The organism is Pedobacter sp. CAN_A7 (genome assembly GCF_015752175.1).
In the GTDB taxonomy this organism is placed as follows: Bacteria; Bacteroidota; Bacteroidia; order Sphingobacteriales; family Sphingobacteriaceae; genus Pedobacter.
The window spans coordinates 1-57671 of sequence record NZ_JADOUW010000006.1; the positions used below are offsets into that span (position 1 = coordinate 1).

The 57671-nt window shown below is 39.9% G+C and carries 51 protein-coding genes (1 of these 51 running past the window's edge); 9 read left to right on the forward strand and 42 right to left on the reverse strand.

Features of this window, described 5'->3' with window-relative positions; translation table 11 throughout:
• From IWX76_RS18190 to recJ, 25 genes are all read right to left on the reverse strand, one after another.
• Positions 1 to 141 (reverse strand): helix-turn-helix domain-containing protein (locus IWX76_RS18190; RefSeq protein WP_196861337.1); only part of this gene is annotated, 141 nt, incomplete at its 3' end.
• 79 nt (positions 142 to 220) lie between these two features.
• The gene (locus IWX76_RS17525; RefSeq protein WP_196861338.1) at positions 221 to 2143 is read right to left on the reverse strand and encodes an OmpA family protein; all 1923 of its coding nucleotides are present in this window, start codon (positions 2141 to 2143) and stop codon (positions 221 to 223) included.
• A gap of 50 nt (positions 2144 to 2193) precedes the next feature.
• Positions 2194 to 4263: an ice-binding family protein gene (locus tag IWX76_RS17530; protein WP_196861339.1), complete on the reverse strand. Its 2070-nt coding sequence runs from the start codon at positions 4261 to 4263 to the stop codon at positions 2194 to 2196.
• A 389-nt stretch (positions 4264 to 4652) separates the two neighbouring features.
• Positions 4653 to 5468 (reverse strand): hypothetical protein, encoded by an 816-nt coding sequence (locus IWX76_RS17535; RefSeq protein ID WP_196861340.1) that lies wholly within the window; start codon positions 5466 to 5468, stop codon positions 4653 to 4655.
• A 200-nt stretch (positions 5469 to 5668) separates the two neighbouring features.
• The gene (gene gmd, locus IWX76_RS17540; protein WP_196861341.1) at positions 5669 to 6781 is read right to left on the reverse strand and encodes a GDP-mannose 4,6-dehydratase; all 1113 of its coding nucleotides are present in this window, start codon (positions 6779 to 6781) and stop codon (positions 5669 to 5671) included.
• 24 nt (positions 6782 to 6805) lie between these two features.
• On the reverse strand, positions 6806 to 8185 hold the full coding sequence (locus IWX76_RS17545) for an undecaprenyl-phosphate glucose phosphotransferase (protein ID WP_196861342.1): 1380 nt from the start codon (positions 8183 to 8185) through the stop codon (positions 6806 to 6808).
• A gap of 7 nt (positions 8186 to 8192) precedes the next feature.
• Positions 8193 to 9470: a WcaI family glycosyltransferase gene (locus IWX76_RS17550; RefSeq protein ID WP_196861343.1), complete on the reverse strand. Its 1278-nt coding sequence runs from the start codon at positions 9468 to 9470 to the stop codon at positions 8193 to 8195.
• An 87-nt stretch (positions 9471 to 9557) separates the two neighbouring features.
• Positions 9558 to 10862, reverse strand: a complete 1305-nt coding sequence (locus tag IWX76_RS17555; RefSeq protein ID WP_196861344.1) for an NAD(P)H-dependent oxidoreductase — start codon at positions 10860 to 10862, stop codon at positions 9558 to 9560.
• Positions 10863 to 10904: 42 nt separating this feature from the next.
• Positions 10905 to 11447, reverse strand: coding sequence for a dTDP-4-dehydrorhamnose 3,5-epimerase (gene rfbC, locus IWX76_RS17560; RefSeq protein WP_196861345.1), 543 nt, complete (start codon positions 11445 to 11447; stop codon positions 10905 to 10907).
• Positions 11428 to 12519: an NAD-dependent epimerase/dehydratase family protein gene (locus tag IWX76_RS17565; protein WP_196861346.1), complete on the reverse strand. Its 1092-nt coding sequence runs from the start codon at positions 12517 to 12519 to the stop codon at positions 11428 to 11430. The genes rfbC and IWX76_RS17565 overlap by 20 nt, the downstream gene beginning before the upstream one ends.
• 10 nt (positions 12520 to 12529) lie before the next feature.
• Positions 12530 to 13354 (reverse strand): glucose-1-phosphate cytidylyltransferase, encoded by an 825-nt coding sequence (gene rfbF, locus IWX76_RS17570; protein ID WP_196861347.1) that lies wholly within the window; start codon positions 13352 to 13354, stop codon positions 12530 to 12532.
• Entirely contained in the window at positions 13351 to 14361 is a 1011-nt protein-coding gene (locus IWX76_RS17575) for a glycosyltransferase family 2 protein (RefSeq protein WP_196861348.1), read from the reverse strand. The genes rfbF and IWX76_RS17575 overlap by 4 nt, the downstream gene beginning before the upstream one ends.
• Before the next feature lie 25 nt (positions 14362 to 14386).
• Positions 14387 to 14950 (reverse strand): WcaF family extracellular polysaccharide biosynthesis acetyltransferase, encoded by a 564-nt coding sequence (locus IWX76_RS17580; protein ID WP_196861349.1) that lies wholly within the window; start codon positions 14948 to 14950, stop codon positions 14387 to 14389.
• A gap of 19 nt (positions 14951 to 14969) precedes the next feature.
• Positions 14970 to 16181 carry a glycosyltransferase gene (locus tag IWX76_RS17585; protein WP_196861350.1) on the reverse strand — a complete coding sequence of 404 codons (1212 nt, stop codon included), beginning with the start codon at positions 16179 to 16181 and terminating at the stop codon, positions 14970 to 14972.
• Positions 16178 to 17209 (reverse strand): hypothetical protein, encoded by a 1032-nt coding sequence (locus IWX76_RS17590; protein ID WP_196861351.1) that lies wholly within the window; start codon positions 17207 to 17209, stop codon positions 16178 to 16180. Before IWX76_RS17590 ends, IWX76_RS17585 begins: the two co-directional genes overlap by 4 nt.
• A gap of 5 nt (positions 17210 to 17214) precedes the next feature.
• Complete coding sequence (locus tag IWX76_RS17595; RefSeq protein WP_196861352.1) at positions 17215 to 18405, reverse strand: glycosyltransferase; 1191 nt, start codon at positions 18403 to 18405, stop codon at positions 17215 to 17217.
• Positions 18402 to 19616 carry a glycosyltransferase gene (locus tag IWX76_RS17600; protein ID WP_196861353.1) on the reverse strand — a complete coding sequence of 405 codons (1215 nt, stop codon included), beginning with the start codon at positions 19614 to 19616 and terminating at the stop codon, positions 18402 to 18404. The genes IWX76_RS17595 and IWX76_RS17600 overlap by 4 nt, the downstream gene beginning before the upstream one ends.
• 22 nt (positions 19617 to 19638) lie before the next feature.
• Positions 19639 to 20502, reverse strand: coding sequence for a CgeB family protein (locus tag IWX76_RS17605; protein WP_334642139.1), 864 nt, complete (start codon positions 20500 to 20502; stop codon positions 19639 to 19641).
• 182 nt (positions 20503 to 20684) lie between these two features.
• A complete protein-coding gene (locus tag IWX76_RS17610; RefSeq protein ID WP_196861355.1) occupies positions 20685 to 22343 on the reverse strand; it encodes a hypothetical protein in 1659 nt (552 codons plus the stop codon).
• Between the two features lie 66 nt (positions 22344 to 22409).
• Positions 22410 to 23945 (reverse strand): lipopolysaccharide biosynthesis protein, encoded by a 1536-nt coding sequence (locus IWX76_RS17615; RefSeq protein ID WP_196861356.1) that lies wholly within the window; start codon positions 23943 to 23945, stop codon positions 22410 to 22412.
• Between the two features lie 6 nt (positions 23946 to 23951).
• Complete coding sequence (locus IWX76_RS17620; RefSeq protein ID WP_196861357.1) at positions 23952 to 26306, reverse strand: GumC family protein; 2355 nt, start codon at positions 26304 to 26306, stop codon at positions 23952 to 23954.
• 11 nt (positions 26307 to 26317) lie between these two features.
• Entirely contained in the window at positions 26318 to 27049 is a 732-nt protein-coding gene (locus IWX76_RS17625) for a polysaccharide biosynthesis/export family protein (protein WP_196861358.1), read from the reverse strand.
• A gap of 530 nt (positions 27050 to 27579) precedes the next feature.
• A complete protein-coding gene (locus IWX76_RS17630; RefSeq protein ID WP_196861359.1) occupies positions 27580 to 29112 on the reverse strand; it encodes a GH3 auxin-responsive promoter family protein in 1533 nt (510 codons plus the stop codon).
• A 15-nt stretch (positions 29113 to 29127) separates the two neighbouring features.
• The gene (gene lptB / locus IWX76_RS17635; protein ID WP_196861360.1) at positions 29128 to 29862 is read right to left on the reverse strand and encodes an LPS export ABC transporter ATP-binding protein; all 735 of its coding nucleotides are present in this window, start codon (positions 29860 to 29862) and stop codon (positions 29128 to 29130) included.
• Between the two features lie 8 nt (positions 29863 to 29870).
• Complete coding sequence (gene recJ, locus IWX76_RS17640) at positions 29871 to 31574, reverse strand: single-stranded-DNA-specific exonuclease RecJ (protein ID WP_196861361.1); 1704 nt, start codon at positions 31572 to 31574, stop codon at positions 29871 to 29873.
• Positions 31575 to 31634: 60 nt separating this feature from the next.
• On the opposite strand from recJ, the gene IWX76_RS17645 reads away from it, so the two are divergent.
• Positions 31635 to 32399, forward strand: a complete 765-nt coding sequence (locus IWX76_RS17645; RefSeq protein WP_196861422.1) for an MBL fold metallo-hydrolase — start codon at positions 31635 to 31637, stop codon at positions 32397 to 32399.
• Positions 32400 to 32402: 3 nt separating this feature from the next.
• Here IWX76_RS17645 and IWX76_RS17650 read toward each other — a convergent pair whose 3' ends face one another.
• The 3 genes from IWX76_RS17650 to IWX76_RS17660 all read right to left on the reverse strand — a co-directional run bounded on the left by IWX76_RS17650 (position 32403) and on the right by IWX76_RS17660 (position 36573).
• Entirely contained in the window at positions 32403 to 32801 is a 399-nt protein-coding gene (locus tag IWX76_RS17650) for a response regulator (protein ID WP_196861362.1), read from the reverse strand.
• A gap of 108 nt (positions 32802 to 32909) precedes the next feature.
• Positions 32910 to 35792 (reverse strand): aminomethyl-transferring glycine dehydrogenase, encoded by a 2883-nt coding sequence (gcvP, locus tag IWX76_RS17655; protein WP_196861363.1) that lies wholly within the window; start codon positions 35790 to 35792, stop codon positions 32910 to 32912.
• 61 nt (positions 35793 to 35853) lie between these two features.
• Positions 35854 to 36573 carry a pyridoxine 5'-phosphate synthase gene (locus IWX76_RS17660; RefSeq protein WP_196861364.1) on the reverse strand — a complete coding sequence of 240 codons (720 nt, stop codon included), beginning with the start codon at positions 36571 to 36573 and terminating at the stop codon, positions 35854 to 35856.
• Positions 36574 to 36765: 192 nt separating this feature from the next.
• Here IWX76_RS17660 and IWX76_RS17665 point away from each other — a divergent pair, with 192 nt between their 5' ends.
• Complete coding sequence (locus tag IWX76_RS17665; RefSeq protein WP_196861365.1) at positions 36766 to 38115, forward strand: Gfo/Idh/MocA family protein; 1350 nt, start codon at positions 36766 to 36768, stop codon at positions 38113 to 38115.
• A gap of 27 nt (positions 38116 to 38142) precedes the next feature.
• Complete coding sequence (locus IWX76_RS17670; protein WP_334642140.1) at positions 38143 to 39234, forward strand: PmoA family protein; 1092 nt, start codon at positions 38143 to 38145, stop codon at positions 39232 to 39234.
• Positions 39235 to 39519: 285 nt separating this feature from the next.
• Here IWX76_RS17670 and ahcY read toward each other — a convergent pair whose 3' ends face one another.
• Positions 39520 to 40836, reverse strand: coding sequence for an adenosylhomocysteinase (ahcY, locus tag IWX76_RS17675; RefSeq protein ID WP_196861366.1), 1317 nt, complete (start codon positions 40834 to 40836; stop codon positions 39520 to 39522).
• A gap of 536 nt (positions 40837 to 41372) precedes the next feature.
• Between ahcY and IWX76_RS17680 the strand changes: the two genes are divergently transcribed.
• Together IWX76_RS17680 and IWX76_RS17685 are read left to right on the forward strand one after the other, a co-directional pair.
• Positions 41373 to 41690, forward strand: coding sequence for a hypothetical protein (locus IWX76_RS17680; RefSeq protein WP_196861367.1), 318 nt, complete (start codon positions 41373 to 41375; stop codon positions 41688 to 41690).
• A 148-nt stretch (positions 41691 to 41838) separates the two neighbouring features.
• Positions 41839 to 42249: a BrxA/BrxB family bacilliredoxin gene (locus IWX76_RS17685; RefSeq protein WP_196861368.1), complete on the forward strand. Its 411-nt coding sequence runs from the start codon at positions 41839 to 41841 to the stop codon at positions 42247 to 42249.
• A 221-nt stretch (positions 42250 to 42470) separates the two neighbouring features.
• Here the strand turns inward: IWX76_RS17685 and IWX76_RS17690 are convergent, their stop codons facing one another.
• The 3 genes from IWX76_RS17690 to folP all read right to left on the reverse strand — a co-directional run bounded on the left by IWX76_RS17690 (position 42471) and on the right by folP (position 44774).
• On the reverse strand, positions 42471 to 43001 hold the full coding sequence (locus IWX76_RS17690; RefSeq protein ID WP_334642141.1) for an SRPBCC family protein: 531 nt from the start codon (positions 42999 to 43001) through the stop codon (positions 42471 to 42473).
• Positions 43002 to 43096: 95 nt separating this feature from the next.
• The gene (gene cdaA, locus IWX76_RS17695; RefSeq protein WP_196861370.1) at positions 43097 to 43888 is read right to left on the reverse strand and encodes a diadenylate cyclase CdaA; all 792 of its coding nucleotides are present in this window, start codon (positions 43886 to 43888) and stop codon (positions 43097 to 43099) included.
• Between the two features lie 28 nt (positions 43889 to 43916).
• Positions 43917 to 44774 (reverse strand): dihydropteroate synthase, encoded by an 858-nt coding sequence (folP, locus tag IWX76_RS17700; protein WP_196861371.1) that lies wholly within the window; start codon positions 44772 to 44774, stop codon positions 43917 to 43919.
• 55 nt (positions 44775 to 44829) lie between these two features.
• Between folP and IWX76_RS17705 the strand changes: the two genes are divergently transcribed.
• The 4 genes from IWX76_RS17705 to IWX76_RS17720 are packed head-to-tail and all read left to right on the forward strand — an operon-like array spanning position 44830 to position 48099.
• Positions 44830 to 45372, forward strand: a complete 543-nt coding sequence (locus tag IWX76_RS17705; RefSeq protein WP_196861372.1) for a DUF1599 domain-containing protein — start codon at positions 44830 to 44832, stop codon at positions 45370 to 45372.
• Between the two features lie 2 nt (positions 45373 to 45374).
• Positions 45375 to 46526, forward strand: a complete 1152-nt coding sequence (locus tag IWX76_RS17710; protein WP_196861373.1) for a BT_3928 family protein — start codon at positions 45375 to 45377, stop codon at positions 46524 to 46526.
• A 2-nt stretch (positions 46527 to 46528) separates the two neighbouring features.
• A complete protein-coding gene (locus IWX76_RS17715) occupies positions 46529 to 47584 on the forward strand; it encodes an ABC transporter permease (protein WP_196861374.1) in 1056 nt (351 codons plus the stop codon).
• A gap of 2 nt (positions 47585 to 47586) precedes the next feature.
• Positions 47587 to 48099 carry a shikimate kinase gene (locus IWX76_RS17720; protein WP_196861375.1) on the forward strand — a complete coding sequence of 171 codons (513 nt, stop codon included), beginning with the start codon at positions 47587 to 47589 and terminating at the stop codon, positions 48097 to 48099.
• Here IWX76_RS17720 and IWX76_RS17725 read toward each other — a convergent pair whose 3' ends face one another.
• From IWX76_RS17725 to IWX76_RS17770, 10 genes are all read right to left on the reverse strand, one after another.
• Positions 48100 to 48498, reverse strand: a complete 399-nt coding sequence (locus tag IWX76_RS17725) for an acyl-CoA thioesterase (RefSeq protein WP_196861376.1) — start codon at positions 48496 to 48498, stop codon at positions 48100 to 48102. It abuts the gene before it with no gap.
• Positions 48499 to 48542: 44 nt separating this feature from the next.
• Positions 48543 to 48989, reverse strand: a complete 447-nt coding sequence (locus IWX76_RS17730) for a DoxX family protein (protein ID WP_196861377.1) — start codon at positions 48987 to 48989, stop codon at positions 48543 to 48545.
• A 79-nt stretch (positions 48990 to 49068) separates the two neighbouring features.
• Positions 49069 to 49878, reverse strand: coding sequence for a tRNA pseudouridine synthase A (locus IWX76_RS17735; protein WP_196861378.1), 810 nt, complete (start codon positions 49876 to 49878; stop codon positions 49069 to 49071).
• A 7-nt stretch (positions 49879 to 49885) separates the two neighbouring features.
• Positions 49886 to 51838, reverse strand: a complete 1953-nt coding sequence (locus IWX76_RS17740) for a beta-N-acetylhexosaminidase (protein WP_334642142.1) — start codon at positions 51836 to 51838, stop codon at positions 49886 to 49888.
• A gap of 64 nt (positions 51839 to 51902) precedes the next feature.
• Positions 51903 to 53312 carry a D-alanyl-D-alanine carboxypeptidase/D-alanyl-D-alanine endopeptidase gene (gene dacB, locus IWX76_RS17745; protein ID WP_196861379.1) on the reverse strand — a complete coding sequence of 470 codons (1410 nt, stop codon included), beginning with the start codon at positions 53310 to 53312 and terminating at the stop codon, positions 51903 to 51905.
• Positions 53313 to 53397: 85 nt separating this feature from the next.
• Positions 53398 to 54387 carry an aspartate-semialdehyde dehydrogenase gene (locus IWX76_RS17750; protein ID WP_196861380.1) on the reverse strand — a complete coding sequence of 330 codons (990 nt, stop codon included), beginning with the start codon at positions 54385 to 54387 and terminating at the stop codon, positions 53398 to 53400.
• A 69-nt stretch (positions 54388 to 54456) separates the two neighbouring features.
• A complete protein-coding gene (locus tag IWX76_RS17755) occupies positions 54457 to 55338 on the reverse strand; it encodes a sugar phosphate isomerase/epimerase family protein (RefSeq protein WP_196861381.1) in 882 nt (293 codons plus the stop codon).
• Positions 55339 to 55348: 10 nt separating this feature from the next.
• Complete coding sequence (locus IWX76_RS17760; protein ID WP_334642143.1) at positions 55349 to 56236, reverse strand: hydroxypyruvate isomerase family protein; 888 nt, start codon at positions 56234 to 56236, stop codon at positions 55349 to 55351.
• 6 nt (positions 56237 to 56242) lie between these two features.
• Positions 56243 to 57481 carry a nucleoside permease gene (locus IWX76_RS17765; protein ID WP_196861382.1) on the reverse strand — a complete coding sequence of 413 codons (1239 nt, stop codon included), beginning with the start codon at positions 57479 to 57481 and terminating at the stop codon, positions 56243 to 56245.
• 21 nt (positions 57482 to 57502) lie between these two features.
• On the reverse strand, positions 57503 to 57671 hold the final stretch of the coding sequence (locus IWX76_RS17770) for a 3-keto-disaccharide hydrolase (RefSeq protein ID WP_196861383.1). The gene runs 524 nt beyond the window's last position; 169 of the gene's 693 nt are visible here — the last part of the coding sequence; the start codon falls outside the window, past its right edge — the gene reads right to left on this strand; the stop codon is at positions 57503 to 57505.

Here is a 57671-nt window from a genome sequence, read left to right on the forward strand (position 1 = left end):
GTGTGCCAGAAGCCAATCTTCAATCAAAGAGGATGATATTCCGTATTCTTCAGCGATTGAGTTTGCGGAACGATGGTGTTCCATCATTTGTTTTACGCAATCTAATTTGAATTCAAAACTGTGTTTCTTTTTCTTTATCATAAAAATGCCCCCAGAAAGTGTCTAACTTTTTGGGGGCATTGCATAAAAGATCACCCGCTTTTTTGTAATATAATTCTTGTTATTGAATGATGTCAATGACTACTGTTCTGTTATAAAAACGTTCTTCTGGAAGACTATTTTCAAATGGTGCACGACTTAAATCTTCGCCGTAACCATTGGTGTTAAATTTAACATTGCTCTTACCTGACTGGCTTAATACACGTTCTAAAATAGTTTGTGCTTGTTTTGCCCTGTCTTGAGATAAAGTTGCATTATATGTTTCATCACCTATCACATCTGTATGTCCATGAATATTTACTGTAGATCCGTCTTTAATTAAAGGCGCAACAGTTTTAGTCAGGAAGTCCTGGTAAGTAGAAACTGTTGTTGCTTTGTTAAAGTCAAACAAAATGCTGTAACGTAGACCTGTTGGCGTTATTTCCGGCTGACTAGCTAATTGTAATGTGCTTTCTTTTCTTACCGGTAATCCAGATTTAGAAGTTCCTAACATCACTACTTTATAGTTGCCAGCAGTTTGGTTACCTAAGATTGTTTTGATAGGTACAGTTGCCTGATCTTTAGTAAAAGGTCCGTAGTTTTGAACTTTACCTGCTGCATCAGTCATTTCGATAGCATAAGTATTAAATACTTTTTCAGCACCAGTTACATCAAATACCACCTGACCAGCATGTGGATCTACTGGCGTAGCGTTCATTTGAACTGGTTTCATCATGCCACCACCAACTTCCATTAACAATGCTGAAGAGCTACTTTGAATGTCAACCCTGCGGTCACCAGCACGAAGTAAATCAAGTTCTTTGGTTCCACCAGGTTGCTCTGAAGGATTGATAGGTTTAGTACGTCCTGCTGTAGCGATTCTAGACTCGTCGATGCCAAAGTTCTGAACAATATATGCCTTAATGGTTTCTGCAAAAACTTTACCCTCTGCCGGACCTTGTGCCGATGCACCACTTAATTGAATAGCAGTTCCTGGATTAGATTTTAACCTGTCGCCTAAAATGTTTAAAACATTATGGTAAACATTTAATTGTCTTGCTGAACGACCAGTTGTATTTGCAGATTGTTCCTGTTGCAATTGCGCTTCTGTAAAGCTTGTTGCTTGTGCTTTAGTAAGGGTTACATATCTTGAAGGAATAGCCGTTGAGCCTTCGTCAAAGAATACATAATTTAATAAAGGCAAAGTTTCACTTAACTGCAATTTAGAATCTGCTTGCCCTGCACGTACAGCGAAAGTTATTCCTTGAACTGGAACGGCAACAGATGCCGGAGCTGCAACTTCTTTAGATCTACCAAATTTGAATGCTACACCTGTACGTAGGGTAGACATTGACCAACTTTCGATGTTTCTAGGATCCTGACCAAAATAGGGGTGGAACGAAACAAAAGGAGAAAGCACATATTGTGTTCTGCTTTCGGCTGATGAAAGTGTAATGTCATAACCAGCACCAATTTGTGCAGAAATTATTGTTTTGCGCATTTCGCTTAATTCAGCATCTGTATTTGGTTGTTTTAGCTGCGTATAAGAGAAATCTTTTTGCATATTAATTCCAACACGAGGACCACCAAAAAGGTAGAAGTTACCGCCACCTGGACTAAAACGTAAACTTGGTTCTATAGTTAAATAGCTGGTATTTGTTTCTAAAGTAGCGGGGCAGTCGCAAGGGGCAATGACATCGTCAAATTTACCACCACGACCATCGTAACCTACATTTAATAAACCACCCCAGACTTTACTTGGACGGTATTCAATTAATAGGGAACCGAATGGACGGACTCCATTTCCTTTGTGAAAAGCTTTAGGAACGATTAAATTATCATTTAAGCGTTGTGTAGTTCCATCATAGAAATTGGTGTTGGCGGCACCTGATAAACCAAACCACCAGGTTGGTTGTTGGATTTGTGCTTGGGTAGTACTGTGAGCAAGAAGTATCATCAATGAACCGATGACGCCACGTTGTATAAGTTTATTTGTTGGAAACATATATGGATGTGTAAATCCGCTCCGAAGAGCGGATATGTTTTAATTAAATATTATGGTTGTGTAACAGTGCTGGCATTTAAAGTAACTGCCGTTTGAGCCAATAATCTACCGGTTACTTTAGCACCCGTATTTAAAGAGATTAGCGTTTTACTCAAGATAATACCACTGACATCAGAGTTTGTACCTAATGTTGCTTTTCCAGTAACTACCCAGAAGATATTTTTAGCCTGAGCACCACCCAATAAGGTTATTTTTGCACCGTTGCTAACAACAAGGTCTTGTGCAATTTGAAATACCCAAGTGTCATTAGGGCCTCCAGAAAGTGTTACACCTGCATTGGTGACTAGTACATTGGTACTCCATTTATATAAGCCTGGGGTTAATGTTCTACCACTGATATTACCACTGTATAAACCAACTATCGGTGCAGGAGTTGTTAATCCATTAGCCGTTGTAAATGCAGTTTCCATGTCGCTAACAGCAGTAGTCATTTTGGTAGGTGTAGGTGCTGCATAATCTGCTGCATATACTTTTCCTGTTACAATTGGTGTGTGTGACGATTGACCGTTTGTATCCATAATTAAACCAAAACCGGTTATGGCAGTAGCAGCAGTAGGACTTACACCTATATTACCAGTTATCTTTGTAATTCCGGTAGTGGAGATACCTGCTTTACTTAAGGTAACAAAATCAGCTGCACTTCCAAGGTTTATGGCCTGAGGACCAACTGGTGGTACAACCGGCGGCACAACTGGAGGAACTACAGGAGGAACAACAGGTGGAACAACTACTGTAGTTGCTTCGAAATTTGCTGTTACTGCTTTATTAGCATTCATAGTTAAGGAAACAACATTAGCTGTACCGGATGCATGACCTGTGTAAGATTTAAATTCATAACCTGTATTAGGTGTTGCTGTCAATTTAACAACGGTACCATGATTATAAGTTGTTTGATTTGGATCTTTAACCACTACACCATTTAGGGCCGTAACGGTTAAGGTGTAAGTCTTAATGGCAAAATTTGCGATTAAAGCTCTGTTTGCAGAAAGAGCAAAAGTATAGGTCGGACTGGTAGATAGTACAAGACCGGTCGCTTTATCTGTCCAGCTGGTGAACGTATAAGCATTATTTGTAGCCGCGGTTACGGTTACAGAAGTACCTGCATTAAATGATCCTTCACCATCTGTAGTACCACCCGCAGCTGGACTAGACGATAACGTTAAGGCAAATTGTGATGCAGGGATAACTTTAAAGTTAGCAACAAGTGTTCTGTTTGAACTAATGTTAAACTGGAAACTTGAACTACTAGAAACTACAGTACCATTCTCTGTCCAATTGGTAAAAGTATAACCAGCATTTGCAGCTGCAGTTACGGTTACATCTGAACCGGTATCATATGGTCCTGATCCAGTTGTTGTTCCGCCTGCAATAGGGCTTGAAACTAAGTTAACTGCAAATTGTCCTACTGGAATTGCAACGAAGTTAGCTACCAAAGCTTTGTTTCCAGCCATGGTAAACTGGTAACTAGCACTTGTTGATACAACTTCATTATTATTAGTCCAGTTTGTAAAAGTAAAACCTTGTGCTGGTGTAGCTGAAACTGTAACTAATGCACCTTGAGCAAAATCGCCTGCTCCACTAACACTACCACTTAATAGTGGGCTGAATGATAATGCAACCTGTGGAATTGTAGTAAAAGTCCAGGTGTAATCACTAATCATGGCTGTTTTAAAGATGTCTGTTGCACCAGTGGTTACTGTTCCTGTATAAGTAGTAAAAGGTAACAGAGGAACTCTAGGGGTAAATGTGAATGTTTTAGCAACTGCAGTTGGAGCAATTGTTCCTTCGATAATAGTTGTTCCCTGTTTGATAATTAAAGTAGAATTGTTTATGGTTGTTGAATCCATGTCGGTATTGAATGTTACCGAAATAACTTTGTTAAGTAACACATCAACAGCTTTATCCATAGGGTCTGTAGAAACTACTACAGGACATTCGCCAGTGATCTCGCCTTCAAAGTCGTCTTTTTTGCATCCAGTAATAAAGATTGTAGAAAGCAATAAGATGGCAAATGAAGCCAAAATGGTGTTATACTTTATAAAAGTATGTGTTTTTTTCATATTAATTTTTTTTGATAATGAGGTTATTTGTTGTAATCGGCTAACGCGACTTGGGGGGCTATGGCGTCCAGCTTTTACAGCCGAAACAACACTATTTTTTGCTTATCGCAATCGTATGGATGGGAGGTGTTAGTGATGTGGCGTTTGCAAAGCACATGCCCGCAATATTTTTAAATATATAAGAGAAGATAAGGGAGGGGATATTTTGAAAAGGAAGTATGATAAATGTTGTTAATGGAGTGAATCAAGCAATATAAATTGATTTGACATAAAGTTAATATATTGCGTTGCCCTACAAATATTTTAATTTCGTTACCAGATATATGCTCTGTTTAACAGAATAAGTTGTAGTAATATAACTAATTAACAGAATTTCGTTTCAGAATATGCTAGCGCAAGGAGGCTTGGGTTAGTTCTGGATAAATTTGTAGAAGCGCTTTAGTTGAAATTTCGATTAACCTTAAATTTTCATCGAAGTGCCCATGTTGGACCTCAACATTTATATAAGGGATATTTTTTTTCATTGAATAAACTGATAGCGATCCATCATCTGGTGCGCTAATGGATTGTAGAACGACATTCACATTTTCAATTTTTAAATGATTAAAGAGGGCAAGGTCAGTTACAAGTATTAAATCGTCATTGTCCATTTGAAAGTTGATGTGTAACGAATCTGCATAACCCTCTAATTCGTAGCCTTTAAGGTATGAAGAGATTCCAAATCCACCGTCGGCATTATTGTGTAGGGTGAAAAAGTAAGCGGGATTATTTTCACTGTATTTTTTTAGAATGGTATTAGAAAGTTCTTCGAGTTGTTTAACTACCTCTACATCTGCCCTTCCATATTTCTCCAAGCCCTTAATAATTCCTGATTTGGAGTAAATACTATTAGGATCAGTTTGAAACTCCTCTTCATTGTACAAAAACTGAAAGTTGCGAGCACTACCGTATTGACAATCGATAATAGAGCCACCTGAATACCTAATAAATTCAAAAGCCGCCTTCACGCCAGTGTCTTCATTGTCATGAATGGATAGGAAATTAATATTCGGTTCTCTATAGCTATATTTAACTAAATTTATGGGTAAGTCTTGTAGAAAAAGGTTGGTTGAATCGATCTGTAAGCCTTCAAAAATGGGTGGATGTTGTGCTTTGGCTGTAAAGATAAAGCCAAAACAGAAAAGTATTAGTAGGATGTATTTCATGTTTGGACTTGTAAAAGACAGACTTTTCTTGATAGTCATGTTTCAAGGTAATGTTACAAAATATATTTAAAATTGTTTTATTGAATACAGAAAAAATAAAAAAGGTTGCCTCCTTTTGGGAGGCAACCTTTGCTGGTTTATAATTATCTTTAGTTGTAAGCGAGTATTTTGGCCTTTCTTACAGGTTTGAAAAATCAGGATTATTCAAACTGGTTTTTTATAGCATAACCTGCGTCTTTTAACATCCTTTCTTTTAAAAAGTATTCAATATCTGCTGATACCATTTCTTTTACAAGTCCATTGAGATCGTATTTCGGTACCCAGTTTAATTTCTTTTTACATTTCGCAGGGTCTCCGATAAGAAGATCTACTTCAGTTGGGCGGAAATAACTTTCATCTACAGCAACCACTTCTTTGCCTATTTCTATTAAAAAATCTGGGTTACTGCAGGATATAACTTTTGCAGTTTCATTTTTTCCTTCACCTTCAAATTGCAATGATATTCCTAATTCCAGGAATGCCATTTTTACAAAATCACGTACCGTGGTGGTTACACCCGTGGCGATAACAAAATCTTCGGGAGTGTCCTGTTGTAAAATCAGCCACATAGCTTCTATATAATCTTTGGCATGTCCCCAATCTCGCCTTGCATCTAAATTGCCTAAATATAATTTGTCTTGCATTCCTAATGCAATTTTAGCAGTACCTCTTGTGATTTTTCGCGTTACAAAGGTTTCGCCCCGTAGCGGGCTTTCGTGGTTAAATAATATACCGTTGCAAGCAAACATGCCATAGGCTTCTCTATAATTTACGGTAATCCAATAAGCATATAATTTTGCGACAGCATAAGGAGAACGAGGATAGAACGGCGTAGTTTCACATTGAGGTACAGCTTGAACTAATCCGTAAAGTTCAGATGTTGATGCCTGATAGATTTTCGTCTTATGAGTAAGTCCCAGTATACGGATTGCTTCTAATATTCTGAGTGTTCCAATTCCATCTGCATTAGCAGTATACTCAGGTGTTTCGAAACTCACTTGCACGTGGCTCATGGCACCTAAATTATAAATTTCATCAGGTTGAACCTGCTGAATAATTCTAATCAGGTTGGTAGAATCTGTTAAATCGCCATAATGGAGCACAAAACGAATATCTTGTTCATGTGGATCCTGATAAAGGTGATCAATTCGGTCGGTATTAAATAAAGAGCTTCGGCGTTTTATACCGTGTACTTCATATCCTTTTGATAATAAAAATTCGGCTAAGTAAGAGCCGTCTTGGCCTGTAATGCCTGTAATAAGAGCTTTTTTCATGTTATATATTTAGATAAGCGTGGATTAAAATGCATTCATATTGCCCCGAACCACATGGAATACAGTTCGAAAGATAATTTTCAAATCAAGATAGAGGGACCAGTTTTCCAGATAATAAATATCATGTTTGATTCTATTTTCCATTAAATCCAGGTGTTGAGTTTCACCGCGATATCCATTCACCTGTGCCCAACCTGTAATACCGGGTTTTATATAGTGTCGAAGCATATAATTATCAACTAGGTCACGGTAGTGAGCAGTGTGTTCCAGCATATGAGGCCTCGGGCCCACAACACTCATGTCACCTAAGAGGACATTGAAAAATTGTGGCATTTCATCCAGGCTTGTTCTACGTAAAAAACGGCCAATTTTTGTAACACGTGAATCATTTCTACTCGCTTGTTTAAGGTGTGCATCTGAATTTACACGCATGCTGCGAAATTTGAAGCACATGAAACTGATGTTGTTTTTCCCACTTCGGCCCTGTTTAAAAATTACCGGGCCAGGACTTTCCATTTTGATTAAAATCGCAATGAGTGGATAAAGCCAGCTAAGAACAAATAATATTACCAGAACACTGAAGATGATATCAAAAACTCGCTTGACAAACCGATCACTTATCTTATCCTGTGGTCCTGTGCCCGTCAAATTTATCATTTGGAGGTCTCCAGAATGTCTGATACTTTGATTTTTCCCGATAATCTGGCTATAGTCTGGGATGAATTTTAAACGGATACAATTTTTATGTGCTTCATTGATGAGGCTTTTAATTGCCCCAGTTTTATCTGGGGTTAACGATACATATACTTCTTTGATGCCAGTTTCTGCTGCAAACTTCATCTGATCTTTCATGATTTGATCCGTATCAGGCTGATTGCTGTCAATTAATAGATTATTATTGTTAGTCAAAAATCCAACAAATTTATAAAATGGACTATTGTTTTTAAGAACATCAGCGAACTGCAGGCTTGTGGGATTGATCCCCATTAGAAAAATGGGCGATGTGATGTTAAATTTTTTGTTGAGTAAGGATATGGCATTTGATATACATAACCGAAAAGTAAAAATTAACAAACTCAACAATATGTAGAATATGAATATAAAATTCCCTAGGAGACCTCCTGTAAAGCTTAAATATAGGATGAGAAAAATGAGGTGATAAAATATGCACTTTATTGTAGTGAGGAAGAATTCTTTTTTTTCAATGGTTTTGACATCATACAAGCCAAGCATCTTAGAACAAAAGAACCATAACATGATAACAATGGTATTGAAATCGGTATGAATTAAACTGCTTTTTAAAGGACTGCTTATTGTAAATGACATAACAATAGCGAGATATAAAATTGCAAAGTCTGCAAAAGCTACAGACAAACAAAAAAGAAATACATACCTGTTTTGCATAATGAGTTTAGTTTGAAGTCATCTCGAGGCTAATCAATTGTGGTTCATTGATTTGATCCATCAACATTTGAAGAATATTCTGTTTGTTAAGAAATTTCTCTGCATATTTTCTGCAATTCAGGTTTTCATCATTATGATCATTTTCACAACAATCCAGGATGGAATTCATTAGCAAAGTTTCATCTTCACAGTCAATTACCACCGCCATTTTATTTTCATTGATCATAGAATATAACGAGGAGTCAGGTTCAGCTGTAACTATTGCTAAGCCTCCTGCAGACCAGATGGAGGTTAATTTTGAAGGCATCATTAAATCGCAAGCTTTTTTCTTTTGAAGCACCAAATGAACATCCACCATATTCAAGAAATTGTTGAAAATATGTAAAGGTTGCAATGCCATGAAATACATGTTGTTCAATTGATGCTCATCTGAAAGCAGCATCAGTTTTTCCTTATATGGACCGTTTCCGCAGATGATGAACTTTATTGAACTTTTTCCCTCTAAATTTTTAGCAATTGAAATTAGACTTTCCAGCCCCTGTTTCTCTCCTATGCTACCTGAGTAAAGTATCAATTTGTCTGTGGGTTCGAAGCCCCATTCAATTTTTAATGCCGCTTTTTCTTTAATGGGATGAAAAATGTCTGTATCTACCCAGTTTGGAAAAAAAAGAACTTCTTTGTTGGTTTTCGATGCTACTTTTCTAATCATACCCGCAGAAATACTGCTAACATGATTGGCATGGTTGATAATAAAACGTTCCAGTGCAAAAAGAATATAAAATGTGGTTTTATTTTTAAGGATATGTAGATCACGCGCTGCTTCAATCTGTAAATCATGAATATGATAAATAATCTTGCCTCCTTTAAAAAAGCGGTAGATGAGGCCTAAAAAGCCAATATGGAATGGGGGTGCAACACAAAAAATATGATCATTACGTTCTTTAAACATTAAAATAAAAATCATAACCAAAGCGGAAAAGAAAAAACTTGCATCATGCAACATTCTTTTTAAGCCTGATGGACTATCTGGAACATATAAAGGGCATCGGTAAATATCAAGCATGCCATTATTAAGACTTTCTTTTTTATAGAAACTTCCAGAATATGGTTGTTGAACTTTCCAGTTTGGATAGTAAGGAAAAGAAGTGACCACCGTACACTGATAACCATTCTCCACAAACCATTCCGTCATTTCACCAGTATATTTCCCGATCCCTGTTAATTCTGGTGCAAAGTTAATTCCTAGTATAAGTATGCGTTTTTTTTGTAAAATTTCCAGCTCCATAATTGGTTTATTTAGGCAATAGTGTTCCAATGCAGATTTCTCTGCAATGGAGTAATGATTAAAAATTAGATAGTTTCTAAAAAAGAATCAGACAAGTTGAACCTTGAAATATTCAGCTTGCTGGGCACGAAGCTGGTCAAGAAGTCTTCCTTCAGGGAGAATGACATCGTTATACGTGAGTACCTGATCTTTAGGTACATTTTGTTTAACAATGCAATTTTCAGCTACACCTAAAGGGAGTAAGTTTTCTGCCTGACAAACATCAGCATTTTCACATAAGCCGTAAGTCATGTAGTGTCCGATGCCATCAATTACATCGCCTGCTTTTAAATCTTTTTTTGCAGTAGCAACTACTTCTACATAAGGTTTGCCAAGCGGAGTTAAAGCGGCATCATTGAATAATACTGCGCGTGCGATGGTATTTGGCACTTCTAAATGACATAAATGATAAGGTGTGTAGAAAAGGTACAACGGACCTTCACCTAATTTGTAGAGATTAAGATAATGTTGTTGGAAAGGATCGTCGCTTGTACCCAAAACAAATACCCCTGGTCCCGGCTCAGCGCCTACAAGATAGTCTACTACACCGGGCCCATTTATCAGTTCTTCAGCTGTAAATAATTTAACTGCCTCTTTAAGCGGAGTACCCACCGGCACAGATGGGCCTTTCATGCCCCGTTTTAACACCTGCATTCCGGTTCCATTTGCAGTGATAGCTTGCTCGAAAGATATTTTACTTCCATCAGCGAAAGAGGCAACCATTGCAGGATTTTGCCCCCATTTTTTTGCGAATCCTTCTTGAGTAGTTGGATTGCGATAGGGGTCATGTAAACCTTTAATATTACCGCAAAGCACGGGTTTCACACCCATTGATTTTACAAATCGGTATAAATTCATGGTCACTCCTGGCTGATCGCCGTCGGCATTCGTAATCACAACACCTGCTTTATCGGCATGTACTTTAAGGATAGGGCCGATGGTACCATCAAGTTCTGCATTCATCAATACTACATGCTTTCGGTTTTGAATGGCACGCATTGATACCTGGGCGCCCCTTTCTATGGAGCCGGTAACTTCAACGATAACATCTATACCTTCGGCTTCGCATAATATCAACGGGTCTGTGGTAATACTCACGGTTTGTTGCCTAATGTTTTCTTCTACCTGTGAAATCGTACTAACTTCGCTGGTTTCGAAAATTCCTGCTTCCTCGTATGCGCGTCTAGCCTTTTCAATGGTACGGTTAGAAATGGCAACCAGTTTCATTCCTTTTGTATACTTACAAATTTGGATGGCGATTGCTTTTCCCATAAAACCAGCGCCAATTAACGCCACGTTGATTTGTTTGTTTTCGGCTGCTAATTTTGCCAATGCGTTATCTACTATAATCATTTTGAATACTTATTAGAAGAGGTTTATTTATCAGATAAATGTTTAGTTGACTGTTATGTCTTCGAAAAGTGCATGTGCATTGTCTTTTTTTGAAATAATCCTGGGAGACAAAGGCCATTTTATATCAAACTCCGGATCATCCCATCGGAAGCAACGCTCGGCCGTTGGCGCATAATACTGACTGACCTGATACGTTACATCGGTATTGTCCTCCAGTGTAATAAATCCATGTGCAAATCCCTCTGGGACATATAACATGCGATAGTTGTCTCCGGTTAATTCTGCGCCAATCCACTGCTTATAAGTCTCGGATTCAGATCTCATGTCAATGATGACATCGTAAATAGCCCCTCTGGTACAGCGAACTAATTTTGACTCCAGGTAAGGCGCAATTTGCATGTGCATACCTCTTAATGTGCCTTTTTCTTTATTGTGGCTCATATTTGTTTGTAACACGGGGGTTGTAATGCCATGTTTTAGAAATTCTTCACTGCAATAAGACCGGCCAAAAAATCCTCGTTCATCTTCAATGAAATTTACGTCGATGAGGAACGCTCCTTTTAATTTAGTTTCTGTGAAAATCATGGGGTATAGATTTTAATGGGGAATTTAAATGGTTCCACTCGAGGTTAACATTAATATGATTGTTTTCTTGTAATTGGGTAAGGACCTGCAGGCGCATGAATGATGAGTTCCTGAAATTGCTGTTTTTAAAGTTCATTGCTACTAGTCCCTCATGCAACTCCATAATGGTTTGCCTCAGTGAATAGAGCGGTTGGTGATCTGGCGCAAGGGATTGATAAAGATCGAAACTTACCCGATAAGATCTATTATCCACAGGAGCAAGTTCATTACATGAAAAAGTGGTGCCTGGAATTGCTGCTGCTACTGCGCTCGCTAATTCATGAACTTGAAAATTCCATTCATTGCTACCAGCGTTTATAGCTAGAAAATAGTCTAATTTTTTCGGTTCACGACTTATAGCCCATTCGATTGCCCTTGCCATGTCTTTAACATGAATGAGAGGTCGCCATGGTGTGCCATCGCTTAATATTTCTATTTTACCAGTAACAACGGCGGCAGCAACAAAATCATTTAATACTAAATCCAGTCTCAATCGTTCGCTCATACCACAGGCAGTAGCAAAACGTAATGCCGTAACGGTGAAATCCTCATCAGCTAGCTCAGCTAAAGCCTCTTCAGTCAGTACTTTCGATTTGGCGTAGGCAGTAAGCGGTCCCACTGCTGAATCCTCAGTCTTAGATATCCCTTCGGTCGCGCCGTAGACACTGCAACTGGATGCGAAAACAAAAGCTCTGGCACCTGCATCTTTAGCCATTTTTGCAAGTCTCGCGCTAGCTTTATAATTCACCTCTAGAGTAAGGTCTTCATATTTTTTGCCCATCGGGTCATTTGATATTGCCGCGAGATGAATCACGACATCTACACCCTTCAATTCCTTGTATGAAATAGATGTGATGTTACCAAATAATTGAGCATTGAGTTTACTTTCTGGTAGAAAATCTGCGTTGGTTAAGCAAGCTGCGAAGTAGGCCATGTCGTACCCAATTAGTTCCGCATCCGGATAGGTTGCTCTTAATTGGCTAACTACTCCAGGGCCTACGTAGCCCATGTTGCCGGTGATTAAAATTCTCATAAATATATTTTTATAATTGTTTTTGGATTTCGTGAGTTAATTGACCATTCGGGTCAATGGCATTTTGGTGCCAGGGGGCTTCGCCTTTTTTCCATAATTCTTCCAACAAATTTTTATCCCGAAGGGTATCCATTGGCTGCCAAAATCCAGTGTGGCGATATGCGGATAATTCGCCCATTTTAGCTAACGTCTCTAATGGCTCACGCTCCCAGACCGTGTCATCATCTTCTATGAAATCTAGAACTTCAGGTTCTAAGACAAAAAATCCCCCATTTATCCAAGGCATATCATCATCCAATGGCTTTTCCTGGAAACGGTTAATTTTTGTTTCATTTTTATCTAAAGTAAAAGCGCCAAATCTTCCAGGCTGTTGTACAGCCGTAAGCGTCGCTAAAGAATTGTTTTTTTTGTGAAAATCGATTACTTCGGTAATGTTTATATCGCTTAAGCCATCTCCGTAGGTCATGCAAAAAGCCTCATTGTCTAAATACTCTTTTACCCGCTTTAAACGGCCCCCGGTCATCGTTTTATGACCAGTATTTACTAAGGTGATTTTCCATGGCTCCGTGGTGTTTTTATGCACTACCATTTCATTATTACTCAGGTCAAAAGTGATATCTGAATTGTTAAGGAAATAGTTGGAGAAAAATTCCTTAATGATATGTCCTTTATAACCACAACAGATGATAAAATCATTTATTCCATGAACGGAATATATTTTAAGGATATGCCATAATATGGGTTTTCCTCCAATTTCCACCATGGGTTTGGGGCGCACGCCACTTTCTTCACTGATCCGGGTGCCGAATCCTCCGGCTAGTATAACTGCTTTCATATGCTTTTAAGGGTTAATTGTTTATAAGCTACTTCTTGTGATCGTATAATTTTCTTGGCTAAAGGGAACGTGAGATCTTGATTACGATTAAATAAGGTGAAGGGTAGGGTGAATAGTAGTCGTTGCCAAAGTGGCCATAAGAAATTAGCGTCTGTTTTTAGCAACGTATTTAAATAAGTAAATCTTCCTTGCAGTGCAGCTTTTATAGCCACGCGGTAGTGGTAAGCAAAAAGTCCGTAATGATAATATTGAATCAATTGTTTACGACTATAAGTCTGGCTTAAGTTGTCAATCAGTCGCTCATAACTTTCCACTTGCTGCTCATAACATTCACCTTTTAAACCACCATAATTGGAGGCCACATTCTCATGACGCCTAACATAAATAACCTGTTCTTTTTGAATGCCTATTTTTACATCCTTTGACAGACGACTCCAGAAATCGAAATCGCCAGCAAAATTCATATTTGTCTTAAAATTATTGCTGTCCGTGACTAGCCGTGTTAGAATGCTAACTTCAGAAAGGTTACCCGGGAAGTTGCCAAAAACAAAAAAGCAAATCTCGGCGTGGTCCTGGTCAATCACTTCTGGAAGATATTCCGTTTGAAACTGGATTATCTTTTTATTCGAGGTTCCGGTATGGCCGAAACTTACAAAGCCAATATCTGGAGTAGCCCTCGACCAATATTCTATAACCCTGGTCAACGAAGTAGGGGTCACAAAATAATCATCAGCACATAGAATCTGACTTATGGGGGCACTTGCATTTTTAAAAAGGAAATTTACATTTCCCATGATGCCCAAATTTTGCTCCTGTTTAAAAATCTTAACCCTTGGATCGTCTATTGTATCTAGGTATTCCTGGGTTCCATCTGTAGAAGAATTGTCACTGATGAGCATTTCAAAATCGTGATATTCTTGCTGCAAAACGGATTCTACACATTCTTTTATAAATGGAAGTCCGTTCCAGACAGGGGTGAGTATGGAAATTGATGGTTGAGAGATCATATTTTTTTATTAAAGATTTCAAACGTTATCTATACATTTTTCGTTCCCGCACTGGCAGGGCAGGATTTCCGGAATAAATATTCCAGGGATCCATATTTTTACATGCCACGGAATTCACGGTTAATATGGAATGTGATTTGCAAATTACCCCCGGACACACAATTGATTTTGCACCAATCCATACACCATCTTCGATATGAATACTTCCTAATCGATAGGTAAAATCCGTATGAGAATAATTATGATTTCCAGTTAAGAGCATGGAGCCCTGAGATAGACAAACATTATCTCCAATATTAACTTCCGCAAGATTGTCAATCCATACAGACTCGCCTATCCAACAATTTTTGCCAATACTTAAACGCCAAGGGTTTTTAATTCTAACATTGGTTTTAATAACCAGTCCATTACCCACCCGGGCTCCGAAGCCACGTAGTAATTTGATTTTAAGGGAATAGGGCCATGGTAAGGAACTATTGAAAATGAAATAGTTAATCAAATACCAGACTATAATTTTGGTTTTAGGGCCCGGCTTATAATCACCGGTGTTAAACTTTGATAGGTCAGATCGTAATATTGCGGTTTCCATGAGCGGTAATTTCGGTAAGCTAGTTAATGGCACTGTATAGCATTTTTGATGCTTGAGAGGTGGAAAAATTTTTCTGGAAAGAATGTAAAGCATTGCTGCTCATAATTGATTTTTGTTGAGGCGATGCCCGAGTCCATAGTTTGAGTAAGGTAGATGTGCCTTCTAAGGTGCTTTCAGCTACATAACATGCGCCTGACTGGTTAATCTCTTTCCAGATATTGATCTGATTTGAAATAAGAACTGGTTTGCCACATCCTAAGGCTTCAACCACGGCAATGCCAAAGTTTTCCTGATGACTGGGAAGTATAAAAGCTTCACATCCATAGAAAGCTCCCCATTTTGCTTCGCCTGATAGCATTCCCGGAAAAACGACAGAATTACGTAACATACGATCACTAAATACGAGCTTTTGCATTCTTCGGCCATATGGGGTTTCCAGCCCAGGGCCTGCAATTACCAACTTAGGTAAAGACGGCGTGTCCGGAGATCTCCTTCTTGCTTCTTCATTTTCATGCATAGCTTTAGCATACGCGGTAATAAGCAGGTCGACACCTTTTTTTTGATGAATTCTACTTAGAAAAAGTAAATAAGGACTTCGGTTCAGTCCGGGTGATTTTGTTTCAAATGCTTCTTTCATCCCATTTGAAAATGCAGGGGGTGAAGCAACTCCCAAGCCTACAACAAAATTACATTTTGGTTTATAGGGTTTGAAAGGTACCTGAGATAGCGCTAATTCTTCCTGACAGGTAAATAGTAATCCTTCTGCGGCTTCAATTAGCTTGTACTCAGTGAGCTTCCAATAAATGGTATTCCGAATGGCTTTCAACCTTCTATCTGGAGCCATTTGAAAATATGGATCGAGCATGCCATGCGGCATGACGAACAGTTTAGGAACTTGGTTTCCGTGTTGCGCTAACAATAAGCCTAGTGCTTTCCTTACAGCAACGCCTGGGTAGACCCATAAACCGTGAACAATGACAACATCAAACTTAATTAGGTTGATAAGAAGCCAAGGTAATAGCTGCTTATTAAAATTCCATCGTCCTGAAGCTACACCAAGCGCATGCACAGCGACGTTAGTGTCCGTCCAAAAGTCCACACCCGGCTCATCTAAACAAACAACCTCACTTTCAACAAGATGGTCGGACAATCCTCCAATCATTGTTTTTAAAGCTTGAGCCATTCCCCCTTGTTTAGGATCTATAGTTGGGATAACATGAAGTATTTTCATAATGAAAGAGATTCGGCTTTGATTTGCTTTTTAACTAGATTATCTATTTGTGTTAATGCATTGTTATGGTGAAATAGGCTGCAAACGGTTTCATAATTCTTTTCTATAAGTTCTTGCCAATTTTCAGGGTGTTTAAGGATATTCTGTATCTGGCCTACAGGATCGTTCCAGTCTACTTCTATTACAGGATTATAATTCAGTAGTAGTTTTACCTCCAGGGGTGCAGATCCAATGATTAAACACTTTGAAGCCATAGCTTGTAGATATCTTACGGTTAATGTTGATACATTTCCAGCAAGTTTCGGATGCGTTACTGTGCGAGGAAAACATATACAAATCTGCGCATCTGCCAGACCGTCAACAAAGCTGGACCAGGTAGGAAATTGCAGGTTTTTCTTTAAACCCTGAACGGCCACATCAGTTGTTTCATTCCGTTCCTGGTATACATAGTTAATGCTGTTTTGTACACATCCCTCTTTAATTTTATCATGATAGGTTAACCAGGAACGACCAAAGGAGAGGATGTTAATATGGCGTTCGGACCAGCTTTTATGCTTATAGTCTGCTGGATTAATGGTTTCGGGAACCCAGTGGACATTGCAGTTTTGAATCTTTAAGTTTCGGAAATGCTGAGTTGCCTGATAGCTGGATAGCAGAAGTAAATTGATACCGCTTTTTCGGACTAGTTTTTCCACTGAATTATAGTCAGGTTCCCATACGTCATATGTCCATAAAACTTTTAAGGAACAATTCAAAGTGAAATAGGGGAACGTCTTTGCATATAGAAAATAGTGGTAAGGGAGTCCCAAGCTAATAACCGCTCCCTTAATCGTATACTTATTAAAAAATGGTTTTAACATGCCATGAAAAGCCGTAAATAACCTAGACGAAAGACTGCTTGGTGCAAACAAAACGGGACCTGATTTAACCTTCCAATCACTATGATGTGCACAGTATTGTTCGAAATTTTGTAACAATGCAATATCCGGACTGCCTTTCCTAATCTTCGAGGTAACTAATGTGATCATGAGGCTTAGTCTTTTGCATATCCAAATTCACTGGTTATATTGTTGTATATGTTTTCGATCTGGTCTAAAGCCGTTTCTGCGTCAAATTTCTTAGCATTTTTTATACTAGCTTCAACAACTTTATTCCTTTCGTAATCAGGTAACTCCACAACTTTTTGTATCACATTTGCTGCACATTGTGCCCAGCCGGCTAAGTCATGGGTTGTCCGGCGTGGTATTAGGTAACCTGCGGAACCAGCCACTTCAGTCATTGGTGCCTCGTTTGTTGTGATTACTGGGCAGCCAGAAGCCATTGCCTCAGCAATCGGCCAACCGAATCCCTCTGCTAACGATGGGAACAAAAAAACCGTAGCCCCAGCATATGCTTTTTTCACTGCGTCATCTTCCAATCCGATGATTACATGAATGTCATTCTTATATATGGATTTCTCAATAAGATTTTTAATCTGTGCAGAGGGCGGTGCACCGATAAGTAATAATGGTAAATTTGAAGTTTCTAGTGCTCTCCAGGCATCGTACATTTCGATAACACCCTCACGATTTTTATACCATTGGTTACCACCTACATGAAGAAGGTAGCCTGCAGATAAATTAATCCCTGTCTTTTTACTCAATGCAGCTCTTGTGAGCTGTACATCTGCAGGCGCATATGATTTATCCAGGCCAGTATATACAACATCTGAGGAAATTGGTTTATTAATTAACTGTTGTAACTCCTTGTTGGTATTGAAAGATCCGGCAATGAAGTGTTTTCCTTTAGCCCAGCCTTTTCTTATATATTTTTGATATTGTTTCCCTGTCCATCCAGTTTTATTTTCTTTTATTTTCCCCATTGCCGACCACTGTGCCAGGAAGTCGTGACAATGCATAACATGTGCTCTTTGATGAACCAATGGAATCCATGGACCCTGTGCCTGGTCTGTAAAAACAAAAAGCGTATCAGGAGCACAAGTTTTTAGGCGCCTTCTAACATCTGCCGGAAAGACTACATATTGATCTATGTAACCCATCCATTTTTTTACAACTCCTTTAAATGGGAGCTCAAAAAATGTAGATTTTGGCGACCAAAGGGTAACGTGGTGCCCACGTTCTGCCATGCCATCAACGATCATATTGGTATAACGGGGCATGCTGGAAAACTGTGGTCTTTTTTGACTTCCGAAAAAATCTGGATTAGAAAAGATAACGATATTCATGGTGTAAGCGTTTTGTTCGAGGATGTATACTGTTTGGTCTGTCTTAATTCAATAAGCAAGCTTTTAGCGGTTGCATGTATGGTATAAGGTTCTAGCTTCTTTTTGGCCCAATTAAAGTCCCTGTTGTAATTGGATAAACTAAAAATTTGCGTCGCAAGCGCTAAAGGGTCACCTTCTTTAAATACCCTGAACCTTTCCCAGTTAGCAAAATCAGCACTGCATCCCACTGCATCACTTACAATTACCCCACAACCAGCCTGCATGGCTTCATTTGCTACTAATCCCCATGTTTCTCCCATTTTTCGAGAGGGTAATACCATGATATCCATTATCAAATAGTTTGTTGCGAGCTGCGACTGGTTGACAAAACCTGTAAAGGAAGTTTTGATGCCGTAATCCTGGTAAGCTTTTTCGGCCATTACCGTTAGCTTTTCATGCAACTCACCACTTCCCATAAAATAGAGATGAACTTTACTTCGAAGTGCTTCTGGCAGATATTCGAGCATGCTGAAAATGATGTCAGGATTTTTTTTGCTAATCAGTTTTCCTGAAAAGCCAATTACAAAATCTGATGGTGTAATACCGGCATCGGTTCTACCTTTAAGACGCATGTTATGCTTTTCATCTTCGATGATGTTTAAAAATTTATCCTCTGTCCCGTATCGAGCAGGTCTCAGTTTCATGGCTTTTACCCGATGTTTTAGATAGTGCTTCTTGTTGAGTTCTCCTATATAGAATATGCGGTTCAAAGCCAGGTAGGCTGTTTTATAAATCATAGAACGGAATGCTGCTTTTAATTTGGAACGCTGTAAAGCATTATCTTGAGTTTCACACCGTAACCAAACCGGTATTCCATTTTTTCGCGCTTCCAGGTAAGCCACCCAATCGAAACGGAAGTTAAAGCCGGTTAATAAGATGGCTGTAGGTTTTAACGTCCTGATCAGCTGTTGTACTCCTTTCCCGGTAAGTGAATTCCAACCCGACAAAGGGGTTCCTTTTTCACAATTGAGTATGGTATTGGAATAGCCTTCCAGCATCGGTACATCCCATGCTAATGTTATCCCAAATTCAGCATCAGCAAAACCCCTAACGCTACAATCAGAGCCATAAACCACGTGGATCGATCCCGGTTGTAATTTTTCAATCTCCTGATAAATTGGAACACGATATTGAACAGGGTGAGAATCGAATACCAATAAATTGATAGCCATAGGTACTTAGTTAAGTAAATAATTAGTGGATAGTTATTGGGTTAATGATAGTGTTGATAATTGCCTTACAAACGTCTTCATTTCCGAGTTTTAAACTCCTTACGCGTTCCATGCCTTTTAGACGAACACTTTCGCGATGTACATTTGATAATAGTGATTTACAAACGGCTGCACATTCTGTGGCATCCGACCAAAATACTGCTTCCGTCCCTTCCTTATAGAGTTCCATATGTTCAGATGTTCGTTGGGCACATAATAAACCACCTGCATATGGTATTTCAAGAGAACGTGTGGTGTGCAGGTCTCTGTTTCCTTTAGAAAGTAAACCGAGGCATAATTTTGCACCCTGGATAGCTGCGATGTACTCTTTCCCATGTAGGCCTTTGCCTTTGTAATTTTTTCTGAGTTTTGGAAATAAACGACTCCGCTCCCAGGAGTTACCCCAAATACTAAGGGGAACACCTTTGTTAATGAGATCAAGTAAAAACCGGTCTCTTTTTTCACCTCTCATCCAGGTGCCAATGAAAACAACTTCAGATTGAAATTTTTGTGGGATTTCATTGTTTGATGCATATGGATGGTGAGCAACTTCATCATAACTTCTAAATACACGGAGAACACGTTTTGCTCCTAGTGCCAGGCATTCACTTTCAGATTCTTTTCTCACCACCACAACCAAATCATACAAGGAGATTGCCTTGAGTAATGATCCGAACCTTGCGCCGTCGCGTTTTCCAGTTGGATCATCCACATTATAGATGACCACTGGACACCCTAGGGATTTCAAAAGTTTTACACAATTAATGCCTAGTAATTCTCCACTGTCTACCCAAATTAAATCTGGTTTTTTCACTGAGTCTAATACCTTCGTCACCCATGTTATCATGAGTCCCTGCAATAGCCTGTAGCCTGTGCGGAAATGTAAGATTCTTGCCCATCTTGATTGAAGTACTGATTTACATGGTTCTCCAGGGTCTTTGATGGTTACTTCATGTCCAAGTCTTGTTAACGCGTATGCGCGGTGAGTAGCTGTTGACCCTGGATGGTAATCTCCGATATATAAAATGTTCATATTTTCTTTATCAAATAAATAATCGCATTCGTTAGTTGGAATATGAACCAATAAAGTATAAGTAGCTGAATGTAACCCCGAATCAGAAATGTTGCCGGACCGACTACACTTTCTGTTGGTAAAAATTGAAAGATTGAGGTTAAGCACAGCAAGCCACAGATGCTAAAATTTACTCTTTCACTTTTCAGTTTGCCCTTCATATAATTAATTTGTCTTTTAATGGAAAGTTTATCTAGTAAATAAAAAACGGGTATCATTCCAATGCCTAGAAATGCTAAATACCACCATCCAAATGATGCCATACCTGTTCCTGCAAAGTGACCCAATCGAAACCCTCCAAATACCTCAGAACCAGCGCCCGTAAGGCTATAAATAAAGTCACCGAACGATATGGAATATATGGCCTCCTTATCTAAGCTAGGTTTTACAATTTTCAAAATGGGTCCTGGTAGTGCTCCCCATATGTAATCAATAGAGTAGTTGTACATGAGTGGGTTTTTTTCACCTATTTTCGCTGCTTGAACAAGACTGGCATCACTAAATTTTAAGTTGGAAAACCGAGAGGTAAAAACGTTATTTAAATATCTTTCATCCCAATCACTTTCATACTCCATGTCCTCTAAACGCCGTAAGTTTATTGCTTCTTTGTCGCTAAAAGCAGAAATGGTCAAATCGATTAGCTCCGATCGGCTGATGTCATTTCTATCTCCCCTTACGATTACCATGGCCGTACCTAAATCTGCAAGCGGGCCGGTAATAATCCATAATCCTATACAACTCATAATGACTAGTTTGTAAGCAATCTTTGGAGGCTTAAAAATTCCTAAGAACAATCCGAGTAGATACGCAAAGCCCACAGAAGTAAACCCTATCATAAAAGCACCACGACTATTTCTCGCTATACTAATAATAAATAGCGCCAGGGTAAAGGCAATTAGCCATGGAACTAACCTCTTCGATGCTATTTTGTTACTGCCATATAATCCATAAAAAGGAATGAAGTACGGGGCGTATGAAAATGAAAAAAGTGACTGAATAATTTTATCCCCAGCATCTCCAGACACTTGTCCTGGTACGCTTGTATTGGCGACTAATACATATATGTTTGCCAATAAACCAACAGCGCCCATTATCCATAATGATATTTCGGCTGGTGTAGTAAAGAAGCCGGCCTTATATAACAGTGAATCCGCACCTCTATTCTTATTAATTGGTATAAAACTATAAATACCATGTGCGATGACCAATACAATAACGGCCGCAGTCGAATGAAAGAAAACTTCATATGGAAGTTCTAAGTTGAATACTACTGGTTTGTATTCGAAAGATGTAAACACCAATGGAAAATACAATTGCGCAGAAACATATCCAATGATCAAAAAACTGGAAAGTGGATATTCTTCTATTTTTTTCTTTGTTAGAAAGAGTTGAGTAAGAATTAACCAGGTTATTGCAATGCAGGACATTGCAAATAGATTTTCCTCACTCCAAAAATTTAAACATTGAAAAATTACCGAAAGCCCAAAAATTATCCACGACCAAAAAACTAGTTTGGGTAGAAATGTATCCGATTCATTTTTTCTAATTAAATGAATTGTTGTAGGAGATGTACCTTTAAGTTGATTAGACTTTGCGAGTTGGAGTTCAGAATTCATTATTCAACAGTATTTGAAATGACTCGTTATATTAATTGAAAGGTCACCGGATGCCGTAATAAAAGGTCAAAGTTTGATCAAGATTTTCCCAAGTCCCCCTAGCATACCTTTAATTCGATCCACCGCTATGATCGGTAGGACTTGCCAGTATTTTCCGCAGTTCCATATAAATAGCATGGACGATACTATCATTATAATCCATTTTGCTTCTGGGAACATATTTAGTGCAGCCATTGATAGGGCCGCAATGCAAACTGAGGCGACTGCGATAGAATATGGCTTTATTGGCCAATGCAGTTTATTTTGATGCAACCAGTTTTTTGCAACATGTAGAAAGGCAATGTTCGCCGTAATTTCCGCGATTAATAGCGCGATGCCAGCACCTAAAATTCCAAACCGGGGAACTAAAACAAGTATACCGATAATCGCCAGTACCCCTGTGATACAGGAGATCACTAATTGTTGCCGAACTAAATTGTTTCCTTTGACTACCGTAATAGCTGGTTGTGTTATGGCATATATCAGTACACACAAGGAAAGTATGGCAAATAGCCAGGGATTGAATGGAATATTACCTCTTGTCCAGGTCACAAATAATGGGCCTATAAACACTTGTAAACAAACAAATGCTGGTGCTAGCAGGCTTACCGTAATCATCCATATGGTTCCAAATGCAATTTCACATCGTGCCTGATCCCGATCATGTAGAAATCTCATGAAATCCGGCATCAATGGGTTTGTAATGGTGTGTAATCCTTGCATGGCCACATTGGTTCCTGTTCGCATCGTGGAAAATGCAGCTAGACCCGCGGCCCCAGTAAATGGTGTAATTAACAATCGAGCCCCTTGTTGTCGCATGTTCTCTAATAACCCCGTTATGGAAAGAAAAAATGATTGGAGAAAGGTTGCCCATCCAATTTTTAATGAAGGTTTGACATACCTAATTCTTTCTCGATGAAGTAATCTAAACCTGTCATAATAAATTGGAATTTCTATAAGAACCTTAACCACACCTACCATCACGCCTGTTTCTAATAGGCTATATCCCTGGATAACCATGATTGCAGGAGTAAGGTTAGTTGTCACTGATACAAACACACCCCACCAGGCCATCCGTGGATAGTAACCGTACGTCGAAAGCGCACGATTAATAATTCCTGAAATGCTGCCAGTTAAAAGCCATGTAATACTTTGAATTAATAGGATGATTCCTGCCTGGTAGATTTCATTCTTACCTAGTAACGCCATACCTGTTTCAAATGGAGAAGGTAAAGTGCCAAAGGATAAAAGGATGATGACGACTACTATCTGAAATATGGCTAGTGTAAAACCGATCAACGATCCAGAGCTTAAATATTTACTCATCATTAATCGGTTATCTTTTCCAATCTTCAAAAATTCAAACCCCAAATATTCCTGATAGCCAAAGTCCAGTGCCGTAAGTAGTGTTCCTAGCGATAATACGGCTAACCATAATCCATAGGTTTCAATGTTCCAGTAAGTTAGGTAAAGTGGGACCAGGGCAATTTGGGTAACTAATGTAATTCCGATATGGATCCAAGAAGCAACTGAACCAGATATTAATCTTGATGTAACAGACATAGCCTATTAAAAGCGGGTAGAAAACTTCCCGAAAACAAAGTTCCAGGCAGAATTTGCGGGCTTGTCAGTATAATAGCCATAGTCCAGTGAGTATCCGTACCGGTTGTCCATTTCTATACCATTGAAAACCACATGCATGTTGGGCAATTTCATTTCCTTATAAACTGCATCCACAAATTTCAATTCCGACTTCGGGGTGAAATTATGGCGAACCATATAAAGGGTGATATCACAAAGTGGTGCAAGAATCATTGCATCAGTTACCAGGTGCAGGGGTGGAGAATCAATCAGGATGTTATCGTATTCATACTTTAACTCCTCAATTAAGTTTCTCATTCGTGCTCCCTCTAATAACTCTGAAGGGTTATCCGGTACGGCGCCTGATCGCATGACAAACAAATTCTCATGGATGCCCGACGGTACAATGATGTCGTCTTTTGATACTTCACCTTTTAGGCATTCACTCAATCCGAGCTGGCTTTGCGTCAAGTTAAAAATCTTTGAAATCTGTGGTTTGCGTAAATCCAACTCCAATATGATGGTTTTCTTTCCCATGATGGCAAGAGATGCGCCAATATTACTGCTCACATAACTTTTACCTTCCTTGGCAATACTTGAGGTAAACAGGATTACCCTGCCTTCCTTTTTGTATTCATGTAAAATGCTGGTTCTTAATGCGCGCATTTGTTCTCCGAGGACATGTGTTTTACGGTTTAATACAACAATTGGTGTTTTCTTTATGTCCTGACTCAGTTCACAAATTACTGGCACGTTGGTAACCGCTTGAATGTCATCACGAGTTAGTATTTTGTTCCGCATTGCTGTTCTGGCCGAAATCAGCCCGGCGGGCACGAGGAACCCAAAAAGTAGGGAAATAAGAAGCGGTATTTTTTTATTTGATTCAGGGTCCTCAAAATAAGCTGCCTCTACTGTTTTTGCATCAGTAAGGGTAGAGGCATAGCTTAAAGCCACTTCTTCCCGTTTTTGTAATAAGTAAACATAAAGACTTTCCTTTATTGCCTGTTGCCTTTTTATACTTACGTATTTTCGTTCCTGCCCTGGAAGACTCTTAATGCCCGTTTCAAATTGGGAGTTAATCGAGTTTAACTGTCTTTTTGTAGCGATGAGCGAACTTTTTATACCACTCACATTTTCCTTAATAGCAGTCTTTGTACTTTGTATTTGTCTGTTGATGGGAATGAAGATGGGGTTAGTTGCAGGCGTAATGGCTAATAACTTATCCCTTTCTAACTGTAATTTACTAAGTTGTCCAACTAAGCTGATTAATCCAGGATCGGTAATCCCTATTGTAGCAGGAGCATTTTCCGCTTTGCTTTCCTTGTTGACATATTCCTCTACACCATCAATTACATTAAGCTGTACATTGACCTCATTTAACATGCCATCATTAGTTTGTACTTTATCCAGAAAAAACTGTGATTTTGAAGAGATATCAGTTAACCCAATACTACTTTTATAGCCCTCTACATCCTTTTCTGCGAGTGTTAACTCACCGGTTAGAGAATCAAGTCTTTCGTCAATAAATTTTAAGGTGCTCTCCGTTTCCTTCTGTTTTTCAACAATGTTTTGCCGTTTAAAAGCGGCAATTAAATGATTCAGAATCTTCTCACCCCGTTCCGGAACCTCATCATTTAACTTCAGGTCGATAATAGGCGCATTTTTATTCAATACCGTGCCTATATTCTTTTGATATGCAGTGACAGTTTTGTTTTGATTTGTTAAATCAATGCGAATTGTTTTACCAATATAATTTTTAAGGTTTGGAGTAGGGACCAATTTCCAGGTTCCAAATCTATTTTTTAGCGTGTCGGTAAAGGCAACTGTTAAAGTCCTTTCTTTAGGATCAGTTAGTCTGAATTTCGAAAGGCTAAGTATCTCGATGTTAAAAAATATTTTTGGCAAATTACCGTTCCCATTGATTAATTTGAACTGCACAGGGGTATTCGTATAGATATCCTGTCTTTTAAAACGCGTTGATAGGGAATACCGGGTCCATAATTGTAATTCTTCAACCACTTGACCAACCAAAGGTCTGGACTTCAATACCTCCATTTCACTTTCCACTAGTTTTGGGCCTGTAGATAAATTTAGTTGTTCAAGTGCTGCAGATTTATCATTGATCGCTTTATTCTTGTCATCCATAATGGCAAGTTTGGCCCTCACCTGGTACACGGGGTTTAGCCGTTTGAGATACAAAAATCCAGCGGATACGAATATGCACAGAAAGAGCAGGAACAAAGGCCAGTGGTGCAGGTAATTACTGATTACTTGTTTTATATTTTTGCCTTTTTCTTCTCCTTTGTTATTAATAGGAGTGTAGTAAAATTCTTCTGTACTCATTTTCTCAAAATTTATAAGACATTGGTTAAGATAATTGCTGCAATGGAAAGTGCAGAAAGCACTAGGCTGAATGTGCGGTAGCTGCCATCAACAGTGGCGTATTTGGTTTTATCAGGCTGAACATAAATAACATCGTTATTCTTCAGGTAGTAATAAGGCGATTGAAAAATCTTGGATGAACTGATATCCATGGGTATATATTCCCGCTTTCCGTCGATTTCCCTGATCAGGATGATGTTATTCCGTTTAGCAGTAATGTTTAAATCACCAGCTAAACTTAAAGCTTCCATAATGGTGATTCTTTCATTAAGCACCTGATAATTGTCTGGTTTTAACACATCGCCCAACACGGCAATTTTAAAGTTTAAGATTCTCACATTCACCGTTGGCTCACTAAGGTAGGTTAGTAATTTTTGCTCAATCTGCTCGCCCACAACACTCGTGGTCAGTCCGGTTACTTTGAGCTTTCCAATCATCGGTAGTTTAATCTCTCCGTTATGGTCAACAAGGTATCCCTTAATTCTTGTAGTAGAATCGTTATAAGCCAAAGGGTTCAAGCTGTTTACGCTGACATCCAGGATGTCTGAATTTTGAATGGTTAAGGCAGTGAAATTGCTGATGTTCTCTCGGGTAGGGGCAGATCGGTTAATGTTTTGGAAATAAGGAATTTTGTTATACGAACTACAGGCGCTTAAAAACAATAAACCTGCAATTAACAAGAATTGGCTGCGGTATTTATACATAGTCTTTATATAAGAGGTGAATTTTTACGAATTTGTAATGTTTTTGTAGAGTTCCTCCACTCCGCTTACAGCAGCTTTTTGTCAGATGGAAGATTGTGTAATGATCAGAAGTCAGTGAATATTACTTCTGTTTTTTTTATAAACATAAGGAGAGTATAAAAAAGAAAAAAGCGTTTTACACTATTGTACACTTGATTGTGGAACTGTTGTGTAGGTTATTTCTCAGCGTTTATTTTCGCTGTTAAAACACTTATTATTAGGTCTTAGCGCCATTTTTTTAACTTGAGAATCCTTTTCAAAGTTTTCATCATTTCCGTTTTGTCTGGGGTGACTTCTCTTGGACTGAGTAACTTTTGGGAAACTTTTTACGCGTTTTTCTCAGGTTGATTATACGGCAAAATGCACAAGCAACTAAAATATGACTAATATTTTTAAGTATTTTCTACAATTATGTATAAAATAAAGTAACTAATGTGCTTCATTTTAAATAAATGTCTACATAGCTGTAGCAAGTTGGGTACACTGCTGGACTAGCTGCCGCAGGGATGCGACAAGCCCATTTGTTTCAAAATCTCATCCACATACTTTCTTTCATTGGCTAATCGGGGAACCTTATGCTGTCCGCCCAGTTTGCCTTTTGATTTCAGCCAGTTGTAAAAAGTGCCCGCAGGGGCATTGTGGATTTTAGGTCTGCTTAAGGCCATGTCATTAAATCGCTTGGCATCATAATCTGAATTAATCTCTCTTAATGTCTCATCCAAAACATCAACAAATTTTTCAAAGTCGTCCGGTTGCCGGTCAAACTCTATAATCCATTCATGGCCACCAGCTTTTTCACCCTCAAAGTAAATAGGACAAGCGGTATAATCCAAAAAGACTGCACCTGTAGCACAGCAGGCTGCACTAATCGCATGTTCTGCATTGTCTATGATCACTTCTTCGCCAAAAGCGTTAATAAAGTGCTTTGTTCTTCCCGTAATTTTAATGCGAAAGGGGTCAATTGAGGTGAATTGTATCGTATCTCCAATCATATAACGCCAGAGTCCACCATTTGTAGAAATAATAATAGCGTAGTTTTTATGCAATTCTACCTCGTCAAGTGCCAGCGTCATTGGATTTTCCTCAGTAATATCTTCCATAGGAAGGAATTCGTAATAAATTCCATAATCCAGCATTAACAATAACTCTTCCGAATTCATTTGATCCTGAATACCGAAAAACCCTTCTGATGCATTATAGGTTTCCAGGTAATACATATCGTCCGATGGTATTAAAGCCTTAAACTGCTCCCTGTAAGGTTTAAAATTAACCGCACCATGGAAATATAATTCCAGGTTTGGCCAAACCTCCAGCAGGTTTTTCTTGCCAGTCATTTCCAATACCTTTTTCGCCAGCACTAATGTCCAGGTTGGTACCCCAGAAATGTTGGTCACATTTTCTTTGATGGTGGCTTCTGCCATGCGCTCCATCTTATGCTCATAATTGTCCATCAGCGCGATGGAAATATCAGGGGTACGGTAATATTCTGCCCACATAGGCAGGTTTTTGATCAGCACAGCCGATAAGTCTCCATAAAAAGAATCTTCATTCAGCTGGTTAATCTGGTGGCTTCCACCTAAAACCAGGCCTTTACCACTTAACAGGTGATTATCTGGTTTATTATTGCAATAGATAGAAAGCAAGTCTTTGCCACCCTTAAAATGGCATTCCTGTAATGACTCTTCCGAAACCGGGATAAATTTACTCCGGTCGCTCGTGGTGCCTGAAGATTTGGCGAACCATTTAATCTCCGAAGGCCAGAGTATGTTTTGCTCACCTTTCAGCATCCGCTCTATATAGGGCTTTAACGTATCATAGTTTTGAAGGGGTACTCTTTCCTTAAACTGTTTTACATTTTCTATCGATTTATAATCATATTTTTTACCCCATTCCGTATACTCCGCACTGGATATCAAAGTATGAAACCATTCATCCTGCACATCAAGTGGATACTTCATAAAAAGTTCTATCTGGTGAACTCTTTTTTTCATGTACCAGGTAAAAAGTGAATTAACAATTGCCATGCTCGTTTTTATGAATTATAATTTTTTGCTGCGAAGTACAAAGTTAGACCCCAGGTAAACCTTTCTTACCATCTCATTTGCCGCAAGTACTTCCGGTGTACCCGATTCTAAAATTTTTCCTTCAAAAAGCAAATAAGCCCGGTCTGTAATTGATAGTGTTTCCTGTACGTTGTGATCCGTAATTAAAATTCCGATATTTTTGTTTTTAAGCTTGGCTACAATGGTTTGTATCTCTTCTACCGCAATGGGGTCTACTCCCGCAAACGGTTCATCCAGTAGAATAAAGTTCGGACTGGCTGCCAATGCGCGTGCTATTTCGGTTCTTCTTCTTTCACCACCAGAAAGTAAATCACCTCTGTTTTTACGCACCTTATGTAAACTGAATTCATTAATTAATTCTTCCAGTTTTTCCCGGCGTTCTTCCTTGCTCATTTTGGTCATTTCCAATATGGCCATGATATTATCCTCTACGGTAAGCTTTCTAAATACAGAAGCCTCCTGCGCCAGGTAGCCGATGCCTTTTTGTGCACGTTTATACATGGCATCACTGGTAATGTCAACATCATCTAAAAATATAGTCCCTTCGTTAGGTTTTATCAAACCAACAATCATGTAAAAAGAGGTTGTTTTTCCGGCACCATTAGGGCCTAGTAAACCAACAATTTCTCCCTGACTTACACTAAAAGACACGTCGTTTACAACGGTACGCTGTTTATATTTTTTAATTAAATTCTCTGCTCGTAAAATCATTCAGGTTATTAATTTTCAATTCTGATTGCCTTAATATTTAACTGCAAACGTCTTTGTTCCTTCCACACATTTTCTTCTATGGTGTAACAAACGGAGAACGGTTTATGTTGCGGTAAATCCTTTAGGTAATCAGACTGATTAAAGGCTATACAATCAAAAGTAATTGAATTTTCTTGTTTTATAGTTAACTTCAAGTGTTTTGATCCCACAATATAAGGAATTCCAACGCAATAGACCTGGTGACTTACAAACACTGGAGCAAGGTTGCCTGGTCCGAATGGAGCCATTTGGGCTAAGATCCGTTGAAATTTACCCTCAATTTGAGAAAGCGATATTTCGGCATCAATATTTATTTCCGGACGAAGAAGATGCTCAGGGATACTATCAGCGACCACACGTTCAAACCGGTCAGAAAAAATCTGCATATTTTCCGGTTTCATGGTTAAACCTGCCGCAAATTTATGTCCGCCAAATTGTTCCAGCAAATCAGCGCAGCTTAATAACGCTTCATATAAATCGAAACCTGGCACCGACCGTGCAGAACCGGTTAAAAAACCATTAGAATGGGTTAATACAATGGTAGGGCGGTAATAGGTTTCCGTTAGCCTGGAAGCCACAATGCCAATTACCCCTTTATTCCAGCTCTGATTATACACCACAGTGGTTTTTCGGTTCATTAAAATCTCACAATCACCAATCATAGCCAATGCTGCTGCGGTGGTTAATTGATCAGTGGTTTTGCGCTCTGTATTGTGCAGGTTAATAAATGAACTTTGTTCCAATGCTTCCCCATCTTCATCACAAATCAGCATTTTAACCGCTTCACTTGCATGGTCCATGCGCCCCGCTGCATTAATGCGCGGTGCCAGTGTAAAAACAACATCGGTCAGCGTAAAAACTTTGTCGCCTCCGGCACTCTGCATGAGTGCTTTTAAACCCATGCAGGGCTTACTATTTAATTTCAACAGGCCATGATAAGCCAGGATCCTATTTTCATCTAAAATCGGTACAATATCTGCTGCTGCACTAACCATAACCAGGTCTATATACTGCTCATACTTTTCTGCTGGTATATGATGCCGCAGGCAATAAGCTTGGGCCAGCTTAAAACCAATTCCGCAACCGGCAAGTTCTTTAAAGGGATACGTACAGTCATTCCGTTTAGGGTCCAACACGGCAACAGCTGCTGGCAGTTCATCGCCCGGTAAGTGGTGGTCGCAGATAATGAAATCGATACCCAAAGATTGTGCATAACTCACTTTATCGACCGACTTAATCCCACAATCCAGCGCAATGATTAACGTGTATCCATGTTCCTTGGCATAGTCAATACCTTGAGTAGAAATACCGTAACCTTCTTTATGCCGGTCTGGTATATAATAAGTTATGTTCTCAGTAAAATGTTTGAAAAAGCTATAAGCCAGGGCTACTGAGGTAGTTCCATCTACGTCATAGTCGCCATAAATCAGAATCGGCTCTTGTGTAGCCAGTGCCCTGTCAATGCGGTCTATGGCTTTATCCATATCCTTCATTAAAAAAGGATCATGAAGATCGCTCAGCTGTGGGCGGAAAAAATCTCGTGCTTCATCAAAGGAAGTAACACCCCGGTGCACCAAAATCTGGGCTAAACTACGGTCAATATTTAATTGTTGTGCGAGCGAATCGATGATCTCTTTATTCCCCTGTACTGCCTGCACCCATCTTTTTTCCATATCTTTGCGAAGTGATTCGTAAAGATATCATTAATTTTTTTCTTACAAATAACTATGCCCTTGCAAGTATTCACTTTATTCGAAGGTTCCTATTCTGTTGATGCCAGTAAAAAATTTGTGCCTTTTAACCCAGAGGTAGACAGTCCTAAAGATCGCCCTGCATCTCTATTTATCAGCGTACAACCTTTTTTGGTTAAAATAAATAACCTCTTATTGCTGTTAGATACAGGCTTGGGGTATAGCAATGCCGATGGTCAGCTTATACTCCACGAAAATATAAGAAAAGCAGGTTTTGATCCTGAAGATGTTGATTATGTATTGATGTCTCACTTGCATTACGATCATTCCGGTGGCATGGTTCACCATCATGATGGTAATATGGAGTTAAGTTTTCCACATGCTACTTATGTAATACAAGAAGGAGAGTGGGAGGCGGCTTTCTCTAGTGGTTCTTCCTCTTATCACACCGAAATCTTTGATTTCCTACAAAGAAACGCACAAATTCAATTTATTGAAGGTTCAGGAACACTGCTGGAAGGCATTCATTATGAATTAACCGGCGCCCATTGCCCTTACCACCAAACATTTCTTTTAGATGATGGTACAGACAAAGTGTTTTTTGGCGCAGATGTGTTGCCAGAGCACGAAGAATTACTAAGAAAGTTTATTGCAAAGTATGATTTCGATGGTAGGAAAGCCATGGAACTGCGCGAAGAATATGGTAAACGAGCTGCTGCAGAAAACTGGAATTGTCTTTTTTACCATGGGAAGAAAAAGGCAACGGGGTTCGTGACCTACGAAGACGGTGCCTTTAAAGTAGTATAAGCATTAAGCTGAAACGGCTTTGAATAATTCGATTAAACGGTCAATGGATAGTGGTTTAGAAATAAACCCTTTTACAACTTTATAAGTCTTTGCTTTTTCGATATCATTTTCATAAACTGACGATGACAACATGTACATATCCACTGCTTTAGTGATGTTCATTTTTTCGTAAGCTTCTATAAATTCCCAGCCATTAAGCACTGGCATATTAATGTCAATCAATATAAGATGCGGAAATTGTTCCGTATCACCGGCAATTTCGTTGAGATAGTCAATGGCTAACTGCCCATTGGTTTTTGCTACCATGTTAACAGGGAAACCGGTTTTTTCTACGATCTTTTTTATGATGAATATGTTAATATCATCATCATCAATAACAAGTAAATTGATTTTAAAATCCATGTTTGTTTAGTGAAATAGAGCAGCTATTAATTAAAGATATAAAATAGAAATGTAAATAAACGATAAAAAAAAGGCCATTTATTGATAAATGACCTTTTTTTTTAATAATTATATTCCAACCGGATCTTCCATATAGCTTTCCATAGGCGGGCAAGCACATACTAATGACCTGTCGCCATAAGAGTCATTAACCCTGCCAACCGACGGCCAAAACTTGTTTGCCGCTACGTAAGGTAGTGGAAATGCTGCCGATTGTCTGCTATATTGGTGGCTCCATTCGTCGCCAGTTACGTTTGCTGCAGTATGCGGTGCATTTTTTAATGCATTGTCTGTTTTATCACTTGTACCACTTTCAATGTCACTGATTTCCCCTTTAATGGCAATTAAAGCATCACAGAATCTATCTAATTCATGTTTAGGCTCGCTTTCCGTAGGCTCCACCATTAAGGTTCCAGCAACCGGGAAAGATACCGTTGGTGCATGAAAACCATAATCCATTAATCGTTTAGCAATATCAACCACTTCAATACCGAAGTTCTTAAAGCTTCTGCAATCCAATATCATCTCATGTGCACAACGACCTTTGCTTCCAGAATATAAAACCGGATAGTGTTGCTCTAAACGCGCTTTCATGTAGTTGGCATTTAAAATAGCATACTTCGTGGCATTGGTTAACCCATCAGTACCCATCATAGCAATGTAGGCATGAGAGATAATTAGAATAGAGGCAGAACCCCATGGTGCAGAAGATACTGCAGGAATAGATTTTTCTCTGTTAATGTCAACAACAGCATGTCCAGGTAAGTATTTAACCAGGTGTTTAGCTACACCAATTGGTCCCATACCCGGGCCACCACCACCGTGAGGAATACAGAATGTTTTGTGCAGGTTTAAGTGACATACGTCTGCACCAATATTAGCCGGGCTCGTTAAACCAACCTGTGCATTCATATTGGCACCATCCATATAAACTTGTCCGCCATTGGCATGGATCGTTTCACAGATTTCAATAATACTTTCCTCAAATACACCATGTGTAGAAGGGTAAGTAACCATTAAGCAGGATAGGTCGTCTTTATGTTGCTCAGCCTTAGCTTTTAAATCTTCAACATCAATGTTTCCATTTTCTAAAGATTTAACCACCACTATTTTCATGCCGGCCATGGCTGCCGAAGCAGGGTTGGTACCGTGTGCAGAAGATGGGATTAAAGCCACATTACGATGATGGTCGCCACGATCCTGGTGATAAGCCCTGATGACCATTAAACCTGCATACTCACCCTGAGCACCAGCATTAGGTTGAAAACTCATGGCAGCAAAACCTGTAATCTCACTCAACCATTTGTCTAATTCATTAAATACAGCATAATAACCGCCTACCTGATCAACAGGGGCAAAGGGGTGTATTTTAGAAAACTCAGGCCAGGTAATCGGTATCATTTCAGAAGTTGCATTTAACTTCATGGTGCAAGACCCTAAAGCAATCATGGAATGCGTAAGCGAAAGATCTTTCGCTTCCAGTGATTTAATGTAACGCAGCATTTCATGCTCCGAATGGTGAGAATTAAAAACCGGATGTGTTAAATATTCCGATGTACGTTGCAGGCCTGCAGGAATAACTGTGTTGATGTTTTCTTCCTGTAATTCTGCTTCATCCGCAGCAATGCCTTTCACTTTCGAGAATATACGGTTTAATAACCTGATGTCTTCTACGGCAGTAGTTTCATCTAAAGCAATGGTAACTACAGTGCCTTTATAATTTAAGTTGATTTCATTGTCGATGCAAACACCGTGAATGGCATCTTTCAAGTCGCCTAACTCTACTTGTATTGTATCAAAATAAGATTGCGTTAATACCTTATAGCCTATTTTCTCTAAAGAAGTTGCTAAAGTTACCGATAGACCATGTATGCGTTCTGCAATCAGTTTCAAGCCTTTCGGACCATGGTATACGGCATAAAAACCAGCCATAATGGCCAGTAGTGCCTGTGCAGTACAAATATTAGAGGTCGCCTTATCCCTGCGGATATGTTGCTCTCTGGTTTGTAAAGCCATCCGTAAGGCATAGTTATTATCGCTATCGATGGTTACACCGATAATTCGGCCTGGAATAGACCTTTTATAAGCGTCTTTGGTCGCAAAGTAAGCCGCATGTGGACCACCGAATCCGATGGATACGCCAAAACGTTGTGTAGTACCTACCACAACATCTGCACCCCATTCTCCAGGAGGAGTTAACAAGGTTAAGCTTAATAAATCTGCAACAACCGTAACTTTTACATTTTTTTCATGTGCAGCTTGTGCAAAAGAGGTATAGTCAAATACTTCTCCGTTTCCTGCTGGGTATTGAATAATAGCACCGAAAAATTCTTCGTTTAACTCGATCTCCTGATGATTTCCAATAACCAGTTCTATACCGAAAGGATTAGCACGGGTGTTTAGGATATCAATGGTTTGTGCAAATAACAATTCTGAAACAAAGAATTTCTTTGCTCCCTTGTTTTTGCTCAAGCTGTATTGCATAAACATGGCCTCAGCAGCAGCGGTACCTTCATCTAATAAGGAGGCATTCGCAATTTCCATTCCGGTTAAATCAATCACCATGGTTTGGAAATTTAACAAAGCCTGTAAACGGCCTTGTGCAATTTCTGCCTGGTATGGCGTGTATTGTGTATACCATCCTGGGTTTTCCAAAACGTTACGTAAAATAACACCTGGAGTAATCGTGTCGTAGTATCCTTGTCCGATATAAGATTTAAATACTTTATTTAAAGAAGCCGTCTGTTTTAATGTGGCCAGGTAATCTGCTTCTGATTTCGCTTTCGGCAAATTTAAAGGCTGCTTTAGCCTAATTTGCTGAGGAATCGTTTCTTCAATCAATTGATCAACAGAATCAACGCCAATGGTTGTCAACATGGCGGCAGTATCAGCTGCATTTGTTGCAATATGACGGTTTTTAAAGTCTTCTTTGTAATGGATGTTTAAACTCATGAATGGTGACTATAAATGTTGGCGCAAAGGTAAAGATTTTCCAGCTTAGTTTGATGCCAGCTTAGTTTGATAATTGTAACAAGTACATTTGTATTGTGTTTTCCAAGCCTAAATATAGCGCATCTGCTATCAGGGCATGACCTATGGAAACTTCCAGCAGGTTAGGAATTTGCTGGGCAAAGTACTGTAAATTATAAAGGTCGAGGTCATGCCCCGCGTTTAGTCCCAAACCCAGCAAGGTTGCCCGTTCTGCAGCCTTTACGTAAGGTGCAATGGCTTGCTCCTTGTTTTGGTGATACCCTTGTGCATAAGCTTCGGTATACAGCTCAATTCGGTCGGTGCCCGTTGTGGCTGCGGCTTCAATCATGTCCAACACCGGATCTACGAAAATAGATACACGAATACCTTCCTGTTGAAAAGTCTTCACCATCTCTTGCAGGTAGTCCTGGTTTTTTATCGTATCCCAACCATGGTTGGAGGTAATTTGTCCTTCTGTATCGGGTACCAATGTCACCTGTGCAGGTTTGTTAGCCAATACAAGGTCTACAAATTTTTGTTCCTTACAATTTCCTTCTATATTAAATTCAGTGGCAATGACCTCTTTCAAGTCAAACACATCCTGATACCGAATATGCCTTTCGTCGGGGCGGGGGTGTACCGTGATGCCCTGCGCACCAAAACGTTCGCAATCTAAAGCTACCTTGACCAGGTTTGGATTATTGCCTCCCCGGCTGTTACGCAGAGTAGCAATTTTGTTAATGTTTACAGATAGATGGACCATAATGCAAAGATAAAGTTTTACACGGGATCGATTGCATACTTTATCAGCGTGTTTTTCACCTCGTTAATACTTTATGTCCTATCTTGTTTGATATTTTATAATAGCAAGCTAACCAAATATAAACACCTTCTTTATAAGCCGCCTTATTATAAATATGACCTCTTTATTTCAAACTAAAGGTTGTAAATTTTTATGGAAAACAATTCAGAAAATTCTAGAAGAAGCTTTATCAAAAAAGCATCGCTCGTTACGGGTGTAATGGGTTTATCGGCTATGGGCATTAATGCCAAAAGTTATAGCCGGATTATTGGCGCAAACGACAGGGTTCAAGTGGGCATCATCGGTTTCTCTAATCGTTTTAAAGCCTCCCTGTTCCCGTCATTTATGGATCATTCCAAGAAACTAAATTTCGAGTTTGTTGGGGTATCTGATATTTGGAACCGCCGCCAGAACGAGGCACAGGCTTTTGTAAAAGCTAAAACGGGAAATAACATTAAAATTTACCGTAATAACGATGAATTGCATGCCGCAAAAGGTATTGATGCCGTTATTATCAGTACAGCAGATTTCCAGCATGCTTTAATGTCGGCCGAAGCGGTGCGTAACGGTAAGGATGTGTATGTGGAAAAACCGATGGCCGAAACCTTGGAAGACGCTAAAATTCTGTTAAAAGCAGTACAGGAAACTGGTAAAATATTGCAGGTAGGTTCGCAACGCAGAAGTGCACCTAATTACATTGCCGCCAATGATTATATCCAATCGGGCAAATTTGGGAACATCAATATGGTGGAGATGACCTGGAACGTTAACCAGCCGGGCCGCTGGCGATTGCCAAAACTGGTGAGTGAAATCCGTAAGGAAGATACCGACTGGGACCGCTTTTTAATGAACCGCCCTAAAGTAGCCTGGGATCCGCGTAAATATTTAGAGTACCGCTTATTCTGGCCGTATTCATCAGGGATCTGGGGACAATGGATGGCCCACCAGATTGATACCGTGCATTGGTTTTCTGGCTTAAAACACCCAAGAAGTGTAGCTGCCAATGGTGGTATTTATACCTGGGATGATGGTCGCACAAACCCAGATACGGTATCTGCTGTGATGGACTATGGTCCTGCAGACGATATGAAAAAAGGTTTCCAGGTACTTTATTCTTCACGTTTTACCAACTCAGCGGGTGGCACCAAAGAACTGTATTATTCTAATGCAGGTATGCTGAACCTGGATACCAATGAGGTAACCTCAGAAGGCGGACTGCTTGAAAACCATGCATCAGCTATGGGTATGAAGGCTAATTTATTAACCCCCTTCACCTTACCACATGCCACAAAAATGGAAACAGCAGCCAATACAGGTAGCGATCCGATGACTTCACTTCATATGTTAAATTGGATGCAATGTGTGCTTGACCGCAAAACACCGAACGCGTCTGTGGAAGCAGGGTACAATCACTCTGTTGCTAATATTATGGCTCGTACCGCAATGGAAACGGGTAAAAGGGTAACGTTTAATGATGCAACCCAGGAAGTAGTGGCCGGATAGTTTAACATTTAAATAAGAATAGATACCATGATTAACCCATATAAAAAATTAGGACTAATGCTGCTGACAGCCAGTGTATTATTAGGCGGCGCCGTTACACTAAGCAGTTTTAAATCCGTTAAGTTTAGTAGTCTTAATAAAGAAACTCGTTTTAAGATCACAGAAAATAAAAAACAGAAAAGGGTAGACATCACCATTGATGGAAAACCTTTTACTTCCTATATCTATCCGGATGAGCTGATGAAGCCAGTGTTATACCCAATCCGGACAGCAACAGGTACGTTGGTGACCAGGGGCTGGCCGATGGACCCGCGTCCGGGAGAACGTGTTGACCACCCGCACCATGTAGGCTTGTGGTTTAACTATGGCGATGTGAACGGCCTCGACTTCTGGAACAACTCTGTGGCCATCGCGCCAGAGAAAAAAAGTGGCTACGGTACCATTAAACATGTATCGGTAAACCAGGTGCTTGCTACAAATGACCGTGCAGAATTATCGGTCACCAAACATTGGCAGAAACCTGATGGTACAAACCTGGTTCGAGAAGAGGCTAAATATATCTTTACGGCCCAGGGTGGTCAACGCGCTATTGAAATGGTGGTAAAACTGACGGCTTTAAAAGCCGATGTGTCTTTTAAAGACAACAAAGAAGGGCTAATCGGACTTCGTGTAGCCCGCGAGCTGGAACATCCTTCAGATAAACCAGAAAAATTTACCGATGCCAACGGTCTGGCTACAGATGTGGCGAAGATGAACAATGATGGGGTTACCGGTGTATACCGCAGCAGTGAAGGTATTGAAGGTGATGCAGTTTGGGCCACCCGGGCCAAATGGATGAATCTAAATGGCAAGGTTAAAGACGAAGCGGTATCTGTGGTGATCATTGATCACCCGAAAAACGTAGGTTACCCGACTTACTGGCACGCCAGGGGATATGGCCTGTTTGCTGCCAATCCATTAGGCCAGAACGAGTTTAGTAAGGGAAAAGAAACGTTAGACTTTAAATTGAAAGCCGGCCAATCGGTGGTTTTTAAATATAAAGTACTGATTAACGCTGGCGCTAACCTGGGCGATCCACAGGTGCGTGAAGCATTTAATACTTTCTCTACTTCGAAATAATAAAATTAAAAGTTGTGTGTATGTTTGTAAAAGGACGTCTGAAAGGACGTTCTTTTTGCGTTTAAAAAGAAGCCTAAAAAACGGTCTTTAAGGAGGGTTTTTTATTCGCGCTTAGGGTGCATGAATTTGTGTTGTCTGAAAAATTTGCATGATGAAGGATATAATTGTAACCACTGTTCCTTAGCAGCTGTTGTTGACTTGTAACAAATTCGCCGTGCCTGCACAAAAAAAGGCGGATGCCCTTATTGGGGCACCCGCCTGATTTCGAGATTTAAGCTCTTATTTTTAGTATCTGTATGCGTCAGATTTAAAAGGACCTTCAACCGGTACCCCGATATAATCAGCCTGGGTTTGATCTAATACATCTAATTCTGCACCTACTTTAGCTAAGTGTAAACGTGCTACTTTCTCATCCAAATGTTTAGGTAATACATAAACTTTGTTTTCATAAGCAGCGGTGTTAGTCCACAATTCTAATTGCGCTAAAGTTTGGTTAGTGAAAGAGTTAGACATCACAAAACTTGGGTGGCCAGTAGCACAACCTAAGTTTACTAAACGACCTTCGGCTAAAAGAATCACATCTTTACCGTCGATGGTGTATTTGTCAACCTGTGGTTTGATTTCTACTTTAGTATCACCATAGTTTGTATTTAACCAGGCAACATCAATTTCGTTATCAAAGTGACCAATGTTACACACAATCACTTTATCTTTCATTGTTTTAAAGTGTTCTGCACGAACGATGTTACAGTTACCTGTTGTGGTTACCACAATATCAGCAAGTTTAACCGCGTTAGCGAATTTCTGAACCTGGTAACCTTCCATTGCTGCTTGCAATGCACAGATAGGATCGATTTCAGAAACGATTACTCTCACACCTTGTGAGCTTAACGATTCTGCAGAACCTTTACCTACATCACCGTAACCAGCAACAACAGCAACTTTACCTGCCATCATCACGTCAGTAGCACGACGAATCGCATCTACTAAGGATTCACGGCAACCGTATTTGTTATCAAATTTAGATTTAGTTACTGAATCGTTTACGTTAATGGCTGGGATATGCAATGTTCCGTTTTTCATGCGCTCATATAAGCGGTGAACACCGGTAGTGGTTTCTTCTGATAAACCTTTAATAGCAGCGATCAGTTCTGGGAACTTGTCGAAAACCATATTCGTTAAATCACCACCATCATCCAAAATCATGTTTAATGGCTGACGGTCTGGACCGAAATGCAATGTTTGTTCAATACACCAGTCAAATTCTTCTTCATTTAAACCTTTCCAGGCATAAACTTGAATACCAGCAGCAGCAATAGCAGCAGCAGCGTGATCTTGAGTGGAGAATATATTACATGATGACCAGGTTACTTCAGCACCTAGTTCAACTAAAGTTTCAATCAAAACTGCAGTTTGGATGGTCATGTGAAGGCAACCGGCAATGCGGGCTCCTTTTAATGGTTTCGATGGACCGAATTCTTCGCGTAATGACATTAGACCTGGCATTTCTGCTTCGGCTAATCCAATTTCTTTACGGCCCCATTCTGCCAGTGAAATGTCCTTAACTTTGTAAGGAACGTAAGTTGTCTCTACTGATGACATATTGATTATTGTTAAATGTTTAAATGATAGTCGGTTACAAGCAATGTGCAATGTTGTTTCACCTAAAAATGATGTGAATGTTCATTATGTCTGTTTCCTTTCACAAAATTACGCAATAGTTTGGCCAAAATCAAAGAGGGCAGTTAAGCTGTGGACATATGGTATACATTCTTGATAATCCTGATTTTCAAATGATATTCTAACCTTACATCCTTAAATTGGAAATTCATTGTATAGTTCACGTCCCAGCTAGGATTAAGATATAGGACCTTCATCTTGATGGATTTTCAATGGCATTAATCGTGATGATTTGTTCCTGCAATAGTTTCAGATTCGTAGTAAGAGTTCGTTATCTGGTTTCTAATAACGCTTTTGAATTGCTGGAAATAGAAAAAATGAACCGGCCGAAAGGCATAGAAAAAAAAAGAATTGTTTTTTCAAGTTTATAAATCCAAGTTCTTCAATAAAACGTATGTGTGACATGGTAACAGGTATTATTGAACCTAGAGACATAACAAACTAAACCTTAAGAATCTATGATGAATATAACGGAAGAGCAGATAAAAGACGTAGCGGAAAAGGAATTTATTAACACCCGGTTTGATGATTACGGTGCTGACTTAAAACCCGAGTTCTGCCAGTCCTTTATCCAAGGTGCCAAATGGATGCAGGAACAACTGCAACCAAAATGGAAAACGGTAACTGGTATAGCTGATTTACCAACGGATGATGAAAGTTACTGGTGTGATGTGAACGGTCAGGTAATACTTCTTGAAGCTGACCATATGAGAAGAGGTACTGGTTTAATTAACCGCTATACGCCGTTTATTAAGCCAGTACCACCTTCCTGGTAGAGTTTGCTAGTAGCAATCAGGTGGATAGCGGACTTATTACGTAATTTCCAGGTAAAAACTTTTGCAAATCTGTTCATCGTTTTGATGCTATGCATCAGTACAGTACCTTTGTATCTCAATTGAGATTAACCAACAAGAATTTAAAGATATGTATCCAGAATATTTAGTTGAACCTATGCGTGCCGAACTTACTAAAGTAGGTTTTGAAGAAATGAAAACGGCTGAAGACGTAGAAAATGCCATCAATACAGAAGGTACTGTATTTGTTGTAGTCAATTCTGTATGTGGTTGTGCGGCTGCAAATGCCCGCCCGGCTGCCAGACTTGCTGCTGCAAATGAAAAACACCCTACTAAACTGATCACGGTTTTCGCAGGTATGGAAAAAGAAGCAGTAGACAAAGCAAGAAGCTTTATGATGCCTTTCCCTCCATCATCACCAGCAATGGCATTATTCAAAGACGGTAAATTGGTTCATATGATTGAACGTCATCAAATTGAAGGTCGCCCGGCACAAATGATTGCCGATAGCCTGATTGGTGCTTTCGAACAACATTGCTAATCATTTAGCTACTCACCAAAAAGAGGTTGATCATTTATAAATGATCAACCTCTTTTTGGTTTAGTGCGACACTAGTCTGGCCCTCAAAGGGTACAGATTTCACGCATATTAAATCTATCATAAGTCCAAGTATTTTTCACGCAAAACTTGGTTTCAACTTGGACTTAACTTGGACTTAACCCGGTGGGAGGGATAACCGATGTCGAAATTAAATGGTCCACTTACTTGCCCTCCATGATAACTTTCAAGTTGCCCAATCCTACATCGAGGTCATTTGCAATGGAAGTTTTTACGTTCATCAATGGGATCATCAGGTTCATTGGATAAGGCATTTTACCAAAGAAACTCCATTTCACTTTTGTAGCAATGCCCTGGTAATCATCGGTCGTCATTAAACCAGCACAGGTGATTTTAAAAGGCCTGATAAAACGCAGTTCCGTTTCTATACTTTTTCCTTCCACTATTTTCGTGATTTCCTGCTCTCCCTGGCCAACATTATCTTGTTTGCTGTTCCATGCCGACACCGCACCTACTGTACCGTCATTGCCGCGGTAAACTTTTTCCATGGCCGGATCTAAATTGGCCCACTTACTAAAGTTGTCCTGGTTTTTAAGGTATTTGATATAGTTATACACTTCCTGTCGCGGCTTATTGATCACCACTTCACGTTCTACCACATATTCTTTATTGATAAACAGGGCAGCTACCAGTGCCAGAACGATAATTCCAATGAAGAGGAATAGTATTGCCATTAAGATTTTCATGGGTTGTATTTTGGTTGTATTTGGTTAGTCGAATTTAGACAATTAAAAGGTCATAAAAACAACCAATTTAGCATAAAGCCACACTAAAAATCCTTGTTTAACAATTTCTCCAGTTCCCCAAAAGATACGTTCATACGCACCCTGCCTTGTTTGGCGTAGGCAATTTCCCCTGTTTCTTCGGAGATGATGACCGCAACGGCATCCGTATTTTCAGAGATTCCGATACCCGCCCGGTGACGTAAACCAAATTGTGGTGGTAGTTTATCGTTTTCTGTTAAGGGTAATATACAGCTGGCACTTTTGATTTTATTTTCTGCAATAACCACGGCACCATCATGTAGTGGGCTGTTTTTCTGAAAGATACATTCTAACAAACGTTTAGATATTTTAGCATCAATCACTTCACAACTGTTGGCAAACAGCTGGTCGTCATAGAATTTAACAAATACAATCAACGCACCAGTTCTGGACTTTTTCATGCTTTTACAAGCATCGATAATAGGTTTAATACGCAGGAGGTTATCACGGTCGATGTCTTTTTGGCCAAACAGGTAACCCCACCAGGCTTTATTTTTTTGGAGGAAGGTATTTTTGCCAATGAGGAGTAAGAACCGCCGGATTTCGGGCTGGAAGATCACAATTAAGGCAATGATGCCCACACTCATAAACTTGTTGATGATGGTAGACAGCAGGCTCATGTTTAAGGCATCTACAACCACATAGAGGATTAGAATGATGAACATTCCCAGCAATAAATTAACGGCCAGGGTGTTTTTAATCAGACTGTACACGTAATAGATGAGGATAGCCACAAATATGATGTCGACTACATCTGTGATGGTTACCCTTAAAAAATCAAAATCAAAGCCTTTCATTATCGCCAAGTTAGCAAATTATTGTAGATTAAGCCTGTTGCATTTTTTGTACAAGCGCTACACATTCAGCGGCTTCTTTCACATCATGCACCCTAAAAATATTTGCACCTTTAAGCAAGGCGATGGTATTTAATACCGTAGTTCCGTTTAAGGCTTTTTCGGGCGTGGTACCTAAGGTTTTGTAAACCATCGCTTTTCTGGAGAAACCCACCAATAGGGGTAAACCAAAGATGTGCAGGTCGCTCATTTCCTGTAATAGCTTATAATTGTGGGTTGCATTTTTTGCAAAGCCAAAACCAGGGTCCAGTATAATATCTTTAACCCCTAATGCCTTCAATGCCACTATTTTCTTTTCAAAATAGCTGGCCACTTCTAAAGTGATGTCCTCGTAAAATGGATCTTTATGCATGGTTTGGGGAGTGCCTTTCATGTGCATCAGGATGTATGGAACCTGCAACCTCGCAACCATGTCAAACATGGTTTGATCAAGTTCACCACCAGATATATCGTTGATGAGATGTGCACCGGCTGTTATACTGTGTTCTGCTACTGAAGCGCGGAAAGTGTCAATGGATAAAATTGCTGCGGGAAAAGCTTTGCTAATGGCTTCAATAACCGGAACCACACGATCAGTTTCTTCTGCCGTGCTTACTTCAGCAGCCCCAGGCCGGGAAGAGTAACCGCCGATATCAATGAATTTTGCACCTTCCTGAAGCAACTTGTCAGTCTTTTGAAGGGCCATGTCTACTGTGGCGTTCCGACTATCAGAGAAAAAAGAATCGGGTGTGATATTAACGATTCCCATGACCGATGGGGTACTTAAATCAAGCAGCTGGCCTTTGAGGTTAAGTGTAGTCTTTCGGTTTAAAAATGTATCTTTATCCATTGTTAAGTACAAAAATACAGTATAAAACAGCTTTAAACTAAATATTTTAATTGTTTTGGCAGCAAACACCTCACAAGAATACGACGCCGTTTTAGCGGTTTGTAAATCGCTTTTTATAAAGAAAACGAATGATTACGGTACCGCCTGGCGAATCCTCCGGCCGCAATCAATTACCGATCAGTTATTTATCAAAGCACAGCGAATCCGTACGCTGGAAGAGAAAAAAGTTTCAAAAATTGATGAAAGCATCACCTCAGAATATATTGCCATTGTTAACTATTGTGTAATTGCCATGATGCAGTTGCAGCTTACGGAAACTGATCCATACGAATTGGACAGTGCCGTGGTGGAGAATCTTTTTGATGGGCAGGTGAGGACAACCAAACAATTAATGATGGATAAAAATCATGATTACGGCGAGGCCTGGCGCGATATGAGAATAAGTTCGCTAACAGACCTGATCTTGATGAAAATTTTAAGAGTAAAACAAATTGAAGATAACCAGGGGGCTACGCTTGCCTCTGAAGGTGTGCATGCAAACTACCAGGACATGTTAAACTATGCAGTATTTGCACTCATCAAACTTAAAGTTGCCTAGTTATGAATAAGATAGTTTTAAACTTTGCCAGGATATTTGTTGGTGTACTCTTTATTTTTTCTGGCTTAATTAAGGCCAATGATCCGCTTGGTTTTGGCTATAAACTACAGGAATATTTTGAGGTTTTCCACATGCCTTTCCTAAGTGGTTTTGCCACCGGAATTGCCATATTTTTATGTGTACTGGAGATTGTTTTAGGTGGGTTATTGTTACTGGGCCTTTGGAGCAAAAAGGTGACTACAGGCTTGCTGGGCATTATTGTCTTCTTTACCTTCCTGACCTTTGTTTCTGCCGTTTTTAAAGTAGTTACTTCTTGTGGGTGTTTTGGCGATGCCATTCCATTAACGCCTTGGCAATCGTTCATGAAGGACATTGTACTCCTGGTGCTGATCGTTTACCTGTTTATTTACCGCGATAAAATTAATCCTCTGGTTCAAAGTGTGAAAGCACAAAGAGCATGGCTAGGATTTTTACTTGTTGGGTCCCTGGCCTTTTCTTTAGTGACCTATAGTCGCCAGCCATTTGTCGATTTCCTGCCTTATAAAGTAGGGGCAAACTTGCCGGAGCTCATGAAAATACCTGAAGGTGCTGTGCTGGATGAGTACCTCATTATGTATAACCTGGAGAACAAAAAAACAGGAGAGAAAAAACAGCTTTCTGATAAGGACTACCTGAAAACAGAAATCTGGAAAGATGAGAACTGGGAAATCGTGGGCGACCCGGATAAAAAGCTGGTTAAAAAAGGATTTGAGCCAAAGATTAAAGATTTATTTATCAGCGATGCGTCGGGTACTGATTATACCAAAGAACTGATTGAAAACCCTTATTATAATTTGGTTATTGTGGCTTATAACCTGGGTGACACCAATGAAAAGGCTTTGGCAGAACTGAATGTGATTGCATTTAAAGCAGCCCAGGAATACAATTTGAGAACGGTGTTGCTCACTTCTAACTCCGCCCAGGATGCTGATGCGCTGAGCAAAAGAATCAAACTTTTTGCTGAAGTGTTTTATGCTGATGCCGTGCCGCTGAAGAGTATGGTTCGTGCAAACCCAGGCTTGCTATTATTGAAAAACGGCACCGTCATTAATAAATGGCATTACAACCAGGCACCTTCTTTTGAGGAGCTTGCTAAACAATATTTCGATAAATAATCATGTTGTCCTACGCCATCAAAAAGCTTTTGTATGGCCTGGCCGTTCTGGCTGGTGTAATTGTAGTGGTATTTGTTTTATTTAATATTCTGCCGGGTGATCCGGCAAGGATGACCATGGGTCAGCGTTCTGATGTGCAGTCGCTGGACGCCGTGCGTAAAGAGTTTGGTTTGGACAAGTCTAAACCGGTACAGTTTTTTTTGTATGTCAATGACCTATCCGTTATCGGTTTACATGAAAATACTGTTGCTGCACAAGAGAAGTATGGTTATGTAAAAGTATTTAGTATTGGGAAGGATGTGGTTGCTGTAAAATGGCCATACCTGCGCCGGTCATATCAAACCAAACGTAATGTCACCACTATTTTAGCGGAAACTGTACCCAACACCTTTATACTGGCCTTATCAGCCATGCTATTTGCTACTGTGATTGGCGTGCTGTTGGGGGTGGTTTCTGCCGTTCACCGGGATACCTGGATCGATAAGGCGGCAAATTCTTTTGCCATCCTCGGTATATCTGCACCATCTTTTTTTGCTGGTATTATCATTGCCTGGTTTTTTGGCTTTGTATTGAGTGACTACACTGGTTTAAACATGTCGGGTAGTTTATACAGTTACGACCCCTTTGAAGGTGAAGTGACCACCTGGAAGAATTTATGGCTACCCATGTTTACGCTGGGCTTAAGGCCATTAGCAGTTATTGTACAGCTAACCCGTAGTGCCATGCTTGATGTTTTAGGCCAGGATTACATCCGTACGGCCAGGGCAAAAGGTTTAGATCGGCTTACCATTATCTACAAACACGCCTTAAAAAATGCCCTTAACCCAGTCATTACAGCAATTTCTGGCTGGTTTGCCTCTCTGCTGGCAGGGTCCTTTTTTGTGGAATATGTATTTGGCTATAATGGCTTAGGTCGTACAACCGTAGCTGCATTAGAAATGTCGGATTTTCCAGTGGTTATGGGTTCCATATTATTCATTGCCTTTATATTTGTGCTGGTCAATATTTTAGTAGATGTATTATATGCCTTTGTTGATCCGAGGGTAAAACTGGCTTAATCATGAAAATATTTTTAATAGGATTTATGGGTTGCGGAAAGACAACCATTGCTAAAAAGCTGGCTACCCGCTTAGCCTATCAATTGGTAGATCTGGATCTGGAAATAGAAAAGGCATTAGGACAAAGCGTGGCTAGTTATTTTGCAGAACATGGGGAAGCAGCTTTCCGCAAACAAGAAAGCGACTTGCTGAAATCTTTTCCTTATGCAGCGCAAGCGGTCATAGCCACCGGAGGTGGGGTGCCCTGCTTTTTCGACAACATGGAATGGATGAATGCCAATGGCATTAGCGTGTACATCGAAATGCCGCCTGTAGCTTTAGCCAAACGTTTAGCAGGTGGCAAAGCCAAGCGACCATTAATTAAAGATTTGGACGAAGCCGGTTTAATCAGCTTTATTGAGCAAAAGCTTCAGGAACGGGCTGGTTTTTACGAAAGAGCACAGCTTAAGGTTAATGGAATCAACCTGACGCCAGAGGGGCTGCATACACAGCTACTTACTCATGTAACCGTATAATTAATGGTTATCGCCTAAAAACTGCTCTTCGATAAACTTAATTTTTGTTTTGCCGTGAGCTTTTGGATTCCCATACTCATCTACATTGACAAAGACCATTTTGTCGATAGTAAGAATACTTTTACGGGTAATTTTGTTGCGGACTTCGCAGCGCATGGTTAAAGAGGTGTTACCAAAATCTATAGCGGTGATGCCCATTTCAATGATATCGCCTTGCCTGGCCGAACTTACAAAGTTAATCTCGGAGATATATTTAGTAACCACATGATGATTTTCTAATTGCACAATAGCATATATAGCAGCTTCTTCATCTATCCACCTTAATAAACTACCCCCGAAAAGTGTTCCGTTTGGATTTAAATCTTCTGGTTTTACCCATTTTCTGGTATGGAAATTCATAATCTATTTTTATGCAAATTTACCGAATTCCCACTTGCTGAATCTCATTTTAATTTCCTTTTCATGGATTGATCTACCGACAATGGGCCGGAGCCAACTACCCAGAACACGATTAATAACAACAAGACCAGTACAGAAAGCCAGAGCTCAGAATTAAGCATACTAAACCCTTTGCCAAGGTTTACAAAGAAAATGGCACAAAGCAGAATGGGAATTTGAATAACTGCAGCAAAGCGTGTTAGCAGGCCTATGGCAATTAACAAGCCGCCAACAAGGTGTACAAAGGCCACAATATGAATAGCGAGGCTGGCCATCATGCCGGAGAAGCCGAAAACATTGTTTTGAAAAATCAGGTCTTGTGCGGCCTGGTTATTACTAATCAATGCAATGCCTTTAAAAAAGATGAGCAGGCCCAGGGCAATGCGAATCATGTCGAGCCATTTGGTTTTATGTTCATCTCCCCAATGCTCAATTTTATTTACAACATTCATAGTAAAACCTTCATTTTAGCGAAGTCCTCTATTAAAGTTATGTAATAAGATCTATAATGTCAAGTAGTTAGATGGATCGTTACACGCCTTTCCACAGCTGCTCATCCTGGTTTGGCAAGATCGAAGAAAAGGAGAAACGGGGTGGTAAATTTAAATAGGGGTATACCACTTTAGAAAGGTATAAACCTTGAGGGTGTGCAGGTGTGATGAGTTTCGGTGTGACCTTACTAATCAGGTGGCCTTCAAATTCATCGACGCTAAGTTCATTTGTTCCGATCTTGAGCAACTGGCCCATGATGATCCTAATCATTTTGCCCAGAAAGCGGTTAGAAGAGATCTGGAAACGGATACGTTCGGCATTATCATCGATGAGCAGGTTGGCTGATTTTACATAACACAGGGTATGTTCATATTTATCAGGACTAGTGCAAAATGCCCGGTAATCGTTGTATTTGGGTAACAAGGCCACTGCCTTTTTCATGTTATCGAGGTTTAAGTTTTCTAACAGATAGTAAGAACTTAAACCATTAAGGAAAGGGTTTTTATACGTATGGAGGAAGTAATCGTAAGAACGCAATACGGCATCAAAGCGGGCATGAGGCAGTCCTTCCATCGCAATGATATCATAAACCGCTATGCTGGGTGGCAGTATCTTATTAAGGCGAAAGGCCAGGTCGTAATCCCAGGTTTGCTCCAGGTCTACATGGAAAAAGAACTGACTGGCATGCACCTGTGCATCTGTACGGCCGCATCCGTTTATAGTAACAGGGGTTTTAAACACCTGAGTAAATGCTTTTTCAAGCACACCCTGTACGTTTAAAACCCCTGGCTGTATTTGCCAGCCCGCAAAGTTTAATCCATGATAACTGATGTGAACAAAATACCTCAATGTGTTATTATTTACTTGCTCTTTTTTTCAATTCTTCAATAGGCATGGTCAGCATGCGGCCAACGGGTTCCTTGCCTTTATAAGTAATAACGCGCAATTGGGTGGCATCTTTTGGTGGCAACAACCTTTCTGTATATTTCGGGTAAAAACGATCCGGATACGAGTTATCAAAGCTATAATAAATGTCCAGTCCTTTCACCTCTGTAGTCAGTTCGATAAGAAGTTGTTTGTCGGCTGATCTGGTTGCTTTAAAGATCGGATCGTATACACTTGGCGCATATTTAGTCTCCGACATGTCCAGGCGTTTAAAATGCTGTTCCACTTTAGGGAAGAAAGTTTCCCAGTTTTTCTTTTCTTTCGGCGACCAAACGGATTCTGCAATGGCCATGGCTCTTGGCCAGGTCATGTATTCGGCCTGACGGATGTTGTAAATTTGCTCTGCCCACAGGTTTGCCTGCCCACCTTTAATGTATTTAGCGTCTGCACCTGCAGGTATTGGGTCGAATTCATAAGATTTGCTTAAGCGTAAGCTGGCGTATACCTTAGGTTCGAACATCACATCGCTCTGCATGTAATCCAGGTAGGCGTAGGTTGTAGGACTCATGACCACCTCATGTTTTTTATGGGTAGCTTCAATGCCGTATTTAACACCTCTCCAGCTCATGATGGCTGCATTAGAAGGAATATCACCGTCCAGAATCTCGTCCCAGCCTATAAATTTCTTGCCTTTAGATTCCACCATTTTCAGCACTCTTTTTTCAAAGTAGCCCTGTACCTCGTCCATGTTTTTCAACCCTTCTCTTTTCATTAAAGCCGCAATAGCTGGGGTTTTTTGCCAATAGTTTCTTGGTGCTTCATCGCCACCCATGTGGATGTATTCAAAAGGAAATAATGCTGCAACCTGTGAAATTACAGTATCCAGAAATTCGTATACTTTTTCATTAGCAGGGCAGAGGGTGTTATCAACCAATGCAATTGGCGGTGCACCCCGCGACCAGTCCATGATCTTCTCTCCTGAACGTACCTGGTATTTCTCTGCGCCTGGTGTGCATGACAATTCAGGGTAAGCGGCAATAGCAGCTAAACTATGGCCAGGTACATCTATTTCAGGAAGGATGTCTACAAATCTTTCCTTTGCATAAGCAATGATTTCTTTTAAATCTTCCTGCGTATAAAATCCACCGTAAGTTCTTGGCTCATCTGGTGTTGGCGGAATAAAGTCGCCAAAAGTGCCCACTTTTTTAACGCTCCAGGCACCAACTTCGGTAAGTTTAGGCAGACCTTTAATCTCAATCCGCCAGCCTTCGTCATCAGTTAAGTGTAGGTGTAAAACGTTGTATTTATAGCGAACCATCGCATCGATATATTGTTTAACCTCATCTTTGGTAAAAAAGTGGCGGGCCACATCAAACATCAAACCACGCCAGCCTACACGTGGGTAATCGGTGATTTCTACACATGGTGCTTTCCACTCGATGTCTTTCATCACTTCCGCAGATTCTATTTCTTTAGGGAAAAGTTGGATTAGGGTTTGCACACCATAAAATAACCCGGCAGCTTGATTAGCTTTAATAACAATTAACCCTGGGGTAACTGATAATTGATAACCTTCGTTACCAATCTGCGTGTTTACTTTACTGTTTAAGACTAACCTGATGGTTGGTTTGCTTGCTGGAGTATTGCTGCTCGATACAAAGTATCCGGTTGCTGCAGAAAGTTTTTCTTGCAGGTGGTCAACCACTGCTTTCATTTCTGGACCTGCCTGGATGGTAATGTTTTCAGGCAGGACAAAATGGCCACTGCTTTTACTTATGGATACAGGTTCAGGAATGATGGCAATCTCCGGTGGATAAGCCATGATAGACTCTGCTGTAGTATTACTATTAACCGTCGTCATTTCCTGTGCACCGGCCTGCGTAGCAAGCAGGGCACAAAATATAATTGGAATAATTCTGTTCATGGTAAAGAGGTAGTTTTATTTGTGTGCTGCAAGATATTAATAATATTCTTAACAGGTTTAATGCTTACTTTAAGGCATCAAGCGTCTTAAAAAGTTTCTTATTGATGCCTGAACCGGTGTAATTGTTAATGTTAATTACCACCACATATTTTTTGCCTGCAGCATTGGTGTAATATCCGGCGTATGCTGATACATCTTTAATACTGCCACTTTTTAACTGCATGCCGTTGTTAATGGGGAGTGATTTATAAAAATCAGCAAACCAGTCTTCTTGTTGTGCATGAAACAGGATGCTAGCCATTGCGTAACTGGTTACCCGGTTGGCCGGCGACAAGCCGCTTCCATCAATCATATTCAATGCATTTTTATCCAGCCCCTTTTTTGTCCAGTAGGTAATCAACTCTTCTATTCCATTTGCTGTTGTTGCCGGTTTTCCAGCTTTCCAGGCCAGGGTTCTAATCAGGTTTTCTCCATAAAGGTTAATGCTTTTCTTGTTAAACCAGTATATGATTTCACTTAAAGAGGGGGAGGTGATTGTATTTAATTGCTGACTTACCACTGGAAGTGGGAGTTTATCTGCCAGGAGTTGTCTGCTGGTGGTTACTTCGCCTGCAGTTATTCCCAGGCGTTTCAAAGTGTCCTGCAAACGGTAAGCGGCATCATACGCTGGATCCGGTAAAGCTACAGAAATTCCAGATTTTTGAATACCCAAACCCCAGGTGCCTCTTAGGTAGGCAATACGCGATAACGGTGGTAAAAAAGCATAAGCATTATCGCCAGTACCCTGGGCACCGGTAGTCAGTTCATTTACTACCTGTAAATAAGGCATGGCTGGCACTACGCCCGTAAGTGATACCGCTTGATTTTGCCTTGTATTTGCCCTTAGTTTGATGTCAAATTGATTCTCCCGCCAGCTTAAGGCTGATGGGGCGGCCCCATAATAATTGCCCATATCCTGCCAGGTCCAACCTTCAGGAGTAGCGCTGCTGCCCCAGGCACCGTCGTCACCAATTACACGACCGTCTATTTTATTGATCCCTGCTTCTTTAATTACTTTAACCCATTGGTTTAACACCATATTTTCCTTTTGCTGCGCATATCGGGAGGAGCCCAGGGTTGGGTCGCCGCCACCAATAATAATCAGGTCGCCTTGAAGCACTCCATTATTCACTTTTCCACTATAGGCCAGGGTGGTTTGATAGCGAAAATCTTTACCAAGCAAACTATAAGCAGTGGCTGCAGTTATGGTTTTAAGTGTAGAAGCGGTCGCCAGGCCGGTATTTTCATTTCGGCCAAAAACTATTTTTCCTGTATTAGCGTCTAGTACACAAAGGGAAGTCAAGGCATATTTAGCTTGCGGATCGTTACTGAGTACTTGAAAGGCCCTGTCTAGTTTTTGTTCAACGGTTTGTCCAATTCCATGCAGGGATATCATGCTTAAGGAAAGTGCAAAGGCCAGGTGTTTTATTTTCATGGTAGGCGCATTTTAGTCAAAAAAAAATGTGATGTACAAACGGTAAATTACCGCCTGAACATCACATGAACTGAGTATTGTTTTATTAAATTAATTCTGTTCTCAATAAGTATTCTGCAATTTGTACTGCATTGGTTGCAGCGCCTTTACGAAGGTTATCTGCAACGATCCACATATTTAAGGTGTTTGGTAAAGATTCATCACGTCTGATACGGCCAACAAAAACTTCGTCCTTATCATGTGCATGAATTGGCATTGGGTATTTAAGATTGGCAATATCATCAACAACAACAATACCTTCTGTTCTATCCAAAATTTCCCTAACTTCTGTTACATCAAACTCATTCTCAAACTCTACGTTTACAGATTCAGAGTGGCCTCCCATTACAGGAATCCTCACGGTTGTAGCCGTAATTTTAATGCTTTCATCACCCAGAATTTTACGGGTTTCCAAAATCATCTTCATCTCTTCTTTGGTGTAACCATTTTCCTGGAATACATCAATCTGCGGAATCACGTTTAAATCGATCGGGTAGGCGTAGGCCATTGGACCCTCCACACCTTTACGTTCATTCATCATTTGTTCTACCGCTTTTACGCCAGTACCGGTCACCGACTGGTAAGTAGAAACAACTACACGTTTAATTTTATATTTATCGTGAAGTGGTTTTAAGGCCACCACCATTTGAATGGTTGAACAGTTTGGGTTGGCAATAATTTTATCATCGATTGACAAAACATCTGCGTTAACTTCTGGAACGATCAGCTTTTTTGCCGGGTCCATACGCCATGCTGAAGAGTTGTCAATGACAATGGTACCAGCTTCTGCAAAACGAGGAGCATGTTCCAAAGAAGTTTCACCTCCAGCAGAGAATAAAGCGATATCAGGTTTCATTGAAATCGCAGTATCTATATTTACCACAGCAAACTTCTTACCCTTAAAAGTGATTTCTTTGCCTACACTCTTTTCTGATGCAACCGGAATTAATTCGGTTAACGGGAAATTACGTTCTTCTAACACTTTTAACATAACAGTGCCTACTAAGCCAGTGGCACCTACTACTGCGACTTTCATTGAATAATTCTGTTCTAGATTTTAAAAATTGATAACTTATATTCTCAAATATGATGAAAAAATCCCTACTTAACGTACTAATTCAGTGTTGATATAATTAAAACTGGTTTTAATGCTTTCATATGGATCGATCTTGAAATTCTCCTGCTCCAGAAAAGGGTATTCTAATCCGGCAAGTTTTGCGTCTTCAAATATCTTTTTGTAGTCGATACTTCCATTTCCTATTTCAGTGTTTAACGCTTTATCTCCCTTGTCCATATCTTTAACATGCCACATTGGGAAACGCCCAGGATTTTCTGTGAATAATTTTTTAGGATCGTTTCCAGAACGCATTACCCAGTATAAATCAAGTTCGAACTTTACCAGGTTTGGATCTGTTTCTTTTAACATCACCGCATAACCAGTTGTATCGCCATGCTTCTGAAACTCAAAATCATGATTATGGTAAGCTAATTTTAATCCGGATGCTTTACAAAGTTCGGCCGCCTGGTTTAATTTCGCAGCTACTGATTTATATCCGTCAATGTCTTTTCTTAAGGCGTCGCCTAAGTAAGGAACGGTGATGTATTCACTACCAATCACATTGGCCGCATCAATAAATGCTTTTAAATCTTCCGTATCTCCGTCAGTAAAGAACTTGTCCAGACCATAATGACCACTTGGTGCCGTTAAGCCATTCTCTGTTAGCAGGCTTTTGAAGTCTGCTGGCGAAAGTCCCCAGAACTTTCCTTCTACCGAGTAACCGTAGGTTTCAACTTCGTTATATCCTAATTCAGCTACTTTTTTGATTACTCCTTTAACGTCCTTTGGTAACAAATCTCTTAAAGAATAGAGTTGTATACCTATTCTTTTTTCTGCTGCTCCTGCCGGGCTACAGGCAAAAGAGGGCATTAAAATTACACCTGCTGCTGCAAGGCCTGTTAGTTTGATAAAATTTCTTCTCGAATTCATGGCTGTTAATTTAGATATCGCAAATGGTTACCGCAGTTCTTAAGGACTGTAGTTTATCTTTTTTAATGGGAAGAAACTCCTGTGCAACAAAGCCTTTAAAGCCAGTTTCATGGATGGCACGCATGATTGCAGGGTAATTTAGTTCCTGATTTTCCTCAATTTCATTTCTGCCGGGAACTCCCGCTGTATGATAGTGAGCAATGTACTCATGGCTTTTTCTAATGGTATTGATTACATCGCCTTCATCAATTTGCATATGATAAATATCATATAACAGTTTGAAGTTAGGAGAGCCAAGTCTTTTTGCAAGCTCCACACCCCAGGCCGTCTTGTCACATTGATAATCCTTATGGTTAATTTTGCTGTTTAGCAACTCCATCACTAACACCACTTTGTGTTCTTCAGCCAATTTGATTATTCTCTTCAAGCCAGTGACACAATTGTTCCATCCGGTCTCGTCATCCTTGCCACGGCGGTTCCCGCTGAAGCAGATCAGGTTGGTGTAACCCGCTGCGGCAACTTTAGGAATCATTTCTGTATAGTTTTTAACCAGCGTATCATGAAACTGCGGATCATTAAAGCCATCTACCAGGTTAATCTCCGCCCCATTACACATGGTGGAAGTTAACCCGTGTTTTTTTAAGGTTGGCCAATCTTTAGGGCCAACCAAATCAATACCTTTAATTCCCATTTTACTGGCTTCCTTGCATAAGGTTTCCACATCCATGTCAGGAAAACACCATTGACAAACTGCATGGTTAATATTTCCTTTCAAAGGGGCATGAGCAGTTTTTTCAACGGAGGTGAAACTTTGTAGCGCACCTGATGCGCCTAAGGCGACTGTACCCATGACTATATTTTTTAGGGCAGTTCTTCTGCCATTATCTTTGTCCATCATTTTAAATTATAATGCTGCCTCTTTAACAGCAGAATCCTTGTCGTTAAAGAACACCGTAAATAGTAAGAAAACTACTGCTGCAATACCAGCTGGAATAATCCAAATCATTCTCCAATCAAATGAGCCATCGGCAAGTTTGTAGGTATCGGTAATCATGCCCGCAACTTCAAAACCAATTAACATACCTACACCATAAGTGGCTAAGGTAATTAAGCCTTGAGCAGAACTTTTGTACTTATCGCCAGCTTTAGAATTTGTATAAATCTGTCCGGATACAAAGAAGAAATCATAACAAACACCATGAAGTGCGATACCGATGATGAGCATAAAACTTAAGTCAGACGCATTTCCATAAGCAAACAATGCATAACGCACTGCCCATGCAAGCATACCAACTAAAATAGTTTTCTTAAAGCCGAACCTTGAAAAGAATAGTGGAAGTAACAATAAAAATAAAGCTTCAGAAACTTGTCCTATCGCCATTTTACCCGTAGGGTTATCCATACCTGAACTCGTTAAGAATGGATGTGCATTTTGGTAATAAAAGGCTAATGGAATACAGATTAGAATAGACGCAATGAAGAAAATAGCAAAGTTTTTATCTTTAAGCAATTTTAAAGCATCTAGACCTAGAAGTTCTGTAACCTTTACTTTTTCACCAGTAGGTACTTTAGGTGGCGTTTTAGGCAAGGCAAAACTAAACAAACCTAATATCAATGAACCAATTCCGGCCATTAAGAAAGTGTTTTTCAACAGTCCTGAAGTGGTACCTTCAGCTGAATCCCAATGAAAAACAAAACTTATCAATAATCCTGCAACGATCCAGCCGATGGTGCCCCAAACCCTGATGGTAGAAAATTCCTTCTCAGGATCTTTCATTTGGTTAAAGGAAACCGAATTGACCAATGCCAGGGTTGGCATAAACAAGATCATATACGATAACACATATGGATAAAAAAGAGAAACATCAGTAGCTGTATACATTTGGTACATTAAAACGGCACCAATCAAGTGCAGCACGCCCAGAATCTTTTCAGCATTAAAAAATCGATCGGCAATCAACCCTATGATAAATGGGGCGATAATAGCACCCCAGGATTGTGTAGAGAAAACGGCAGCCGTTTCTCCACCAGAAGCACTCAGGTTGTTGCCAAGAAATGTTCCCAGGGTTACAAACCAGGATCCCCAGATGAAAAATTCCAGGAACATCATCCCTGATAGTTTAATGCGGTTGTTTAAATTCATATTTGTTTAAATTTTTTATTGTTACAGCTCTTTAATGGATATATTTCGGTACCAAACTTCATCACCATGATCTTGCAAAGCAATTTTGCCAGATTTAAAGGTGCCATAGTTTTCCCATTTCGCGAATTTGCTTCCTGCAATCAGACTTTTCCAGTTTTCATCCCATAGGGTGGTAGAAACTATTTTAACA

Bases quoted from the DNA above. Each gene is read 5' to 3' on its own strand.
- IWX76_RS17595 (WP_196861352.1), bottom strand. From the start codon at position 18,405: ATGAATATCGTTATCTTTTCTAATCCAGATTTTTTCGGAAGTCAAAAA.
- IWX76_RS17610 (WP_196861355.1), bottom strand. From the start codon at position 22,343: ATGAATTCTGAACTCCAACTCGCAAAGTCTAATCAACTTAAAGGTACA.
- IWX76_RS17585 (WP_196861350.1), bottom strand. From the start codon at position 16,181: ATGAAAATACTTCATGTTATCCCAACTATAGATCCTAAACAAGGGGGA.
- IWX76_RS17535 (WP_196861340.1), bottom strand. From the start codon at position 5,468: ATGAAATACATCCTACTAATACTTTTCTGTTTTGGCTTTATCTTTACA.
- IWX76_RS17760 (WP_334642143.1), bottom strand. From the start codon at position 56,236: ATGATGGACAAAGATAATGGCAGAAGAACTGCCCTAAAAAATATAGTC.
- IWX76_RS17630 (WP_196861359.1), bottom strand. From the start codon at position 29,112: ATGGCAATTGTTAATTCACTTTTTACCTGGTACATGAAAAAAAGAGTT.
- IWX76_RS17755 (WP_196861381.1), bottom strand. From the start codon at position 55,338: ATGAATTCGAGAAGAAATTTTATCAAACTAACAGGCCTTGCAGCAGCA.
- IWX76_RS17545 (WP_196861342.1), bottom strand. From the start codon at position 8,185: ATGCAAAACAGGTATGTATTTCTTTTTTGTTTGTCTGTAGCTTTTGCA.
- dacB (WP_196861379.1), bottom strand. From the start codon at position 53,312: ATGAAAATAAAACACCTGGCCTTTGCACTTTCCTTAAGCATGATATCC.
- IWX76_RS17600 (WP_196861353.1), bottom strand. From the start codon at position 19,616: ATGGCTATCAATTTATTGGTATTCGATTCTCACCCTGTTCAATATCGT.
- IWX76_RS17580 (WP_196861349.1), bottom strand. From the start codon at position 14,950: ATGGAAACCGCAATATTACGATCTGACCTATCAAAGTTTAACACCGGT.
- IWX76_RS17530 (WP_196861339.1), bottom strand. From the start codon at position 4,263: ATGAAAAAAACACATACTTTTATAAAGTATAACACCATTTTGGCTTCA.
- IWX76_RS17730 (WP_196861377.1), bottom strand. From the start codon at position 48,989: ATGAATGTTGTAAATAAAATTGAGCATTGGGGAGATGAACATAAAACC.
- IWX76_RS17605 (WP_334642139.1), bottom strand. From the start codon at position 20,502: ATGATAACATGGGTGACGAAGGTATTAGACTCAGTGAAAAAACCAGAT.
- rfbC (WP_196861345.1), bottom strand. From the start codon at position 11,447: ATGATTTTCACAGAAACTAAATTAAAAGGAGCGTTCCTCATCGACGTA.
- IWX76_RS17615 (WP_196861356.1), bottom strand. From the start codon at position 23,945: ATGTCTGTTACATCAAGATTAATATCTGGTTCAGTTGCTTCTTGGATC.
- IWX76_RS17625 (WP_196861358.1), bottom strand. From the start codon at position 27,049: ATGTATAAATACCGCAGCCAATTCTTGTTAATTGCAGGTTTATTGTTT.
- IWX76_RS17715 (WP_196861374.1), top strand. From the start codon at position 46,529: ATGTTGTCCTACGCCATCAAAAAGCTTTTGTATGGCCTGGCCGTTCTG.
- IWX76_RS17710 (WP_196861373.1), top strand. From the start codon at position 45,375: ATGAATAAGATAGTTTTAAACTTTGCCAGGATATTTGTTGGTGTACTC.
- IWX76_RS17650 (WP_196861362.1), bottom strand. From the start codon at position 32,801: ATGGATTTTAAAATCAATTTACTTGTTATTGATGATGATGATATTAAC.
- IWX76_RS17725 (WP_196861376.1), bottom strand. From the start codon at position 48,498: ATGAATTTCCATACCAGAAAATGGGTAAAACCAGAAGATTTAAATCCA.
- IWX76_RS17550 (WP_196861343.1), bottom strand. From the start codon at position 9,470: ATGGAGCTGGAAATTTTACAAAAAAAACGCATACTTATACTAGGAATT.
- IWX76_RS17690 (WP_334642141.1), bottom strand. From the start codon at position 43,001: ATGGCAATACTATTCCTCTTCATTGGAATTATCGTTCTGGCACTGGTA.
- gcvP (WP_196861363.1), bottom strand. From the start codon at position 35,792: ATGAGTTTAAACATCCATTACAAAGAAGACTTTAAAAACCGTCATATT.
- IWX76_RS17685 (WP_196861368.1), top strand. From the start codon at position 41,839: ATGTATCCAGAATATTTAGTTGAACCTATGCGTGCCGAACTTACTAAA.
- lptB (WP_196861360.1), bottom strand. From the start codon at position 29,862: ATGATTTTACGAGCAGAGAATTTAATTAAAAAATATAAACAGCGTACC.
- recJ (WP_196861361.1), bottom strand. From the start codon at position 31,574: ATGGAAAAAAGATGGGTGCAGGCAGTACAGGGGAATAAAGAGATCATC.
- IWX76_RS17680 (WP_196861367.1), top strand. From the start codon at position 41,373: ATGATGAATATAACGGAAGAGCAGATAAAAGACGTAGCGGAAAAGGAA.
- IWX76_RS17740 (WP_334642142.1), bottom strand. From the start codon at position 51,838: ATGAACAGAATTATTCCAATTATATTTTGTGCCCTGCTTGCTACGCAG.
- rfbF (WP_196861347.1), bottom strand. From the start codon at position 13,354: ATGAAAGCAGTTATACTAGCCGGAGGATTCGGCACCCGGATCAGTGAA.
- gmd (WP_196861341.1), bottom strand. From the start codon at position 6,781: ATGAAAAAAGCTCTTATTACAGGCATTACAGGCCAAGACGGCTCTTAC.
- IWX76_RS17720 (WP_196861375.1), top strand. From the start codon at position 47,587: ATGAAAATATTTTTAATAGGATTTATGGGTTGCGGAAAGACAACCATT.
- IWX76_RS17555 (WP_196861344.1), bottom strand. From the start codon at position 10,862: ATGATTATAGTAGATAACGCATTGGCAAAATTAGCAGCCGAAAACAAA.
- IWX76_RS17525 (WP_196861338.1), bottom strand. From the start codon at position 2,143: ATGTTTCCAACAAATAAACTTATACAACGTGGCGTCATCGGTTCATTG.
- cdaA (WP_196861370.1), bottom strand. From the start codon at position 43,888: ATGAAAGGCTTTGATTTTGATTTTTTAAGGGTAACCATCACAGATGTA.
- IWX76_RS17670 (WP_334642140.1), top strand. From the start codon at position 38,143: ATGATTAACCCATATAAAAAATTAGGACTAATGCTGCTGACAGCCAGT.
- IWX76_RS17590 (WP_196861351.1), bottom strand. From the start codon at position 17,209: ATGATCACATTAGTTACCTCGAAGATTAGGAAAGGCAGTCCGGATATT.
- ahcY (WP_196861366.1), bottom strand. From the start codon at position 40,836: ATGTCATCAGTAGAGACAACTTACGTTCCTTACAAAGTTAAGGACATT.
- IWX76_RS17665 (WP_196861365.1), top strand. From the start codon at position 36,766: ATGGAAAACAATTCAGAAAATTCTAGAAGAAGCTTTATCAAAAAAGCA.
- IWX76_RS17620 (WP_196861357.1), bottom strand. From the start codon at position 26,306: ATGAGTACAGAAGAATTTTACTACACTCCTATTAATAACAAAGGAGAA.
- IWX76_RS17750 (WP_196861380.1), bottom strand. From the start codon at position 54,387: ATGAAAGTCGCAGTAGTAGGTGCCACTGGCTTAGTAGGCACTGTTATG.
- IWX76_RS17765 (WP_196861382.1), bottom strand. From the start codon at position 57,481: ATGAATTTAAACAACCGCATTAAACTATCAGGGATGATGTTCCTGGAA.
- folP (WP_196861371.1), bottom strand. From the start codon at position 44,774: ATGGATAAAGATACATTTTTAAACCGAAAGACTACACTTAACCTCAAA.
- IWX76_RS17660 (WP_196861364.1), bottom strand. From the start codon at position 36,573: ATGGTCCATCTATCTGTAAACATTAACAAAATTGCTACTCTGCGTAAC.
- IWX76_RS17575 (WP_196861348.1), bottom strand. From the start codon at position 14,361: ATGATCTCTCAACCATCAATTTCCATACTCACCCCTGTCTGGAACGGA.
- IWX76_RS17565 (WP_196861346.1), bottom strand. From the start codon at position 12,519: ATGAGAATTTTAATCACCGGCAACATGGGCTACGTAGGCCCTGGAGTA.